Source organism: Aeromonas sp. 84A (assembly GCF_051919345.1).
GTDB classification, from domain to species: Bacteria; Pseudomonadota; Gammaproteobacteria; order Enterobacterales; family Aeromonadaceae; genus Aeromonas; species Aeromonas veronii.
Genome location: NZ_JBQBEW010000001.1, coordinates 3,212,409 through 3,270,079 on the forward strand (window position 1 = coordinate 3,212,409; position 57,671 = coordinate 3,270,079).

The following is a 57,671-nucleotide window of genomic DNA, read 5'->3' on the forward strand; positions in this document are numbered from 1 at the left end:
AGTTCACCGGCATCGACCCCTACAACCCGTTGCGTGGCGCTGTCTCGGAAAAAGAGGCGCTGACCGAGATCTTCAAGGGGATCCGCAAGGGGATGAAGGAGCAGGATTGTGGCCGAGCCATCATAGTGGCCCACAACGCCACCTTTGATCACGGCTTCGTGATGGCTGCCGCCGAGCGCGCAGGCCTCAAGCGCAATCCGTTCCACCCGTTTGCGACCTTCGACACCGCTGCTCTCTCCGGATTGGCGCTGGGGCAGACCGTGCTGGCCAAGGCGTGCCAGAGTGCCCGCATCCCGTTTGACAATAAAGAGGCGCACTCGGCCCTCTATGACACCGAACGCACCACAGAGCTGTTCTGTCATATCGTTAACCGCTGGAAGAGCATGGGGGGGTGGCCGCCAGCGCATCCGGATGATGACACAACCGATGCTCCTGCCGACGATGAGGGGCAAGAATAAACGAACGAAGGCTGCCACTGGCAGCCTTCGCTTTTTGGGGAAGTGATTGATTGCACGGCACACCGGAAATCGCCATCAATGTCACTATCCACCGCTGCGCACGGGATGCACGGAGACAAACAGGTCACAAACCCTCATGTTGAGCAACCTTGTGCCACATGTTGCTGCGATATAAGGGGTTTGACTGATTTTTTACTCGACATTTGTCACATTTTTCGCAAACTAACTCCCCTTCACATGACAGACAGCAATAACAAACTATAAGGAAATCAAATGAATCCAGTTGTTATCGCAGTCGGGCTGATGCTGGTGCTCAGTCTGCTGCGGATCAATGTGGTGGTCTCGCTGGCGCTGGGGGCCATTGCTGGCGGCCTGGTCGGTGGGCTGTCGTTGACCGATACCCTCACCACCTTCAGCGGTGGTCTGGGCGGTGGCGCCGAGATTGCCCTCTCCTACGCCATGTTGGGCGCCTTTGCGGTTGCCATCTCCCGCTCAGGGATCACCGACCTGCTGGCCCGCAAGGTGATCAACCAGTTGGGCAAGGATGCCAGCTCGACCCGCATCATGTGGGTCAAAACCCTGCTGCTCTCTTCCGTGCTGGCCGTGGCGATCTCCTCCCAGAACCTGATCCCGGTTCACATCGCCTTTATTCCCATCCTGATCCCGCCGCTGCTGCATGTGATGGCGCAGATGCAGATCGACCGTCGTCAGGTGGCCTGTGTCATCACCTTTGGCCTGACAGCTACCTATATGGTGCTGCCGGTCGGCTTTGGTGGCATCTTCCTGAATAACATTCTGGCCAAGAACCTGATCGATAACGGCGTGCCCATCACCACCAGCCAGATCCCGCTGGCGATGGCCATTCCGGTCGCCGGTATGGTACTGGGCCTGCTGATTGCGGTATTCATCAGCTATCGCAAACCGCGCCAGTACGATCTGGCCAAGATCCTGGATGCCGAGCCCGAAGCGGTCGAGCTCAACCTCACCCACATCTGGGTGGCCCTGCTGGCCATTGGCGTGGCGCTGGGGCTGCAACTGATGACCAACAGCATCGTACTGGGTGCACTGGCCGGTTTTGTCATCTTCACCTGCGGCGGCGTCATCAAGTTTCGCGAAAGCCAGGATGCCTTCACTCAGGGGGTGCGGATGATGTCGCTGATCGGCTTCATCATGATCTCCGCCGCCGGTTTTGCCGCCGTGATGAAGGCAACTCACGGTGTCGACTCTCTGGTTCAGGTGGTCGCCTCCGGCATCGGTCAGCACAAGGGGATCGCCGCCTTCCTGATGCTGCTGGTGGGCCTGCTCATCACTATGGGGATCGGTTCTTCCTTCTCCACCGTGCCCATCATCGCCACCATCTATGTGCCGCTCTGTCTGCAGCTTGGCTTCTCACCGATGGCGATCATCGCCCTGGTTGGTACCGCAGGTGCGCTGGGGGATGCGGGCTCACCAGCCTCCGACTCGACGCTGGGCCCCACCTCCGGCCTCAACGCAGATGGTCAGCACGATCATATCTGGGACAGCGTGGTGCCCACCTTTATTCACTACAACATCCCGCTGGTGATCTTCGGCTGGATTGCCGCCATGGTGCTCTGATAGCCCCTCGGGCTGCGACCTCTGCACATCACAATGCAAAACAAGAAGGCGACCAGATGGTCGCCTTCTTCATTGATGCCAACCAATTACCCCGCTCGATATGAATAATGGCTGCCAGCCAGACAAAGCCTCTGAGCGGCCAACTGTCGCCATCCCTTGCGACCGCCGGAGTCAGTGGGCGCAATGCTTTCACTCCCCGTACAACCATCCGCCCAATTGCACACTTCACAACGCCTGACCTTGAGATCATAAGATTGTTCTTCTCTCTAGCGAGCACCTATGGATTGCACAATGATGTACTGCACTATCATTGCACTATCGGTTCGCTCAACGCCTGCCAATACAGAGAAACGGCTGCATGCCCTGATCTATGGCATAACGGCGGATGACACCCGAGCCTTTCGAGTAGAAAGGCGTTCTCTCTTTCCCCGACATCCAGTCATCAAATAGTGGCCATCATTCGCTCCCCCATTTAACGGCTTATGCCGATCTGGCGTTCAGTAAGCACACAGGGTAAACCGCAGGCAGAAAAAAAGGCCGCTCAATGAGCGGCCTTCTTCATAACGGGATCAGCAATCAGCTTTCGCGACGCTTGCCACCGAATTTGCGATCTTTGTTGAAGCCACCTTCACGGCGCTCCCCGCTCTTGTTGAACGGACGGTCACCCTGGGGACGGCGATCCTTGTTGAAAGGACGGTCGCCACGGAACGGACGATCACCACGGGGCGGACGGCTGCTGGTGTTGCCACCGGCCGGCACTTCGGTGTAGCGGGTGATTTGCAGCGGACGCTGGCAAACACGGGCTTTCTTGATCACTTCCAGTACATCGGCGGTCATGCCTTTCGGCAGATCGACGGTGGAGAAGTCGTCAGCGATGTCGATGTTGCCGATGAAGCGGCTCTCGATGTTCGCTTCGTTGGCGATGGCGCCTACGATCTGGCCCGGCTTGACACCGTGATGGGCACCCACGTCTACGCGATAGCGCTCCATCTCCACGTCCGGGTTGTCTTTCAGCGGACGCGGCTCCAGGGACGGCATGCGACGGGCTGGACGATCGCCACGGTCACCGAAGTCACGACCGCCACGGTCGTTGAAGTCACGGCGCTCGAAGCCACCACGATCGTTGCTGTTGTTGAACAGCGGATCCGGAATGGAGTCATCCAGCAGCAGCGGTTGATCACCCTGTACCAGCTTGGCCAGTGCGGCAGCCAGCTCCAGCGGATCGGCAGAATCCTCTTCGATCAGCTCGTTTACCAGGTTGTGGTAGATCTCGAGCTCTTCACCCATCATGGTTTCGCGGATGCGCTCTTTGAACTTGGCCAGACGATGCTGGTTGATGTCCTCGGTGCTCGGCATCTTCATCGGCTCGATGGCCTGACGGGTTGCGTGCTCGATGGCGCGCAGCATACGACGCTCGCGCGGAGCGACGAACAGGATGGCTTCGCCTTTACGACCAGCACGACCGGTACGACCGATACGGTGAACGTAAGATTCGGTGTCGTACGGAATGTCGTAGTTCACTACGTGAGTGATGCGCTCAACGTCCAGACCACGGGCGACAACGTCGGTGGCGATCAGGATATCCAGCTGGCCTTGACGCAGTTTGTCGACGGTACGCTCACGCAGTTTCTGCGGGATGTCGCCGTGCAGCGCTTCACAGGCGTGACCACGGGCGGCCAGCTTGCCAGCCAGCTCTTCGGCAGCGTTCTTGGTACGCACGAAAACCAGCAGGGCTTCGTAGGATTCCACTTCCAGCAGACGGGTCATGGCGTCCAGCTTGTGCAGACCGGTTACCTGCCAGTAGCGCTGGCGAATAGTGGTAGCGGTAGCAGTCTTGGAGGCGATCTTGATCTCTTTGGGCTGCTTCAGGTGCTTCTGGGCCACGCGACGGATCTGCTCCGGCATGGTGGCAGAGAACAGGGCAACCTGACGAGTGCTCGGGCACTGCTCCATGATCCAGTCAACGTCGTCGATGAAGCCCATACGCAGCATTTCATCAGCTTCGTCCAGTACCAGTGCTTTCAGGCCGGAGAGGTCCAGGTTCTTGCGACGGATCAGGTCCATCACGCGGCCCGGAGTACCGACGACAACCTGGGCACCGCGACGCAGGGCGCGGGTCTGGGTTTCGTAGGAGGCACCGCCGTAGATGGGCAGTACGTGGAAATCAGGCATGTGGTGGGCATAGCGTTGGCACGCTTCAGCCACTTGCAGCGCCAGTTCGCGGGTAGGCGCCAGCACCAGGATCTGGGTGTTGCGGTTACCAGCTTCCAGACGAGACAACAGAGGCAAGGCAAAAGCAGCGGTCTTCCCTGTACCGGTTTGCGCCTGCCCCAGCAGATCGTGTCCCGCCATCAGGTGGGGAATTGCTGCGGCCTGGATCGGTGACGGGCGCTCATAGCCCACGTCCTGCAGCGCTTTCAATACAGGCGCGGCCAGTCCAAGCTCACTAAAAAGGGGCAGTTGTTCGGTATCAGACATAGATTCTTCCAGATTAAGGCAGGCGGCTAACACCGCGGAATAGCAAAAAGGCGGCGATTATAGCGCCACTTTGTTCTGCTGTCTTGAAAAATGTGATAAGCCTCTCAAGACGTTGGCAATTATAGAGGGATCTGACGAGTATGGCTTGCTTATTTTGCACTCATAGTGCGTTATTGCAGATCACTCCTCGCTGGAGTCCTTGCCCCGCTTGTGTTTGAGCACCGCCATGGTCAGTCGGCTGGTGCACAATACACGCTCACGTTCGTCCCGAATTTCAATCTGCCACACCTGGGTCGTTGCTCCCAGATGGAGCGGCGTGCAACGCCCGGTCACCACCCCTTCCCGTTTGGCTCGCAGATGGTTGGCATTTACCTCCAGCCCCACACAGTAGCTATCTGGTCCCACCGCCATGTTGGCGGCAATCGAGCCCAAGGTTTCCGCCAGCACCACGGACGCGCCACCATGGAGCATGCCAAGGGGCTGGTGCGTACGGTGATCCACTGGCATGGTCGCTTCCAGCCAATCGGTGCCAAAAGCGGTGTAGACGATATCGAGGTGGGCCATCAGGGTGTTGCGAGAGGTGGCGTTGAGCCCCTCCAGACTCATGGGTTTACGCCAGATGGGCGCAATATCGTGACTCATTGCGAGCAGACTCCTTATGTAAGCGATGAATGCGTACCGATATGAGTGAAACGCCCTCCATCGGCAACATGGTTCGGTTATGTGAGTTGTTGGTTACCGGGTAACTTGGTAACAACGCAGCCCCGGCCCAGCGCTGCGTGTTACATAATCATCCCATTAAGCGGGATGTCACCAGGGGTAGGTAACGCCGGGCCACTCGGACCAGGGCACATCTCGCCCCGGCAAGCGGTGGTCTGGCCACTGCCACACCCTGGCGAGCCACTCGCGCAGCTGAATCTCCAACTCCTCATCCGTGATGGGCGCCTCGGCCACCTTCCAGAAGAAGAGCTCCACCGCTACCTCTGGCAACACCGAGGGGTAGAGATAAACCCCGCCCCAGAATTGCGGCTCCCGATCCGGACTCCAGAGACCATAGGCAAAGGAGCGCTTGGCCAGAAACTCCGACTGTTGCCACTCCAGATCCCCTTCATGCTGGCTCAGGCTGAAGTTGGCGGAGGGCCAGATATCGTTCGGGCGAAACAGCTGATGGAGCTGCTCGCGCTCGCGCAACATGGCGACAAACTCCACCACCGCCTGAGCGGGAGTGGCGGGTAACAGCAAGAAACGTGGATGCCGATAAGCCTTCGGCACCCGAAACCGCTTGGGAAACGTCAGCATCAGAGCAGCTCCAGCAGGGCTTGCAATGGATGTTTGAGCTTTTCCCCCTCCATCCGCTTGACCTGACTGCGGCACGAATAGCCGGTCGCCAGACAGCGCGCTTTGGGTAGACGGGCGAGCGGGTCAGCCCAGCTCAACCCATAAATGCCCTTGGAGTTCTCCACCTGTTTGACGTCGTGACCATAGGTGCCCGCCATACCGCAACACCCCACAGAGACCGGCTGCAAACTGGCCCCGAAACGGCCAAACAGGGTGCTCCAGTCACCGTGAGTGGAGGGCTTGGCGGTCTTCTCGGTGCAGTGGGCAAAGAGATACCAGGGCTCGCTCCCCTCCTCGCTCTTGGTCTTGTCGGTTCGAGCAGGCAACTGATCTGCTGGCAGCGAGAGCAGCCACTCCTGCGGCAGCAACACCTGAAAATCGCCGCGGGCCGACCCCAGCGCCTTGGCATACTCGTCGCGATAGCAGAGCACCATGGCCGGATCCACCCCCACCATGGGAATGCCAAGCGCCGCCACCTTGTTGAGGAACTGGGCGCTGTTGGCAGCAGTGCGGGCAAAGGCGCGCAGGAATCCCTTGATATGCTGGGGTTTACCGTTGGGTTTAAAGGGCAGCAAGTAGGGCTGGAAGCCGAGCTTGCTGGCGAGTTTCACCAGGTCGCGCACCACGGGGGCGTCGTAATAACTGGTGAAGGGGTCCTGCACGATGAGCACTACCTGCTTGCGCTGCTCGGCACTCATCCGCTCCAGACCCGGCAGATCAAAATAGCGGGCGCGGTTATCGTGCAGGCTCTCGGCCAGGGTCGGCACCGAGAGCAGCGGCACATCGACCATGCCGATACTCTTCTCGGTCGCCTTCTGGGCCCACTCTTTTTCGAGGAAGAAGTTGACCAGCTTCGGCGCCTTGGCAAGCAGCGGGGCATAGCTCTCCACCGTGCCGACGAAGTAATCCTTGGGGGCGCGCAGGTAGCGGCCATGATAAAGCTGCATAAAGCGGGCGCGAAAATCGGGCACATCCACCTTGATCGGGCACTGGCTGGTGCACGCCTTGCAGGCCAGACAGCCAGCCATCGCCTCCATCACCTCGTGGGAGAAATCATACTCGCCGCGCTGTTTGGCCCAGCTGTTGCGCACCTTGTCCACCAGCTGTTTGAAGCGTACGCCACCGGATTGCAGTGCCACCTCTTCCGCCAACGGATCGAAGCCCTGCTCCGCCAGCTGACGCAACCATTCACGCATCAGGCCCGCCCGCCCCTTGGGGGAGTGGCGGCGATCGCGGCTGATCTTGACCGAGGGGCACATGGGGGAGTCGGTCTCGAAGGTGAAGCAGAGACCGTTGCCGTTACAATCCATGGCGCGGGTGTAGCTGGTGCGCACTGCGAGAGGGATCTGGCGGTCATACTTGCCGCGCTTGGGCCCATCCACCGACACCAGCTCGGCGCCGCTACCGTAGGGAATGCAGATCTTGCCCGGATTGATGCGGTTGGCCGGGTCGAATGCCCCTTTGACCCGCTGCAGCTCTTCCCACAGCTCGCCAAAGAAGGCGGGGCTGTATTCGGAGCGAAAGCCCTTGCCGTGCTCCCCCCACATCAGGCCGCCATATTTGGCGGTGAGCGCCACCACCTGATCGGAGATGCGGCGCAGCAGCACCTCCTGCTCGGGATCGCACAAATCCAGCGCCGGGCGCACGTGCAGCACACCGGCATCAACGTGGCCAAACATGCCGTAGTCGAGGCCGTGGGCGTCGAGCAGGGCACGAAACTCCATGATGAAATCGGCCAGCGACTCGGGCGGCACGGCGGTATCTTCGGTGAAGGCCACCGGCTTCTTGCGTCCTTCGGCGTTGCCCAGCAGCCCCACCGACTTCTTGCGCATGGTGTAGATGGTCTCGATGCTCGGCAGGTGGTCACACACCTGATAGCCGATGATCCCCGCCTCGCCCTTGGCCAGCAGCGCGTCGATACGGCGGCAGAGCTCTGCCACCTTGGCCTTGTGTTCTACCTCGTCGGTATCGGCAAACTCGACGATGTTGAGTCCCTGCAGATCCTTGCCGGGCACATCCTGAATAAGTTCTTTCACCGAATGCCAGATGATGTCGGCGCGGGCCAACCCGAGCACCCGGGAATCCACCGTCTCCACCGACAGCGCTTGGGCCTCAACCATAAAGGGGGCGTTGCGCAGGGCGGAGGGGAAACTGTCGTACTTGACGTTGACCAGGGTGCGGTAGCGCGGGATGGGGGTGATGTTGAGTTTGGCTTCGGTGATAAAGCCCAAGGATCCTTCCGAGCCGCACAGCACCCGACTCACATCCAGCGTATCGGTATCGGGTTGATAGAGGTGCTTGAGATCGTAGCCGGTCAGAAAGCGATTGAGCTTGGGGAAGGTCGCCTCGATGTCGGCGCGGCGCTCCTTGCCGATACGATAGAGGGTGCGATAGATCTCCCCTTCGCGATTCTCCAGCGCCAGCTTGTCGGCCAGTCGCTCACCGGTCAGCGGCTCGGTGGCCATCAGGTCACCATTCTCCAGCACCGCTTTGAGGCCAAGCACGTGATCCGAGGTTTTGCCGTAGACCAGAGACCCCTGCCCCGAGGCATCTGTGTTGATCATGCCCCCTAAGGTGGCGCGGTTGGAGGTGGAGAGATCCGGCGAGAAGAAGTAACCGTGGGGCTTGAGATAGGCGTTGAGCTGGTCTTTCACCACCCCGGCCTGGGCGCGCACCCACCCCTCCTCCAGATTAATTTCCATGATCTGGTTCATATAACGGGAGAGATCGACGATAATGCCGCCGCCCAATGACTGACCATTGGTGCCGGTACCGCCACCACGAGGGAAAAAACTCAGGGAGGCGAAGGCCGGCTCTGCGGCCAGCTTGAGCATTGCTGCTATGTCGTCCGCACTGCGCGGATAGAGAACCGCCTGAGGTACTACCTGATAGACGCTGTTATCCGTCGCCATCGCCAACCGGCTTGCATAAGACTTTTCGATATCACCACGAAATGCGCTGCGCTCTAGCAACTCAAGAAACTGCAGGGTTGCGGGTGACAAACTGTCCTGGTAATCGAGTCTCGGGATCATGAATCCTTGTTCCCATCCTTTGCTTGATGCCGGCACGCCGGCGACAACGACTGGCCAGCCGCCTGTCAATGGCAGTCAGGCCAGTCCGCTCACATGTGAGCGGGCAGTATATCAGCTAGAAAACCGCTTGCGCTTGGCAATATTCACCATTTGAAAGGAGGACTTTTATGGCTCACCACAGCCATGTTATCAGTACACTGGTCACCACCGAAAAACAGGCGCTTACCCTGTCGCTGTTCGGTTGTATCACCTTTGCCATCTTCGGCATCGGCTACGGCCTCTTCGTCGGTTCCAACGCCATCATGCTCGATGGTATCTTCACCCTGTTCAGCATGGGCATGACAGGCCTCGGTCTTGTTACCGCCTATCTCGTTACCCGCCCTTCCGATGCGCGCTTCCAGTATGGCTACGCCCACTTCGAGCCCATCACCAACGTCATCAATGGCACCATTATTCTGCTGCTCTGCCTTGGCGCTCTCTATAGCGGCATCACCACCCTGCTAGATGGCGGACGAGAGATCGATCTCGGCCACGCCCTCATCTATGCCGCCGTCTCCACCTTCTTCTGCGCCATCATCTATCGCATCGAAGCCCAGGTCGCCGAGCAGGTAGACTCCGAGCTGGTGCGGGTCGACTCCAAAGAGTGGCTGGTGGATACCCTGCTCAGCGCCACCCTGCTTATCGGTTTCGTGGTCGCCATCGGCCTCGATGCCATCGGCTACGGCCAATACAACCGCTACATAGACCCGGTGCTGGTCTCGCTACTGGCCCTCTGTGCCACCCTCATTCCCATCAAGGTGCTCGGTCGCAACCTGCGGGAAGTGTTGAAGATCGCCCCCAAGGGAGATGTGCCACGGCAAGTCGAGCAGGAGATCGAGGCGCTGCGCCAGCGCCACGGCATAGAGTGCTACAGCCATCTGGCCAAGAGCGGTCGCCGCTTCGATCTGGAATTGAACATTCTGGTGGCGCCGGGTCAGGAGTGGCCTGTCGAACGTCAGGATGCCCTGCGCCAGGAGCTCTGGTCTCGCCTTGGCGACACCCTGGGGGATGCCTGGCTCTCGGTCTGTTTCACCCGCGAAAAGCGCTGGTTGTAACGACCGCACGGGGGAGCGCGGCACCGCCGCCTCCCCTGTCGCATCACAACCCCATCACGCCGCGCTGACACTGCTCTTGCCAAATTGGCGCCAGCCGCTATTATCAGGGCTCATTTTTAACCCGAGGTTTTATTGCCCATCATGGACAATCCCCGAAGTTGCCCTTCGTCTCTCTCTGTCAAAGCCTATCTTTTTCTGCTTAATCAGCGCCTCTGAATAACACCTTTGCCTTGCTGTTACTGCGGCCATCGCGCGCCGTGATTACTCTCTGCTCTGTCTGTTTTTATTGAGGTCATACAATGGAATTGCTGCTGGATCCCCATATCTGGATTGGTCTGTTTACCCTGATCATTCTGGAAATCGTGCTGGGGATCGACAACCTGGTCTTTATCGCCATCCTGGTGAAAAAACTGCCCCCCGCCCAACGGGACAAGGCACGCGTCATCGGCCTGTCGCTGGCCCTGCTGATGCGACTGGGGCTCTTGAGCGTCATGTCATGGCTGGTCACCCTGACCACCCCGATTTTGCACCTGTGGGATCACCCCTTCTCCGGTCGGGACCTGATCCTGATGGGGGGCGGCCTGTTCCTGCTGTTCAAGGCCACCTCCGAGCTGCATGAGCGGCTGGAAGCCAAGCCCCAGGATGATGGCCCGGTCGGCGCCTACGCCAGTTTTGGCGTGGTGATCGCCCAAATTCTGGTGCTCGATGCGGTCTTCTCGCTCGACTCCATCATCACCGCCGTCGGCATGGTGGAGCACCTTGGCGTAATGATGGCCGCTGTCACCATCGCCATGGTGGTGATGGTGCTCGCCTCCAAACCGCTGACCCGCTTCGTCAACGCTCATCCAACCGTGGTGGTGCTCTGCCTGAGCTTCCTGCTGATGATCGGCTTCAGCCTGGTGGCGGAAGGGTTCGGCTTCCATATTCCGAAGGGCTACCTCTACGCAGCCATCGGCTTCTCGGTGCTGATCGAGTTTTTCAACCAGCTGGCCCAGCGCAGCGCCATGCGTCACGAATCCAAACAGCCCCTGCGCGAGCGCACCACTGCCGCCATCTTCAAGCTGATGGGGAGCAAGGCCTATCAGGATCAGCCGGATGACGATCTGGATGCCCCGGCCGTAGCGCCGGTGAGCTTTGGCGAGGAGGAGCGCTATATGGTGACCGGCGTACTGTCGCTGGCCGAGCGCTCCATTCGCACCATCATGACCCCGCGCTCGGAGATGGCATGGATCGATATCAACGACTCCAGCGACGAGATCCGCGCCCTGCTGCAGCGCGAGCCCCACAGCCTGTTCCCCATCTGTGACGGGGATCTGGACGAGGTGATCGGAGTGGTCAAGGCGCGCGACTTGCTGTTTGCCTTGAACGAAGGGCAATCTTTGAGCGAACTGGCCAAGCAGAACGATCCCATTATCGTGCCGCAGACCATCAACGTGATCCGCCTGCTGGCGGAGCTGCGCAAAGCCAAGGGGAGCCTTATTCTGGTCTCTGACGAGTTTGGCGTGATCCAGGGGCTGGTCACCACCCACGATCTGTTGGAGGCCATCGTCGGCGAGTTGCCGGACGAGGACGAAACCCCGGATATTGTGCGCGATGGCGAAGGGTGGTTGATCAACGGCAGCACCAACATCCACCATGTGGAACAGGTGCTGGAGCACGAGGGACTGGTGAGCGAGAGCGATGAATACGTAACCCTGGCGGGCATGCTGCTCTCCCACTTCGGCACTCTGCCCACCCCGGGCCAGCAGTTGCAACTGCAGCAGCTCAACTTCGAGGTGATTGAGGTGAGCGAGCGGCGTATCGAGCGGGTGAAAGTGATGCCCGCCACGGCTTGAGCCTGCCACCAGCAGAATACAGAAGAGGGCCAGACGGCCCTCTTTTTTATGCTTCAACTTTATGCCTCAACGCCTCTTTCCCGACGGTTTGCACTGATTGCTGCATCAAGCACAATTCTCTTGTGCAATTACCCCTCTTTTTCACAACAAGATGGCGGCATAAAGTGGCCTCACTTCCACCATGAGGAACTCAAGATGAGCCACGATCACCTGTTCTGCCCGCTGCGCCTCGGCCAGCTGCACCTTGCCAACCGCATCGTCATGCCCCCCATGACCCGCTCCCGTGCCAGTCAGCCCGGTGATGTGGCCAACGCCATGATGGCGAGCTACTACGCCCAGCGCGCCGAGGCGGGCCTGATCATCAGCGAAGGCACCCAAATCGACCCCATGGGCAAGGGCTATGCCTGGACGCCGGGGATCTACAGTGCCGAGCAGATCGCTGGCTGGAAGCTTGTGACCGATGCCGTGCACGCCAAGGGGGGCACCATCTTCGCCCAGCTCTGGCACGTGGGCCGGGTCACCCATCCGGACAACATCGGCGGCGCCCAGCCCATCTCCGCTTCAGCCCTGCCCGCAGTGGGCGTCAAGGTGTTCGTCGATAACGGCAGCGATGCGCCGGGCTTTGTCGAGACAGTCACCCCGCGCGCCATGACCCAGGCCGATATCGATGCGGTAGTGGGACAGTTCCGTCAGGCGGCCCGCAACGCCATCAGCGCCGGTTTTGACGGTATCGAGCTGCACGCCGCCAACGGATACCTCATCAACCAGTTCCTCGACTCCGAATCCAACGCCCGCACCGACAGTTATGGCGGCTCGCTGGAAAACCGGCTGCGCTTTCTCAAAGAGGTGACAGAAGCGGTTAGTAGCGAAATCGGGGCCGAACGTGTCGGGGTGCGTCTTGCGCCACTCACCACCCTCAACGGCACCGTGGATGCCAATCCGCAGGAGACCTATCTGGCGGCCGCTCGTCTGCTGGGCCAGCTCAACGTGGTCTACCTGCACATTGCCGAGGCGGACTGGGACGATGCCCCCCTGATGCCGGAGAACTTCAAGCAGGGGCTGCGCGATGCCTTCCCCAACACCCTGATCTACGCCGGTAAATATGATGGCAAGCGGGCTCGCGCCGCCCTCGACGCGGGCTGGGCCGACATGATTGGCTTTGGCCGTCCCTTCGTTGCCAACCCGGATCTGCCGAACCGGCTGCGCCACGGCTATCCGCTGGCCCCCCACGATCCGGCCACCCTGTTTGGCGGTGGCGAGAAGGGGTTGACCGACTACCCCGTCTATCAGGCCGAGGACGCAACCACCAGCCGCTGATTGTCGATGGCCAACCGGCTACGTAACGCAGGCCCCACAGGTTGGGGCCTGCCGTATTGTTGCCCATTCGCAGCAGTGGCAGTTTCTCTGTATTGCTGTTGCAATGACCTCGTTGTTCTCTCCCCTCGCTTTCACAAGGAGTCATCATGAATCACACCCAAGCCTGGTGCTGGCATGCCCCCGGTGAACCGACCCAGCTTACCCTCGCCGATCTGCCCCTGGCACCGCTCGCCCCTGACGAGGTACTGGTGGCAAACCGGGTTATCGCCTTCAATCCGGTGGACTGGAAGCTGATCGAATATGGCCACTCCAACTGGCAGGATGGTCAGGTGCCCGGCGTCGATGGCATGGGCACTATCGTGGCCCTCGGCGTCAACGTCAGCCATCTGCGCCCCGGTGCCCGGGTCGCCTATCACACCGACCTGCGCCACCACGGCAGCTTTGCCCGCCACACCAAAGTGCCCGCCCGCGCCCTGCTGCCGGTGCCCGATGCCCTGAGTGACGAGGCGGCCGCCGCCCTGCCCTGTCCCGGCCTCACCGCCTGGCAGGCGCTGGCCAAGCTGTCGCGCCTGCACGGGGAAGCGCTGCTCATCACAGGTGCCGGCAGCAGCGTCGGCCGTTTTGCGGTGCAGCTCGCCCTCCAGCAAGGAGCGCGAGTCTTTGCCAGCGCCAGCCCACGCCACCATCACTGGCTCAAACAGATCGGTGTGCAGGGGGTGGCCGATTATCGGAAACCAGACTGGCTGGCCATATTGCAAGCCGCCAACGGCAACGAGCCGTTTGAGGGGATCATCGATCTGGTCTCCAGCCAACAGGCAGAGAGCCTGCTGCCCGCGCTGGGCTACTACGGTCACATGGTGACTGTGCTGGGGCGCATCCCGCACAACCCGCTACCCGCCTTTAGCTATTGCCACTCGTTGCACGAGATTGCACTGGGTGCCCAACACGCCTTTGGCACCGACAAGCAGTGGAGCCGACTGGTCGCCGCCGGTGTCGCCATGATGGAGCAGATGGCGAGCGGCGAGCTGACCCTGCCGCCGCTGGTGGTCGGCGACTTTGAGGAACTACCCACCCTGCTCGAGCGCTTCAAGCGCGAAGGACAGGGTGAGAAGTTTCTGGTGCGAGTGGCATAACGCTGACCTGCCCCGATAACCACACCGACCATTGAAACGAAAGAGGCCCGCCAGTAATGGCGGGCCTCTCTTTATATAGTACATGTCATCTCGACTTCATTGGCGCCTGACTCAATGCAGGATCACCCCGTGAGTCTCGGCATAACTGCGGATCTCCCGGGTCAGCCGCGCCTTGTCGGCCAAGCTTAGCCAGCTCGCCTCCACCGCATTGAGCGACAAACGGCAGAGCTGACTCATGGTCGCGCCAAGGCCATCGGCCAGCGCCGCAAAGTTGGCATTCATATAGCCGCCAAAGTAGGCGGGGTCGTCCGAGTTGATGGTGACGCAGAGCCCCTGCTCCAGCAGCCGCAACACATTGTGCTGGGCCATATTGCCGAACACCTTGAGCCGGGTGTTGGAGAGGGGGCAGACGGTAAGCGGCAGCCGGGTATCGGCCAGATAGCGCAGCAGCTCGGGATCGTCTGCCGAACGCACCCCGTGATCGATGCGGCATACCTGCAGTTCGTTGATCGCCTGCCAGATGTAGTCGGCAGGCCCCTCTTCACCCGCATGGGCCACCACCGGCAGCCCCAGCTCGCGGCATTTGGCAAAGACCCGGGCAAATTTAGTGGGCGGATTGCCCCTCTCCCCGGAGTCGAGGCCGATGCCGTGAATCCGTGACAGGAAGGGCATAGCCTCTGCCAACGTAGCGAACGCTTCATCCTCGCTCAGGTGGCGCAAAAAGCTCATGATAAGGCGCCAGCTGATGCCAAACGCCTTCTCCCCGCTCTGCAGCGCCCGCTCGATGCCGCCCAGCACAGTAGCAAAGGAGATACCGCGGGCGGTATGGGTCTGCGGGTCAAAGAAGATCTCCACATGCACCACCTTGTCGGCGGCGCAACGCTCAAGATAGGCCCAGGTGAGGTCGAAGAAGTCCTGCTCGGTCACCAGCACGCTGGCGCCGCGATAGTAGAGGTCGAGAAAGGATTGCAGGCAGTCAAAGTCATAGGCGGCGCGCACGCTGGCGACATCGGGCCAGGGCAGTGGCACGCCGTTGCGGCGGCCCAGCTCAAACATCAGCTCGGGTTCGAGGCTGCCCTCGATATGCAGGTGCAGCTCCAGTTTCGGCAGTCCGGCGATAAATTGCGCGGCCGTGAGGTGTTCGGGTGTGACTGACTTGGGAATCGGGGTGTCCATAGCGACGGCTCCATCAGCAAAGTGATCCGGCGTCAGCCCCTCCACCAGACTGACCCAACGGCAGCTTTATTGTGCACCGAAGTGGCGAGACAGGGGAGACTTGTCATCAAACAGACTTATAATGGCGTCACAAAAATCATAAATGATTGAACATCTTAACGATTGGCGGCTCGCCTGCGCCCTGACAAGGAGTTTTCATGAAGAAGAACGTCATCTGCGATATCGACGGTGTCATCCTGCACAACAACGATCTCATCCCCGGTGCTGACCGTTTCGTCCATCGCCTGCTGGAGCAGGGCAGCAAGCTCTTGTTCCTCACCAACTACCCGGCACAGACCCAGAAAGATCTGCAAAACCGCTTCCGCTCCGCAGGTATCGAAGTGCCGGAGGAGTGCTTCTACACCTCCGCCATGGGCACCGCCGACTTCCTCAAGCGTCAGGATGGCAAGAAGGCGTATGTGATCGGTGAAGGGGCGCTGACCCACGAGCTCTACAAGGCCGGTTTCACCATCACCGATATCGACCCGGACTTCGTGGTAGTGGGCGAGACCCGCAACTACAACTGGACCATGATGCAACAGGGGGCCAAGTTCGTCGATCAGGGGGCCCGCTTTATCGCCACCAACCCCGATACTCACGGCCCCATGATGCACCCGGCCTGCGGCGCTCTGTGCGCCCCCATCGAGCGGATGACCGGCAAGAAGCCGTTCTATGTCGGCAAGCCGAGCGCCTGGATCATCCGTGCGGCGCTCAACCGGATGGAGGCCCACTCCGACGACACCATCATCATCGGCGACAACCTGCGCACCGACATTCTGGCGGGCTTTCAGGCCGGTCTCGAGACGGTGCTGGTGCTCTCCGGGGTGAGCAAGGTCGCCGATATAGACCGCATGCCGTTTCGCCCGAACCATATTTTCGACTCCGTGGTCGACATCGATATCGTCTAATCACCACACAAGCGTTAAACAGGGCAGGTCTCTCCTGCCCTTGCAGGATCTGTTATGGAACCCATTCTGATCGCCGTGGCTTTTGGCTGCGGCATGGTAGTCAATCTGATTGGCCTGCCCCCCCTGCTCGGCTTTCTGGCCGCCGGTTTTATCCTCAACGGCATGGGATATGAAAATACTCCCGCCCTGAGCGAAGTCGCCGATCTCGGCGTCACCCTGCTGCTGTTCACCATCGGCCTCAAGCTCAATATCAAGACCCTGATGCGGCGCGATGTGTGGGGCACCACCAGCCTGCACCTGCTGCTCTCCACCCTGCTCTTTACCGTGGTGCTGCTGGTCTGCAAGGGACTGGGGCTCGAACTTGCCCTCTCGCTGGACTGGAAACTGGCGCTGCTGCTGGGCTTTGCCCTCTCCTTCTCCAGCACCGTCTTTGCGGTCAAGGTGCTGGAAGATCGCAGCGACATGAATGCCCTCTACGCCCGCATCGCCATCGGCGTGCTGGTGATGCAGGATGTGTTCGCGGTGGCGTTTCTGGCGTTTTCCAGCGGCAAGTGGCCCAGCATCTGGGCGCTCTGGGTACTGGGGCTGCCGCTGCTGCGCCCGCTGCTGTTCAAGCTGCTGGAGCGGGCCGGTCACGGCGAGTTGCAGGTGCTGTTCGGGGTCTTTCTGGCGCTGGTGGTGGGGGCGGCCGGGTTTGAAGTGGTCGGCCTCAAGCCGGATCTGGGGGCCCTCATCATCGGCATGATGCTCGCCTCTCATCCGGCGGCGGCGGGGCTGGCCAAGGCGCTCTTCAATCTCAAAGACCTGTTTCTGGTCTGCTTCTTTCTCACCATCGGCCTCAACGGCCTGCCGACCCACGACACCATGTTGCTGGCACTGGCGCTGGTGCTGGCCCTGCCTCTCAAAAGTGTCCTCTACTATCTGGTCTACAGCGGCGCTCACCTGAGGGTGCGCACCGCCCTGCTCTCGACCCTGGCGCTCACCAACTTCTCGGAGTTTGGCCTGATCGTCGCGGCCATTGCCGCCAAGGCGGGCTGGCTCTCCCACGAGTGGCTGGTGGCGGTCTCGCTGGCACTGGCGGCCAGCTTTATGATCTCCGCCCCGCTCAATGCCCAGAGCGAACGTATTTATCACCGCATCGGCCACTGGCTGCGAGGATTGCAAGCGAGCAACCTCCATCCGGAAGACAGACCCATCGAATTGGGCGATGCGGAGGTAATCATACTCGGCATGGGGCGGATCGGTCAGGGGGCCTACTTCGAGCTGGAGAACAAGTACGGCAACGTCATCCTCGGGGTGGAAAACGACAGCGAGAAACTGCCCACCCTGCGTGCCCAGGGGATGAACGTCATCGAAGGGGATGCTACCGATACCGACTTCTGGGACAAGGTGCTGCTCTCCAATCAGGTCAATCTGGTGCTGCTGGCGATGCCCCACCACTCGGGGAATCTCTACGCCATCGAGAAGCTGCGCAGCCACGGGTTCAACGGCAAGATAGCCGCCATCGTCCGCTTCGAGGATGATATCGCCTCCCTGCAGGAGCAGGGGGTGGATGCGGTGTTCAACGTCTACAACGAAGCGGGCAGCGGCTTTGCCCGTCATGTGATCCGCCGCTTGCAGCCGCTTTGAATCGTCGGGCTGCGGCTCTTGGCAAGGGAATGCGCATCGTTTAAGTTATGCACAACCTCGTTTAATAAAACGAACAATCGCGGGGCCGGGATGGCCCCGCTTTCCTATCTGCCGAAGCCAAGGAGGCACCATGAAGACCCTCAACGACTGGATTTTGCCGGGCCGCCACGAGGCAGCCCCTACCCCGCTGATGCCAGCCCCCGAGCGCATTAAAGCGGGCAACCCGGCGCAAACGGTGTGGAACCACTACTCCGACCCAAGCCAGCAGTTTCACGTGGGCTTCTGGGCTTGCGAGCCGGGCCGCTGGGCCATCCACTACACCGAGCACGAGTATTGCCAGCTGCTGGAGGGGGATGTGGTGATCCACGACAGTCTGGGCGGCCAGCTGGTCCTGAAACCCGGGGATCAATTCGTGATTCCGGCAGGCTTTGTCGGTGAGTGGGAGACCCTCACTCCCTGTCGCAAGGTCTATGTGATCTTCGAACCCGCCTCGGCTTGACGTTCACGTCACCCTGCCCCGTTGCAACAATCCTTATCCTGTTGATCTGCTTGACGCTTACGGCATGATTTTCTGCGGTTTTCCCGCTTGCAAAAGGTTTTTCCGCTAGGCATTGTGTCTGACGAGGAATGTAAATGGAATTTCGAGCCCAAACGTGGGGGGCTCATATAAAAATCAAGAGGATTACCGCCAATGTGTTCAATTTTCGGCATTCTGGATATCAAGTCCGATGCAGTCGCCCTGCGCAAATCGGCGCTGGAGATGTCCAAGCGACTGCGTCACCGCGGGCCTGACTGGTCCGGCGTCTACAGCTCCGACAAAGCCATTCTGGTACACGAGCGTCTGGCCATCGTCGACCCGGGCAATGGCGCCCAGCCGCTCTACAACCCCGAGCGCACCCATGTGCTGGCGGTCAATGGCGAGATCTACAACCACAAAGAGCTGGAAAAGACCCTCAAGGTCGACTTTCAGTTTCAGACCAAATCCGACTGTGAAGTGCTGCTCGCTCTCTACAAGGAGAAGGGCCCGGCGTTTCTCGACGATCTCAACGGCATCTTTGCCTTCATTCTTTATGACGCTGAACAGGATGCCTACCTGATTGGTCGCGACCACATGGGGATCATCCCCCTCTATACCGGTCGCGACGAGCACGGCAACTTCTATGTCGCCTCCGAGATGAAGGCGCTGGTGCCGGTCTGCAAGAGCGTCGAAACCTTCCCGCCGGGACACTACCTGTGGAGCAAGGATGGCGAGCTCAAACAGTGGTACAAACGCGACTGGATGGAATACAGCTCGGTCGAGCACAATGTCAGCGACAAGGCCGAGCTGAAAGCCGCGCTGGAAGCGGCGGTCAAACGCCAGCTGATGTGCGACGTGCCTTATGGCGTGCTGCTCTCCGGCGGGCTGGACTCCTCCGTCATCTCCGCTATCACCAAGCTCTATGCGGCACGCCGCATCGAGGACGATGGCAAGAGCGAAGCCTGGTGGCCGCAACTGCACTCCTTCGCCGTCGGTCTGGAAGGGTCGCCGGATCTCGCCGCCGCCCGCAAGGTGGCTGATCACCTCGGCACCATCCACCACCAGATCCACTTCACCGTGCAGGAGGGTCTGGATGCCCTGCGCGATGTCATCTATCACCTCGAAACCTATGACGTCACCACCATCCGCGCCTCCACGCCGATGTATCTGATGGCTCGTTACATCAAGGCGATGGGGATCAAGATGGTGCTCTCCGGTGAAGGCTCCGACGAGCTGTTCGGCGGCTATCTCTACTTCCACAAGGCGCCCAACGCCCGCGAGTTCCACGAAGAGAACGTGCGCAAGCTTGCCTCTTTGCACCTCTATGATTGCCTGCGTGCCAACAAATCGATGGCCGCCTGGGGCGTGGAAGGTCGTGTGCCCTTCCTTGACAAGGAGTTCATGGATGTGGCGATGCGCCTGCAGCCCGCCGACAAGATGTGCGGCAAGGGCAAGATCGAGAAACACATCCTGCGCGAAGCGTTCGAAGATCTGCTGCCCCACGAAGTTGCATGGCGCCAGAAGGAGCAGTTCTCCGATGGCGTGGGTTATTCATGGATCGACAGCCTGAAGGCGATGGTCGAGACCGAAGTGACGGATCAGATGTTCGAAGCGGCGGCATTCCGCTTCCCCATCAACACGCCGCTCACCAAGGAGGCCTACTTTTACCGCGCCATCTTCGACGAGCACTTCCCGCTGGAAGCCGCCGCCCGTACCGTGCCCTACGGCAAGTCGGTCGCCTGCTCCACCCCCACCGCGCTGGAGTGGGATGCCAAGTTCAAGGAGATGGCCGACCCGTCCGGCCGCGCCGTGATGGACGTGCACCAGCAGGGCTACTAAGCCCGAACGGGTTCACCCGGGCGGATAACGCCAGATAGTAAAAAGCCCTTCACCACGGTGAAGGGCTTTTTCATGTCCCCGCTGCCACGCCCGCCAAACCACATAAGACCACGCAGATAGTTGATTTTTCATAAATATTTAATTTTTTTACCTGCTGACCATTCATTGACAGGGTGTGCTTCGATTGACTATGCCTGAAGGGTGATCAACAGGATCACCACGATGACAACAAGGATCGGGAGGGGGCATGGACGCTAACACTCTATCAAGGATCGGCCTGCTGGCAACACTGCTTGTCAGCCCGGCTGCGATGGCCAATGACAATATCGTGGTGCTGCAACTTGGCAACGCCTTCAGCAATGAAAAGCTCGACATAAAAATTGCCGATGCCAAGTTCCACCATATGTTTTGGCGTTGGGGAGATTCTGGCTGCCAATTTGGACTGGGGGTGCGTGGTGGGACGCTCAAGGTAGAAGATGAAGAGACCGCCAGACTGGGAGGTGGCGCCCGTATAGAATGCCAATGGGGTAACTGGGTGACCTGGCTCCCCGGCGAAATGGTCTGGCTCGATCAGTATCAATTCGGAACCCGCGGCCACGGCTACAAGGATTACGGCGGCCCCTTCCAGTTCGCCCTGGGTATCGGCTTCGGTTACGCCATCACCAAGAATTGGCTGATCGGTTATCAGTATGAGCACATGTCCAACGCCTATATGTATGACAAGAACCCGGGGCTGGACAGCCATACCCTCCATATCGAGTACCGGTTCTGATTACAGGCTTATGCCTTGGTCTGTAGACTACGCAACGGAATACAGGTGTGCATGGTCCAAAACGACCAGACGATAACATCGTTCACCAACGGCGATGCCACCCAGAAGAAGAATATCGACGTGCAGCTAGAAGAAACGCAGGAGTGATAACTGGATCCGAGAATGGCCCCACAATGTGGGGCCATTCTCATTTCTGTCTGACAGCACACCGAAACATGACCAGGGAAAGTCGCCGCATGAAGTGCGCCGTCAGGCAGAGCGGCATCATACAAGAAGATCCTGTTGCTCAACATTACAGGAAGGGTGAACCGCTTATAAAGGCGCTGTCGCCATTTAGGAAAAAGAAAAAGGCCACTATTTCTAGTGGCCTTTCGTAACTCTTTGAGTTTAATGGTGCCGAGGCCGGAATCGAAGATGACGCACCAAAGCCTCTAAAATCAACGAATGCGCATTATAAAAAACTCATCGTATACCTATCCGTATACCAATAATATTTTAGTGCCACAGCCCCTGCATGGATCTCTGTGACTAGGTTGGATCTTATACGTACAGGGGATCGAGGAAGTCGCGCATCTTGCTGATTGAATCCAACAAGAATCTCAATCAACAAAGGTGATACTCCAACCGGTACACTAGCAAGGAGCAGCTGAAGCATTGCAGGCTGGTCTGGGGGTAAATCAATCCGCCTGTTCGCTGCCCTATCTCTCAGCTTAACGCTTCTCAATTTCGCTAAACCACTCCCCGGTACTCCAGTTACCGGTATTCTGGCTCGTTCTGACCCTGACCGGAAAATTTATCAACCGGAGCGCCTTGTCATGAACATGCATCGCGCTTTCCTTGTATCTACCCATACTCATTTTTAGTGACTTATTTGCGTCATTGGTGATGATCACGTACCCATTATCAATCACACAGCGAGTCAACACCCCAAAATCATGCCAAACAAAACCACTCATCATTAATCCTTACCGTAACGTTGAACAACAACCGCCGCAGTGTAACTGCTACTTAACACCACGGCATGAATCGTTCTCGAAATTAGCCCCTATCAGTTGCACAGCAGTGGGCTGGGCACACCGCTGGAGCTAACAAACAGGCCCTTGATCGCCCGGGTGGCGGCCACATGCAACAGCGCCCGCTCATTAAACAGGGCATCGCGCAGCTCAACCGGATCGTCGGATTGAATGGCTTTGGGCTCTGGCACTACACCATCGTTGATGCCGGCAAGAAACACATACTGAAACTCCAGTCCCTTGATGCGGTGCATGGTGGCGATGCGCACCCCGGGATGCGTCACACTGTCAGCGCTGTCCTGGCCCAGCACAAAGGTAGTGATGCCAGCGTTGTTGAGCTCAGTGGTATATCGCTCATAGGCATACTTGGTACGGGCTGTGAGACAGATATCGGTATCTGGGGTGCCCTCTTGCAACAACGCTTTGATCTGCTCAGCGATGGTGGCTGCCTCTTGCTTAAAGTCTGCATGATGGGTCACCAGCGGTGCCTCGCCATGCATCAGCGACAAATAGTCTTTATCGGTATCAGACTCGCCATCGAGGTTATCGGTCGGCACCCCATTCAACAGCGCCACGGCGAATTTGCGGGTCTCTTCGGTGGTACGGTAGTTGATCTTGAGTTTCTTGCTGCGCCGACCGCGCACATTGATACCACACTGACCGAGCACCACCTTGTTTCGATAGATGCGCTGGTGGCCATCACCGACGATGAAGATGTCGTTTTCGCCTTCGGGGATGAGATGGCGCAGCAACACAAAGGCAGGTGCGCCCATATCCTGCGCTTCATCGACCACCAGGTATTGATAGGGCAGCTGCACCTGCTTCTCTTTAAACAACACCACCGCCTCAAGCATGGCATCGTGCATTTCGCGTAACTTGGCGCGCGCCAGTTGTGCCCGATACTCTTCAAATACCGGCCAAATCTTGGCCCGCTGCAAGCGTGAAATGGCCGTGCCTCGCCCTAATCGGCTCACCTTGAAGTAATCCTCGCGGCTGTGAACCCCATTGGGCTGCACCACACGATGCCACTCTTCCAAATAGAAATTCTCTGGCAGATTGAGGTCTGTGGGCAGCTGTTGCAGCGCATACTCCCAGCATTTGCGGCGCACCGGATCGCTGTCATACACCACCCGAAAATCATAACCGTGGCGCTTTAGTTGATCGGTCAGCCAGCCATCGATATGGATCACCTCAATTTTGGTCAGCTCTTCACGGCTGCACAACCGCTGCAGGTTGGCGCGAATATCGGCCGCCAGGTTTTTGGTGAACGTAGTGAACAGCACCTTTTTGCCGGGCGCGGCTAACAAACGCTGCGCCAACCAACGGGCTCGGTGCATGGCGACCACGGTTTTACCGGTACCGGCGCCGCCCAGCACCCGCACCGGACCATTGGCGTGCGCTTCCACCAGCTTGCGCTGGCTGGGGTGCAAAAATACCCGCCATTTTTCCAGCGGGGCGTTGAGCATTTGTAGCAGCTCCAGCTCGCTCTCCACCACGGAAAAGTGCCGCTGGCTACGCTTAATCGCCTGTTCGAAATCGTCGGTATCAACCTTCACATCCGCAGCATCATTAAACTCGGCCAATACCTCGTCATACTCCAGCCCTTCGGCCAACCAATAGAGCGGCTCCCAGGCATCGGCCGGCATCACCCCCTCCAGCTGGTAGAGCTCGCTCAAGTTGGTCAATGCCATCACCCGATCCAAAAACAGCGCCGGCACCCCGAGTGCCATGATCTGCTCGGTCGAATAGTCGGCAAATAACGGGGTTGGCTTGAATGCGATGGGCAGATCAGGATCGTCCAGCGGTGGCTGCACAACCAGGCTGGTGTCGATCACCTGCAACGCACCTGTAGCGGGATGAATTTCACACTTATGATTTTTAGCCCAAGAATAAGCATCATCATGCTTATCTACCCACAACAGCATATAGAGATTGCCCTGCTCGGGTTTGAGCACAATGCCGCGGTAGTTCTGGTCGATGCGCACCGAATGCACATTGGTGCTGCTGGTATCGTGAATCTTTTCGTAGTTAAGCCCCTTGCTGGTAGGGTCATTACGAAACTTGGCAAGAAACTCCATCACCTTTTTTTGTTGTGCTTTGGGGATCTTGGCAAATGACGTTAAAAAGCCATCGGATATGGCAACTTTCAGGGATGGCAGTGTCATGCCTTACCTCCTGTAACTAATTGGGTCAGTGTGTCGATAAGCTCAGCGTCAAGTTCGCCATGGGTCAGTTGCCAACCTTGCGCGATGAAAGCGTCAGCTTGCTGATCGTCTATAAAGCAATGGGCACGGTGTAGCGCTGGCCAGGCCAAATCAGCCTCGGCAATGATGGCCCCTGCGTCATCTTGAAGGGCATACCCCACCTCAGGCACCGGCAGTGGTAATCGTTGCAACAGCACAATCTGCTGTTGACTCAACACTTCCAGCTCTGCCAGTTCTTGCCACTGCGCCAGCACACCAGCATCCAAAGTGGCATCCGACGTGGTGCCGTCTGGTGTCGCTGTGGTAACCAACGTGTCCACTGGCCTCGGAACCTGCCCGATGTTATTGCGGACAGCGTTGCGGCTGGTAAAGGTCATATCCGGCAGCCACTGCAGCAAATTTACCAAGCGCCAAAAACCGGTTAAACCGCGTTCATAGCCATCTGCGAGTGGATTTTGGTCATCAAAACACAGATGCAAGCGCAGGGCCGCACGCAGCTGTTCCGGGGTGGTCTGCGCGTTGACCCAACGCTGAGGCAACACCGAGGCTAGCTCAATAAATGGCTGAGAGCTGGCCAGGGAATCTAGCAAACCACCAAACACAAACGGCTCATTGGGCAGCAACTGCGCCTCACGCCATGCCGGGGCATTCTCATGCATCTCATAGGCAAACTTGTGGCGAATTCCGGCATCTTGGGACTTTTTCACCTCCAGCCATACCCAAGCATGAGCGGCCGCCAGTTTTTGCCAGAACGGCGCCTGAGCACGGGGATCTTGCACATAGGTCAGCAGCAGTTCGAAGCTGTTACGCTCACGAACTTCACTCTCCAGGGTGGCAAAGGTGGTGGTATGGAAGCGGTTATAAAACTGCGGTGCCTTCATATCGAGGTTATGGTGCAGCCCCAACACATCTTGCAGATGTTTGCAGCCAGGTTGGGTTAAATCGCGCCAGGTCAGCGTCCATACCCCATAACGACCGCTATCGCGAATGGCCTGCCGCTTTTGCACATCATCCACCACGCTCGCCTTATGAAAGGCAAAGCCATCGAGAAAAATAGCCAGCGGCTTGCACTGGGCGATATGCCCCAGCGGATAGAGCACAAAATCAGGGCGACAGGGAATACCAACCCCCTGTTTGGGGCCCAGATCGACCTGCGTTTTCAGCTGCCAGCTCAGAGAGGGGCTGCTGCGGGTATTGATGATCCAACCGTCGCCCTCATGGGCATAGCTGCGGCTGACGACCAACTCTTTGCTTTGCGCCAACACATCAATAAAGCGCTTTTCCAGTTCAGAGCCCATCATGGTATCGAGCGGGATCTGGTTGATACTGTTAATGCGTTGCAACTTGTCGCGTACCGCGAGGATCTGCCCCACCAGCAAACGCGCCTTATCGCGCGATACGTACTGCATCTTGCCACGCTCCCGGTAGGCATACACGCAACGATAACAGCCATCTTTACTGGCATCCTGATTACAACCGCAGTCGCACAGCGACTCGTAGGCCAACTGCAATAGTTGCAATAAGTTATCGGGCTCGCGCATCAGCTCCTTGAGTGAGCCCGTGCCGCCCGGCACGGTATCGTAGATCACCAGATACTGGCGCCACGAATCCCCCTCATTTTCCGGCTCGCGATAAACCACCCCCTTGAGGTGATCGACACTGCCCTTGAAGTAGTGCTTAAGCCCCAGCTGGATTGCAGCCCCTAACGAGGCTTCCACTGTCGGATCACTACTATAACTGCTCACCGGCAGCAAGATGCGCACCGCCTCGGATTCCAGCTGACGATAGAGATAGAGATAATCTTCAAACTGCGCCTTCTCAGGCATGCTCTTGTATTTACAGCTCAGATCGTGCTCTTTGCGTGGATCTTGATTCACCGGATGTTGCACCATGCCGCAGCCCAAACAGACCTTAAAGCCGCTGCAACGTTTAATATCACCGGCGATGCTCAGTTCCAGCGCATCTTCAGTCTGCTTGCCAAAGTTGATATCACGCAGGGTCACCTTGCTTAAAAACTCAAAACCAAACGGCACTTCTCCGTCGCTGATCGCATAGGCTGCGGTCACATCCTTAGGCTCATAACTCACCAGTAATTGGCGCTGATAAAAGGCCGGTTCTCGGCTATCAGACTCATCGCCAATCTGGCTGTCACGAGCACTGGCGCGGGCATAGACCTGACGCAACTTCAGTAACGTGGTCTTCTGACCTGCGTCAGCCCAACCCGGGGTCCCGCACTTAGGGCAGTATTTATGCGGGTCACCGTTTTGGTCGATGTTTTCACTGTGATTGCAGTGGCTACACAAGCGCCAGTGCTCTGGTTCCGACACCTTGAGATCAATTTGTTCAATCTCGACCTTATGACCACCAGCATAAAAACTATTGAGTGGCGCCAGCTCGGCCAAGGCGGTCGAAGCCGGGCGCTCATATTCGTAGGTCGCGGTCTGATAACTGCGCCCCTCTTCATTCTCATTTTTACGCCACAACACAGAACGCAGGGTAATACCCGCCTCAGGGAAGGCGTAATTGGGTAATATTCCCTCATCGGTTAAAAAGTTCAGCGTCTGCTTGTTGTTGATCTGGCTGACTAAGGCTTGCAAGGCTTGGCGTTCGGTATGCAGATCACGCATATCCGAATCAAAGTTCTGATCGCGCGGCCCGGTTTCGAGCTTATCGATGCTGCGCTTGAGCTTATCGATGCGCGCCTTGAGTGACTTACGATCTTCAAGCAACTGTTGCAACGCCTTGTCGATGCGCAGCACCAGCGAATGCTCAGCCTGCTGCCCCATCAAATAGTCATGGAGCTGTTGCAGGGTTTGCGGCTCAAGATCGGCAAACACAGCGGCAAAATCGGCAGCAAGCCGGACCCTCTGCTCCTCGACAAACGCCAAAAAGTTATACGGGAAGCGTTCCTTCTTGCCGCGTTCCACCTCATCGAGCATCTGTTTCACGTTCGGGCTGATCGCCATCGGCGTGATGCCGGTTCTCACCCAACTGTCGAGGCAGAAAGCCGCCAGTTGACGCTCCAAAATCGCCACGGCGTTAAGAAACACCCCCGGCGGCTGCACCTGGCCCTGCATCATCTCCAGCGGCTCTTCAAAGAAGAATTGATCGTGTGGATTGCCTTCGGCCAGGGTGATATTCAAGGCGTTGCCATCTTTACGCCCGGCACGGCCAATGCGCTGCAAATAGTTGGCCTGCGCCGGTGGCACCGAACAGAGCAGCACGCTAGAGAGATCGCCCACATCGATACCCATCTCCAGGGTCGGGGTGGCAGACAGCAAATTCACCTGCCAGGCGCGAGTGCCGCGATAAAACGCCTGCTCGGTGGCCTCGCGCACCTCGCGGGTCAGCAGCCCGGTATGCTCGGCACCCACCACCCGTGCCACATCCAGCCGATCCCAGCGCAATGCACTCGCTTGGGCGGTAAGCTGATATGTCCCGGTGCAGCGTAGCGACATACAGGGCGCCCCCTGCCACTGCCACGCCTGTGCACTGGGGGCAACCAGCGTCTCTCGACAGTCACTGCAGCATAAGCGGCTGACTTCACGGGTTACCGTGAGCGCCTTGGGCACTATGCCCCAGGCTTCGCCCCTTTTGCTGTCAAAGCGGGCCATCAAGCCAGCCTTGGTTAAGGTCTCCAGCAGCTGGCGCAGCACGGTTTCGCTGACGCTGCTAACAAACAGACGCTCACCCTGGGCAAGGGTAAGGTTGAGCCAGTGCTGATACCAGCTGGGGTTGGATTTGGCGCCGAGCAACTGGCTAAAGCTTTTATTGCGCTCGAAGGTGGCATAGGCCGGTTTGCGGGTGCGCGGACCGATGGTAGGCATGTAGCGTGAGGTGCGTTCACGCTGCATCATGCGAAAAGTATCACCGCCATCTTCGCGGTAACTTTCAAACGCCGGGTGCATTACGGCTCCGGCGTGGATCAAGTGCCGCAGCACCCCGAGCACAAAATGGGTGACCTGTTCAAGGGTCACGCTCTGCATCAGATCCCCCAGCTCCTCGCGCCACCTGGCGTGCAAGGGCGGCAACAGCGCATCGAGTAACGAGCCATCCGCCGCCACACAGGCAAAACCGCTGTTTTCCAGAGTGCGGCCAATACCGGCACGCAATGTCAGCTCACTGCATACCTCCCAGTCAAGCCGCTTAGCCACCAGTTCAGGCAGATCCGAGCCCGCGGGCAGAACGTTGTCTTGCACCAGTGTCTGATAATCGTTCAGCCACAGCATATTGGGGGCGATAAAGCGGCCGACAAATTCGGCCTCATCCTGACTGCGGGCCTTGGCATCAGCCAGCACAGCGGCGGCAAACGCATCGAGGGTGAGTTCGCCCTGCTCAGGCAAGGCACTGGCTATCTGGCCGCGCAGCACCAAAGGCCAGGTGCGGGCAGTAAAGAAACTGGCGCGGTGCGCCGCATCTTGCACCGAATCAGAGAAGGTAATGAGCTTTTTGTGCTCATTAAAGCGGCTGCCATAGAGCTGGTGGATCATCACTGACGAGAGGCTGGCGGCGCGCGACCCCATGATCGACAAGCCTTTCGAGCTGCCGCAGTAGGGGCAATCGGTGGATGAGACCAGGGTATCTTTGCGCTCTTTGAGCAGATCCGGCACCAATACCCGCAACAGGCCTTCATGGCCACACTGCTCGCAGGCCGCTTTGTCAGCGCGATTGAGAGTCAAACACTGCGGGCATAAGTGCCGATGATCCCCGCTAACCGCCTTGTCACTGAGATCAGGGAACGCCATCGCCAGCGCGCGCCCACTATCGAAGAACTGGCGGTAGATATCATCCAGCTCCGTTTCAAGCTGGCGGCTCTGGCCGTGGCGCATGCTGGCCCAACCGGTAGCGTGGCAGTCGCGGCAGTGCACCACCGGCAGGTGATGGGTTTGCTCGTCGGCCAGCAGATCGCTGGCAAAACGCAGCTTGGGTTGCTTCTCGACCGAGGCCACCAGCCGGCGCAGTTCGCGCAGCCACAGTTGGGCGCGCAGTTGCACCAATGGGCGTACCGGACGCGGTTTACCATCGAGTTCCCGTTGCGCACGCGCCGCTGGCGATTCATTAACCGGGCTACGCGCTAGCGCCAACAATGCCAGCCAACTTTGCAGCAACAGGCGGGCCTGCGCCGCCGGCAGCGACAGCATCACGGCAAAACGTTCAGCGCAGCTGTGCTCGGTCAGGATCCCTCCCTGCAGATCGGCCAGCAGCAGATGCAGGGCACTGTGCTGGCGCATCAACTCACCTAGGCGGATACGCACCTCGCGCCCGGTATCGCAGTCGAGATCGGCGGGCAGCACCAGATCTTCTGCGGGAAACCACAGAGCCAACTGGGCATTCAGGTAAGCGTGATGATCGGCGTAACTGCTTGCTTCGAGCCGGCTATCCGGCTCGGGGAAATAGCTAAAACGCACCGGTGAGTCTTGCAAAAACTCGGCGGCACTGAGGCGGTCTTCGCGGATCACCGCGCTGTCATCAAACGGCTGCTCGAAGATCTGGCTGGCGTAGTCAAGCAACTGGCCTAGCTCATCGCCCACCGTGGCAGAGGTGCCCACACAGGCGAACTGGCCGTTATCCACCGCCACATGATGCTTTAGGCGGCGCACCAAACACGCCAGGTCAGAGCCTTGAGCACCATCGAAGGTGTGCAGCTCATCGACCACCAAAAAGCGCAAGCAACCCGGTGTGTTGTAGCGCCACAGCGGCTGATCCACCGGCCGCATCAACAGGTAGTCGAGCATCTTGTAGTTGGTCAGCAGAATATCCGGCGGGTTCTGGCGCAAGGTTGGCTTGTCGGTGATCACCTGCTTGGGTCCCATCACCTTGCTGGGAAACTCATCGCTATCGCCGACAAACAGGCCAACCGTCACCCGCCCATGCAGCTTGGGATCACTGGCAATGTCACTGGCAAAACGGCTGGCCTGATCGGTGGCCAACGCGTTCATCGGGTAGATGATGATCGCCTTGACCCCCGCGCCGGCTGTGGCGGCGCAGTGGTTAAGCAGCGGATACATAAAACATTCGGTCTTGCCCGAGCCGGTGCCGGTGGCCACCAGGGTTGGCTGGGGGTTGGCGCCGCCTAAACGCTCAAAGGCGCGCGCCTGATGGGCGTGCGGCGGGAAGGGCAACCGCAACTGGCTGAAAAAATCCAGCGGCAGTGCGCTTTGGCGAAACGGCAACTGCGCCGAAAAATAGGGCCCCTTCAGCAAGGTATCCGGGTCTTGCAAAAACGCCTCGAGGGTGTGGTGCTCCGGTTGCTCAGGGTCGCCGGCAGCCTGGTTAAACAGCGGGCTATTCATCGGGAAGGCGGCGCGCAAAAACTCGGCCACACTGTCGGCCACCTGCCGACTGACAACAGAAGGCAGCATCAGCCATGTTCCTTATGGTTGTTGAAGAAGTCCCACGCCACCCGATAGTCATCTTCGCGATCCGGTTTGATAAAGGGCGCTTGCCAGGTGATGGTACGGCGCACCGCGCCGCCCGAGCGGGTATCGTCGTCGAAGGTGACACTGACCGAGCCGGTTTTCAGATGCTGGATATCCTCCCAGCCAATGACCAGTTCAGCGCCCGCTTTGCCTGAATCAGCCCCCGTCCAATCGGGGCTATCCACCCCATAGACAATGCCGGCCTTGAGGTCGGCTTTGCGCGCCTTGCGCGGCAGGCCAACCCCGACCAGCCCCTTGCTTGGGGTAAAGACGATGCGGCCCACTTGGTCATACCAGGTATCGGCTTCGTACTGGCGCATCACCGGGAACTGCACCCGGTAGATGGTCAGCAGTTCATCGAGGGTCAGCCCCAGCGCTTGGGCTGCCAGCACGTCAATTTCGACCAGCGCCTGACGGCGGCTATAGTCGCTGCGCAGCGCGCAATCGCGTTGCCAGTCAGGCGTCAGATTAGAGAAGAAGCGCTGCGGCAATTGCGGCAGATCGCGGCTCCAACGCTGATGGGTAAAGTCACTATCAAATGCTGTTTTCCAAAGATCGGAATACTTGTCAACCACACAAGTAAGAGCAAGGGTTCGCACAAATGCTGACTGTTTTCTTCCATCAGAGAAAGATGTGACAGAGAAATCGTCCAACATCTGATGCAAATTGGCTTTGCCTGTTGACTTGCACATAAAGTCGTATGGTATGGAGATAACTTGACAGGCATGTTCAAGTAATAGCTCGATTGAAGAGTACGCATAAGAGCGAGCCCCGTTCACATGTCCGCTCTCTGGTGGAGCAATGGCAGCAATCAAAGTCCGCTCGCCAGACTGGGAAAGCATCGCCCTTATTATCAACCGATAATAATCCGTCACCTTTTTTGGTTCGGTTTGGCCCGGTTCGATCCAACTCACCCGTGGGGTGCGGCGGGCATACTCCTCGGCATTGCAGGCCGGAAGATAGTTGGTGCGCGGCAGGTAGTCGTCCGGCAAAGTCAGCAGATCGAGGCAGTCATAATCGCTATTAAGCGTACAGTTGGCGCGAGGCGTTTTATTAAATGGATTACCGACAAAGAAATGCGGGCCAGAAAGCACCCACTGGCCGGCATGTTGCGGGAACTGAGTTTGGCGCTGGATGGTGCCATCTGTTTGCTGATTGGTTTCATGCCACATTTCCAGTGACAAATACTCGCCCTGCAAGTCCCCCAGTCGCTGCGGTTGAGCGGCAAATTTTTCCAATACCGTAACCAATTGCTCCGCATGTAAGGCTGGTAATCGCGCCTGACTAGCAGGAGTACCTTCTGCATCATAGAGGCGAGCAAACAGGTCGAGCTCTTTGCTACCGATTGACACCAACCGGCTATGATGCCCCGCAGTGTTCCAAGTGACTTTTATTTTTCCATCTATTTCCTGCTCATCTTTTATGCCGGGAATATCACCAGCCCCTGAGTGGGAAAAACACACATCAATAGTCTGAGGCGCATAAAGATTACAAATGTTATCAAACTGTATTGCGTCTGGTTCCACGCGATATATATTGCTGCTGAACTTTGCATGATGATCAACTTCAGCAAACAAGCTTAACTCATTCTGAAACTGAAAATGCGCCCGCAACCGTGGGTAAATTTGCGCCCGTAATAAGCCGCCTTTGGGGTCGTCATAAATGCCTTCGGGGTGCAAAAAGCCGGCCACGCCTTGGTTTGCACCCAAGCGCCAGGCTTGCGGTAAAAAGCACTTATATAAATTGGTCTGGGTGCCTTTGAGCACCGGGTAATTTTGCAGCGCATTAAGGAAGTTCTGGGTCGCTTCACAGCCCTCGTATTCGGAGCGCCAGGCATTCTCCAGCGCTGGAATGCGGGCAAAAGTCTGTTCCCGCAGCTTGACCAAGTTACTGGCTGAAAGCTTGCGCAGTACAAACTCCGGCTCAAAATCGCCGAGCACCCCGGCCTCTTGCCACTCCACTTTAAGCCAGGGCGGGTTACCCAGCATCAGATCAAAGCCGCCGCGCTTGGCAAACAGGTCGCTAAATTCGAGATCCCAATGGAAAAAGCGCTGGGCGTTGGCAATCTCATCCACCAACTTGAGGCGTGGCAACAGCGCAAACAGCTGCTTGCGCTGCAATACCCCCTGCTGGCTAAACAGCGCCAACTGCTGCGCCGGTGCCTGCTCTGCCTCGGGCGCAAACTCCTCTGCAAATAATTGCCCCTGGGCGGTGGCCGGAGTCTCTTGCGGCGCGGTGGTCAACATCACCCCATCGAGCAGGGTTTCCAGCTCAAACAACCACTCATCGCGGCTGGGCAGGTGTTCGGCCTGGTCTATCGGCCAAAACCACAGCGCGCACCAGTAATTCATCACCCAGCGCAGCTTTTGGTAGGCGCTGCTCTCCTGACCGCGCCCAGCCAAGCGCGCATCCTTGTCGCGGAGGCTCGATAACGGCTGTGCCGTGCTTGGCGCCGGCCACACCGGGTGGCTGTCGCCGGTTTGCGACCGCTCATGCGCGAGCTGCTGGCGGTGCGCTTGCCACAGCTTATCCACCTTGGCACTGATGCGGTCAAGGGCGACTTGCTCATCGGCGGTGATGCTGGCGCAAAACGCCTTGCGCCAGCCATCGAGTGCTTTTATATCATCGGGATAACGGGCCTTGACCGTTTTGTCGCTGTAGCTGGCCATGCCTAAATCGGGCAGCAAGAAGTGAAACACCTGCCCAGGGGCACGCGGCTCACTCATCGCCAGCTCGCTGGGCACGCTGTTCAGCCAGCTCGGGTCTTTTTGCTTTTTATAGCTGAGCTCGCTTTTGCTAAACACTTGGCGGCGCGCGCCAATCAGCGAGTTGCCGTGATGCAGCTGATAGCCAAACCAGGGCACAAAGGCATCGCCGCTGATGGCGTTGAGCCACAACGACACCTCGGCCAACTCCACCGCCACCGGGTTTAAATCCACCCCGTACACATTGTTATCGGCAATAAACATCTTCACCCGCTGCAATTCGCGCGGATAGCTATCTTGCGGGATACGCCGCCCCTCGGCCTGTTGCTTGAGTTGCAAATAGGCTTCGGCCAACTGGTTGATGGCTTCGTTCAAGAAGGCTGCGCTGCCCATGGCGGGCTCGCAGACGGTGAGCGTCAAGATGGCATCGGCCTTGGCATGGGGGTCGCTAATCGGGTCGATTTGCGCCTTAAACAGCTCTTTGAGGGCGTATTTGACCAAGGATCGGGTCAGCACCTCCGGGGTGTAGTAGGACGCGGATTTTTCCCGATCGCGGCCAGCCATGCGGTAGATAAAGCTGCCCTTGGGGTGAATGCGCAGAGTCCCTTTCCGCTTACCTGGGCGGTCTTCTGGCTCAAATACTTTTTCATTTTCGTGATACTTGCCAATCTCGGTGGCCGTGACGAAGTAACCGGTCTCCAGCGGGTTAAACTCCTCGCCGGCTTTTTTCACTTCATATAAGTCATCGCTGGCAAAAAAACCGCGGTAAGAGAGCAGCGCCTCATAGACGGCGCCCAACTGGTTGATGCCAAGCTGGCGATAGGAGATGCGTCCACGGCGCCCCTTGCCAGCGCGGCTTAGCGACATCAAGTTGATGATGTTAAGCAGGGTTTCGTTGCGAAATACCACCTTGTTGAGGTGCGGGGTGTTGCTGTTGGCAAACAGGTGGCTATCGAGGCGCGGCACGCTAAATTGACTCTGGTGCTGGCTTATTTGCTCGCCGCTTAGGGCATCCGCTTGCACCGCGATGCCGCCTGCGTAGCCTTCGCGCACCAGCTTGAACAGCATCTGCAAGCTGTCGTGCAAATAGCGGCCATGGCGATCTTCCTCACTGGTGAGGGTGATCATCTCCAGATCGCGCAGGCTCTCCAGACTATAGCCTTGCAGGTAGGTTTTGGCTGTCATCGGCGCAAAGCCGAGTTCGGGACGCGCCTCGATGTAGAACAAAAACAGCAAACGGTACATGTAGCGCAAGCATTCGCGGCTGAGCTCATCGGGGCTGACCGCCCGCTGGCCACTGTAACCGGCCTGATTGTGCTCAATCAGATAGCGCATCGCCTCGTTGCCGAGCAGCTCGATGCTTTCGCGCAGGGCAAATTTGAGATCTTCCGATACCCCAAAGGCGTGCTTGTGGGCGTTGTCATCCAGGGAATCGAGATAGGGTGCGCCGCTGCCGGGCAGCAAGGAGTCTTTGTGCAGCAAGGCGGCCAGCGCCTTGAGGGTGGCATCTTCTTTGCGGCTTAAGATCTCATCGAGTTCAAAGCGCAGCAGGCGGTTTTGCGCCCACTTGGTTCTGTCGAGCAACAGCAGTTGCCGGCTACCGAGCAGCAACACAAAGCGTGGCGGCTCGGCCTGGGTAAACACCACAGAGGAGAGCAATTCCTGCCAGCTACGCGGCTCACCGCGACTGTTGTGGCGCAGCAGTTGGTTCTGTTTCGGGTCGCTGTCAGCGGGCAGTTGCAGCGCATGCAGGGCCTGGGCAAGCGGATCGCCCTCTTCTTCACTGTCGAACGCTTCGGCAATCCACAACCAAGGGCTGCCATCGGCACTCTCATAGCTGGCCAGCAGCGGCAAGCTGCAACCTTCATCGAGCGGCTGCAAGGTGGGCGCGAGCTGATAACCGAGCGCGCTTAGCACTGCTGCTTGGCGGGCGCGCTGCTGGCTAAGTTGCTGCGCGATATCGCGTTGTTTCTCCTGCTCGCTGAGCTGGCGAAAATAGCCGCTGGCGAGACTAGCGAGCTGATTCCATGGGGCACGATAACCGGGGGCGACCGTTTTGCCCAGCTCCCTGGCGGCGCGTTCCTGGTCGCGGGCGGCTTGCTCTTGTGCCTGCCAGGGTTCGAGCACACTGCGGATGTCACTGCCAAACACCTCGTCGAGGTAGTGATTGGAGTAAAATTCGTTTTCGTTAATGATGCCGACCAGTGCCATGGTTAACCCTCCGCGCCGGTGATAACGGCAATCAACTGAATATATGGTTCTTTTTCGGTGGTCATGGTCTCTTCGATCCACTCGATATAGCTTTCAAAGTTGTGGTCAATTTCGCGCTGACGCTGGGCCTGGCGACTCTGTTTCACCGCTTCGACCTGTTTGTTATCGGCAAAATCCAGCGTCAGTTGCTGGAGCTGGCGGGTTTTCAGCGCGCCGAGTTTCTCTAGCTGCGCGGTTAAGCGCAGGTTGATCTCGGTTTCAAACGCGTTGCGCTCCTGCACAAACACACTGCGAGCATGGTCAATGGCTTCGCGCAGCAGATCTTGCTGGCGTTGGTGGTTGCGCTGCTTGCCGCCGGGGTTGCTCAACTTACTGCACAAAGCGGGCTGCTGGGCGACAAAATCGGCAAACGGCTGACTGCCCACAAACTGCGCTTGCTTAAAGCTGACCACCAGCCAGGGGTTGACCATGGGGTGGGATTTGCGGTTGGGGAACAGCCCCGAGAGGATAAAGTGGTCTTCATCGGCGCTCATGGCATGGCTCATGCGCAGCACAGGCGCCTGATGACGGCCAAAGGCGCCTTGCACCTTGTCATCGAGCCACTGCACTACCGGGTTGATCTGCCACAGATAGTGAATGCTCGGCCAGGCATGTTGCTCGCCGCGCGCCGCAATAATGGCGCTGTTGATCACCTGTTTGTCTTCGCTGAGCAGCAGTTGCCAGTTGTCGGGCTCAATTTCTGGCGGTAGCTGAGCAAAGCGGCGGCGCAGTTCATCAGGCGCCACCAATGAGAGACAGCCATCGGGCAGACGCTCGAATTGCACCCGTTGACCGGCTTGTTTGAGGTAACCGAGCGCCGTCTCACAATAGGCCTGTTCGCTGGCAAACAGTGACAGATCCGCTGTGGTGAGGAGACTGGCATCCTGGCTGACCTGATTGCTCAGGGCCCCCAGTAGATCGCCGGGTTGCTCCTGCTCGCTGGCATTGTGGTTAAGCAGCATATCTAACAGGCTGGCGCCATCTTGGGCGCCCTGCAGCATGAAGTCAGCGGTCTGCAGTTCTTCTTCTTCCTGGCTGTATTTACCGGTGAACTCGGAGCTGTCGCCGATGTTCTTTTGTGCCTGCTCATCTTTGTTGATCAGCACTTCCAGTACCCGCATATCGCCCTTGATCTGCTCGGCTTCGGTGAGCAGGTAGCGGATCTGCGGTACATGCTGCTGGCCATAGCGGTCGATACGGCCATTACGCTGTTGAAACACCATCAGCGACCAAGGGATGTCAAAATGGATCATCTTGTGGCTTTGATGGTGCAGGTTGATGCCCTCGGAGGCGACATCGGAGCACACCAGCAAGCGCACCGGCGCACTCTGTTTGCTGAATGCTTCGACGGTGTTCATCAGTTCAACATCGCCCTGGTCGCCGCGCAAAGTGGCGAGCTGTTCAGGCTTGAGCTTGAGATCGCGCGCCAAATTCTCGGCCAAAAACTCCAGGGTCTTGATGCTTTCGGTGAAGATCACCAAGCGGTCATCCGCCTGATTGGCGCGCCATTGCAGATCGTTGCGGATGGTGTCGAGCAGCAGTTGGTATTTACTAAAGCTGCTAGCATCGATGCGCTCCAGTGCCAGCTGCAACGACTCCAACTCGTTGATCTGGCTTTGGCAGTTATTGACCTTGCGCTTGGTCAGATTGGCGAGCCGGTTGTTCACCACGCTGGCGCAGGCCATGGGGCTGGAAAACAGGGCCTTGGCGAGGGTGACCTTAAACAGGCGACCACGCTTGGCACTGCTGTCATCACTATCATCATCTTTAAGTTCGCTCTCAACAAGCCGGCGGAAGACTTCTTCTTCTTGTGCGCTGGCCTGACGTGCGATCTGCTTGATCTCGCGCTCGGGAAATTCACCGGCCATCTGATCTTTGACATCTTTTTTAAAGCGCCGCACCACCAGATTTTTGTCGGCAAAATCACTGTGCTGGTAATTTGAGGGATTGGCGATGGCTGTCGGGTCGAGCATGTTCATTAAGCTGGCGAAGCTCTCTGGCTTGCCATCATGAGGGGTGGCCGATAGCATGATCAGGGTGTCACTGCGCCCAGCCAGCAATTTGGCGAGCTTGCTGCGTAGTGAGCTGCTGCCACGCTCGGCAACGTTATGCGCCTCGTCGATGACGATGATATCCCACCAGGCATTCTCTAAATGGTGGCGATATTCGATGTCTTGCTTGAGGGTATCGATGGAAATAATGCTTTTATCGAAGTAGTGAAACGGGTTGTGGTTGGTGGGAATGCGATTGCGCACCCGCTGCAACCCTTGAGAATCGAGCCGGGTGAGCGGAATGGCAAACCGACTCCAGAACTCTTTTTGAAACTGGGTCAGCATGGATTTAACCGCCAGCACCAAGATCCGCTTGCCACGGCCACGACGAATAAGCTCGGAAACCATGATCCCTGCTTCCAGGGTTTTACCCAGCCCCACGGCATCGGCGATCAGGATGCGCTGGCGCGGTTGCTCCAGTGCCATGCGGGTGGGATCAAGCTGGAACGCCATCGAGTCCATCGCTGCCCGGTGACCAAAGTGCAACTTAGCATCGGTTGGTACCCTTTGGCGCAGCTGGCTTTCGATATACAGCTGCGCAGCCTGATAATTGGCCGATTCATCTTCCACCAGTTGGGTAGTAGCAGGATCGAGGATCTCGATGCGCTGTTCCAGTCGGGTTAAAAACAGCCCCTCTTTGCCACGCACCAATTCAGACACGCCATCACAGGTTAATAAGTGACCACCATCACCACTATTGTCTGCTCGACGGATGCGCCACTCTGCATCCCGGATCACCACCCGCATACCGGGTGCAAAATTTTGGTCGTTCATCAGTCTGGTCTTAATGTCACAACAATGTCACGTGATGGCAGGCTGTACTTCGTCAAGCCAGGCCATGCGGAACAATGCAATTAAAGGAGGCCAAAAGGGTACCATAGCGGGACATCTACATGATAAAAAACACAATTCAAATGTGATGTACCGCAATTTACGCCTTCATTCATTAGCTTGAGAAATGGCTTGGATTAGCAATGACCGCAAATTTAGTCTGCAAAATAGGCTGAAGACGCAGTCAACATTGGCAGCCTCATCCCCGGTTAATCAATAGTCTGAGCGCTTTCATCATGGGCATAACTCAGACTTCGTCATCCTTAATCACATCGCAGTCTTCATCCCTATTGGGTGGATTCACAAACGTGACTGTCGATTTCACCTGCATGCTCCCGTGGTTAACGCCAGAGTCTTCTCGCCGCCCCCCATCGCCGTACTTCTTGGGGGCCAGCTTTGAGGCCAGCCATTTACGAGCATCGATCTGCAGGCGGGCACGAGCAATCACATCATGGTTAACTTTTACGTTCCCGTTGGCGTCGAGGAAGGTGTCATTGCTGCCGTCATCGGCAATCTGGAGGATCTCATCGGCCAGTTTGTCGGCCAGATCCTCGCGCGCGCACGCGTACTGGTCCCTAAATTCTATGTAGCGTTCATCAGCCAACCAGCGCATCACCATGGATTTGGACGGCATACCCGGACGAGCCAACACTGCGCGTAGACTCACCCCATCAGCAATGGCGCTACATATGGCCTCCCCCAACTCGTTCGTGTATGCGCTCCGACGGCCTCTTGTTACCGTCTTGGGATTCGACGTATTGGTTTCCACAGTGGAAACCTGATGAGTGAAAACTGGGCTCATAACCTCAGTTGTGGCATTCACATGTTCAGCGCCATTTATAGGGGCCTGAGGTATACCTGAAGATGAGGTAGCGTTAACGGGTGTTGTGATTCTTGACCATTTGTGAGTCTTGGCACGCTTGTTAATGGCGGTATGTGAAATGCCGTAATCTATCGCTATCTGGCGCACACTCTGGCGGCCAGCACAGTACGCGAGTTCGATACCGTGCCAGTCTGGGGAATCTGTTGAATGCATAGGGGAATAGATCATAGGCGACCAGTATTTACGAGGAGGCAAGTAGGTATCCAGCCCTACAGGGGGAGTCCCGTCAGTGCAAACGCAGCTGTGTGTGGCAAAAAGTTGTCTGTGATAGTCACTTGGTCACTGTTTTGATAAACATCCCGCAATCATTGGGCTAGCAGCAAGTGACCGTGATTTTTCATGGTCTCTGGGAGTCACTCACATCACTCTTTTGGGCACTGCTCTCACTGATCCATCCACTCATTGCGTCATCTCCCATCTGTCATCCATCAAGAAGCATCAGGGCAGTGACCCAGTGACAAACAGTGACCATGAATCAATGTTGGTCACTGCATCCCAACCCGGGCAGGACCAGACATTCACACAGTAAAGTGACTCAGTGACTATGAAATAGGGTATGCCCCCCTCCCCTCAAGTTAGAAAAAAAGGCCCCGCAAGGAGCCTTCTTGTCACCGCCGTTTGGCCTCATTAAGCCATATAGGCCTACAGGGCCCGCGGAAGGTACTCCTCTGCCAGTTCGGTGAGTGCAACATTGGTTTGAGTTTGGCCATTGGTCTTGCGCGTCTTGTACTCCGCGCCCAGCTCCTTTGCAGCCTGTTTAACGGCTTTGCTGAATGAATTAAGCGAGAGTGGGCGGTTCAAGCCGTGGTACTCCAGATAAGCCAGGTAGAGGTGATACAGGAATTTTCTCGGCTCCTTCATCACGGCGACATTTCCCCCCATACAGAACCCTTGCGGCTCAGCCAGAAACGCCAAGGTGGCGCAAAAGTCGAGTACGTGGTCAGCCTCGCGTTTCACCGCCAGTGCATCAGCACCATCCCGTTGCTCCTCCAGCAGACGCTTGGCCAGGTCAGGGTCGGCAAACCGGGTCAGCAGATGGCGAATGATCACCGGTAACTCAGCGGCAATCTTGTCGCCAAGCGCCCCATCCCGATCAGCCGATGCCACCACTCGTCCGAAGTGGAAGATCACCCGGCGACGAGCGATCCCCCCGTTGCGCTCGTTAAACACCATCGGCACGTTGTTGGTGGCCAGCAACACAGCTGGGATCCGAGTGCTGAAAATAGCCTTACCTTTAGGGTTGACCGATACTTTATCGCCACCAGTGATCGCCTTGAGCACGTGGCCATCGCCAACGTACGAAGGTTGGTCCGGCAACAAGATCAGGCGTTTGTCCCAGACATTCTCCAGACCAAAGTTGCTCTCGAGCAGTTTCATCGAGCTACTGCCCACGTTTTCTTGGCCAACCAGCAGCTCGCACAGACCTGCCATGACCGATTTGCCACTGCCGCCTTCCCCCGTCACCTCCAGGAACAACTGCCAGTCGTAGCGATTCGCCAGCACCATGAACAGCGCCGCGTTAATGCGATCCATCTTGGCCGCATCATTGTCGGTTGCGTAGCTCAGCCACTTCATGAAGTGGGGGGCACAATGCGCCAGGGTTTCCCCCACCAGCGGCTCGCTGTACTCGATCCCGTTGTGAGTCAGCAAACCATCGACGAGGGAATGCGGGCGAAACGCGCGGAGCACTAAGTCATAGACCCCATTGGCAAAACCAATCAGGTTGAGCGCCGGACGCGGTATCTCATCAAGGCCCAGTTTCATGGTATCCACAGCAGTGTTGATTATCCGGGCACTGTGTTTGGCGCCTTGCTGCTTAAACATTGCCGTCATACAGCGCGCAAGCACCGCATCCGGCATCGACTCCCACAGGCTGCCGGTGTAACGGTACACCTGGCTCGTGTCGACATTGATGGCCAGGGTTCCCAGACTAGAAACCAGTGCCTCCCCGCGCTGGCAGGCACTCATCTGATCCAGCATCAGCGCCGCGTCGTCCTGCTCAGGGCGCAGAGAAACAACATTAGCCGCCAGCAGAGAACCTGTTTTTTGGCTGCCCTTCTTATCGGCCAACAGCTTACTTTTAGGCGGGGCTTGGCGTGGCTCCTGTATCCCCTTCTGGTGCGCACTGGCAATAGTCGCCTTGACCTCCTGTACCGATTGGCCAGACGCCATGCCAGCAGCAAACAACTGACGCTCAGCGTCGGCGTGGCAGATCTCTCCACCAGCGACCAGTTGCGCCACCCCCAGCGCCTCCCGGTTGAGCGTCTCGTTCCGGCTCCCCATCGGCGCGCTGACAATCGCCTCACAGGCACTCGTCAACGCTCTCTCGCCATAGCGGCTGGTCTCTGCGGAGCTGACCATGGGGGCAATCACCTTTGGCTCATGTTTGGGCTTGGTGATCCACCCCAACAAGATGGCAGGAGCCTCCGGCAGAGCGGCCAGTTGGGGGATGGTATCGCCGCGCAGCACCTTACCGGCTTTGATGTAGATCAGCTGATTGCCGGTCTTTACATCTACGCCGGCCAGTCCATTCGCGTTGTTGACGCTCTGCTTCAAGCTGGCAAGGTCTACCCCAGCTGGCAAGCGGAACAGCCAGTGATACGAACCGTCAGGCAGGGTGTCGGTGAGCATCCGGTACTGGATCGGGAGCGTCTGATTGGGCAATCCGAGCATCGCCAGCAGATCCCTGGGGTGCGGCGCCTCGGGTACCTTGTTACCGTCCAGGTCCAGCAGGACCATTTCATCCAAGCGAACACCAAACAGGGTGTCATCCTCACGCACCATGGAGGACGGGTAGCGCTGCTCATTGCCATAGGGTTTCGGGTTGCCGTTGTCCTGATACGGAATGACAGCGTGGCCGTTGGCCTCGATATTTGCAGCCTTGGCTTGCAGGGTTGCGTTCATACCGTACCCCCTACCACGCGCAGCATGGCACGCTTGTGATCGAACAGTGACACGCCGTCATCGTTCTCATAGGCTTCCTGAAGGCGGTGCATTTCCTCGATACGCGCGCTGTTGGTGCTAGGGGAAGCACCATACAGGGCGAACTGGCCACAAATAGCATCCCTGCTAATTATCCCCGACTTTGCGCGGCACAGGCTTTTGCTTGCCAGCGAGCGTGCAGGTGCTACGATCTCGGGGTCAGATTCCACAATCAGACCCCGCTCAAACTGATAGATCGAAGAGGCCGCCGTACCATGGCGGCTCTTTTTTGCGTAATTGGTGACTGTCATCCTCGCCTCCTTACGCCTCGCGGCGCTTCTGGATCTGGGCGATGAGCCATGCTTCCAACTCCTCTTCAATCCAACCAACGGCTTTTGCGCCGATGGACACCGGTTTGGGAAAGGTCGGGTCATAAACATTGGGGTACTTCGGATTGGGACGCATTTTGGCGTAGATGGTAGAGCGGGACAGCCCGGTGCGGGCTTCAACCTCATTACGGCGAATAATGGTCAGAGTGGGTTTGCTTTCTTTAGCCATGTTAGTTATTCCCTGTCATGCACTGGAACGAAATGCACCAGCATGGCTCCTTATTTTTATCATCTCGCAACAAATCCCTAGCCCTACAGGGGTGAACCCCTTCAGAAACGCACTTGACAAGGGAAATTAAATGGCGAGTAGGTGTGGATGACTTCCTGGAACAGCAGCGCAATCGGCTGTTGGTCGGCAGAACCGGGACGGGTAAAACCCACTGGACCATCTCTATGGGACGCAATGCTGGTGGCTGGGGCAAGCGAGTGCGTTTCTACACAGTGGTGGATCTAGTCAACCAACTGGAGCAGGAGAAGGCGGCAGGCAAAGCCGGGCAGCTTGCCACCCGGTTGGTCAATGTCGATGCGGTGATCCTGGACGAACTGGGCTAACTGCCGTTTGCCGAAAGCGGAGGCGCTCTGCTGTTTCACCTGATCAGCAAGCTGCGCAAGCGCACCAGCCCGCTCCTGACCTCCAACCTGGCCTTCAGCAAGTGGAGAAGATGACAACGGTGATGCTGGATAGGATCATGTGAGTTTATCGAGACAGGCAACGACGCCTATCGCTTCAAACAGAGGATGAAATCAGCCAGCTAACCCTGGTCAATGTTGGACGCTGATCCCTGGTCATTTTTCGATGCTGATTGACAACCCGATCCGTCTATACAGACAGACTGTTTGGCAAGTGAATTACATTGCTCTCCAACCCGGTAAATTCATGGGGTGGCACATAGTGATGCTTGCAACAGTCCAGCCAGTCAGCCCACCATTGCACCATCTGTTGCCGCTGGGTGATAAATTCGGCCCGATGAATGTAAGCCGCCCGCACACCGTTACGCTCCTTATGGCTCATCTGCCGTTCAATGGCATCCGCACTCCATTGGCCTGATTCAAGCAACGCGCTGCAGGCCATCGCCCGGAAGCCATGACCGCATACCTCCACCTTGGTGTCATAACCCAGGCGGCGCAAGGCACTATTCACGGTGTTTTCACTCATGGGTTTTGATACATCATGGTCACCGGCAAATACCAGATCAAAACGCCCGGTCAAAGGGCGGATCGCCTCAATGATGGCCAGTGCCTGGCGTGACAACGGCACAAAGTGCGGTTCTCGCATCTTGGCACCACGATGTGAATGTTTAACCCCTTCAATGGGATCGCGGGACGCCGGGATCGTCCAGATTGCTCGCTCGATATCGAGCTCATCCCAGCGCATGAAGCGCAATTCACTCGAACGGACAAAGGTTAACAAGGTGAATTTCACCGCCATCTTGGTCAGCAGACGTCCCGAATAACTATCGAGACGACGCACCAGCTCGGGAATATCCTGCAGCGGCAGCGCGGGATGATGCTGGACTTTGCGAACCGACAACGCCCCCGTCAAATCAGCGGCAGGATTGGCCTCAATCAAATCAGTTCGCATTGCATAACTCATTATGCCATTGATGTGTTGCCGCACTCGTCCTGCCAAATCAAGCGCATTTCGCTGCTCTATCTTACGCAGTGGAACAAGCAGGTCACGAGTCTTGAGTTCGGCAACGGGGCAATGGCCAATCAATGGAAACACGTCTTTTTCAAGCCGGGTCAAGATGCGTGAAGCGTGATCGGAGGACCACTTGCCAGCATTATTTGCATGCCATTCACGGGCAACAGCCTCAAAACTATTCACTTGTTTGCGGGTAATGTCGTTACGCACCTGCTGCTTATGGACGACAGGGTCAATACCCTTGGCCAACAAATTTCGTGCGGCAGCGTGTTTGGCACGGGCCTCCGTCAACGACAGGATGGGGTAATCACCAAACGCCATCAGCCCGGCCTTACCATCAGGCTTAGTGAACTTGAAGCGCCACGAACGGGTACCGTTCTTTTTGACCAATAAGTGCAAGCCATTCCCATCGAACAGGGAATAGTCTTTTTCTCGCGGGCGGGCATTGCGACACTCGGTATCAGACAAGGGTCTGGTGGTTCGCGGCATTGGTATACGACTCCTTTATCGAATCGATGTATACCTAAGCGTATACCAATTTATAGCGGATGTGTTAGGAATGACTCGGAATGTTCTGGACGTAAAAAAACCCAGAGACGTTGAATTCACTGGGTTTTTTGAACTTTTTCGGAATACTTTGGAAGTATTAATGGTGCCCGAGGCCGGAATCGAACCGGCACGACGCGAACGTCGAGGGATTTTAAATCCCTTGTGTCTACCGATTTCACCACTCGGGCACCGCAATCGGTATCAAGCTCGCGTGGCGGGCTTGTCAATATGGAGGCACGTTCCGGAGTCGAACCGGACTAAACGGATTTGCAATCCGCTGCATAACCGCTTTGCTAACGCGCCATGCAAAAGAGAGTTGGATCTCAATTGTCTGAATTTGGAGCGGGAAACGAGACTCGAACTCGCGACCCCGACCTTGGCAAGGTCGTGCTCTACCAACTGAGCTATTCCCGCATTGGTCTGGCTGACTGCCTGACTACGAGGACGCATTCTAGCGATGTTCCTCGCCCAGTCAACCAGAAATATTTAATTACCTGATCGTTCGGGCATTTTTTGCCCTTTTTGAACGGTTTTAGCGCCTTTGGCCGTTTCCTGCCTCAAATCAGCGGAAACCTCACCTTGCAGCGCGGGTGACTCACAGGTTGGCGTGGTGGGTCAAATCGCCCCAGGCGGCCTTCATGTACTGGAACATCGACCAGAAGGTGAGCACGGTGGCGACATAGAGCATCACATAGGCGAGCCACACCATCCAGACGTTGTATTGCCAAATCAGACCGGTGAGCGACACCATCTGGATCATGGTCTTCCACTTGCCAATCCAGCTGACCGCCACCGAGGAGCGTTTGCCGAGCTCGGCCATCCACTCACGCAGGGCGGAGATGATGATCTCGCGGCCAATCATGGTCATGGCGGGGATGGTCACCCAGATGGTGTTGTAGTGTTCGACGATAACCACCAGTGCGGCGGCAACCATGATCTTGTCGGCAACGGGGTCAAGGAAGGCGCCAAAGGCGGTGGACTGATTGAGCTTGCGAGCCAGATAGCCATCAAACCAGTCGGTGGCAGCGGCCAGAATAAAGATGATGGCGGCAGCCAGATAGGACCATTGATAAGGCAGATAGAACAGGATGACGAAGACGGGAATGAGCAAAATCCGGAAAAACGTCAACAGGTTAGGTATGTTTGTCATTATTTTCAGCCACTTCTTGTACGTCGCTACATAGTGCGCCAAAGCCGATTTGCGATGCAACCGCACTGGCGCCCGTCTTGGTCTTTTTAATCCATCAATCTTCTCAAAATGCGAGGGCCATTATGGCATTTACGGCCCCCCCGCGTCACGGCTCTTGTGCATCAAGGAGTTAGCGATTTTGCCATGCCGCAAATCCTGCTCAGGCGCTGTGCAAGCCATCGTGGATGGTCTGGGCCAGCTCCTGACTGATGCCGGGTACCTTGGCCAGTTCATCCACGCTCGCCTTTTTGACCTCCTGCAGGCCGCCCAGATATTTGAGCAGTGCCTGCCGCCGCTTTGGCCCCACCCCCGGAATATCCTCCAGACTGCTGCTGGTGCGGGCCTTGGCCCGTCTGGCCCGGTGGCCGGTAATGGCAAAACGGTGGGATTCATCGCGAATATGCTGAATAAGGTGCAAAGCGGGCATATCTGCCGGCAAATGCAACTCTTCGTGACTTTCCCCCATAATGAGAGTTTCCAACCCCGCCTTGCGGGTGACCCCCTTGGCAATCCCCACCAGCAGCGGATATTTGCCGCCGAGAAACTCCAGCTGACGGGCCAGGATCTCTTCGGCGCGGCGCAACTGGCCGAGGCCACCGTCAATAAACAGCACATCAGGCACCTTGTCCGGCTCCTGCTGCTTGCCAAAGCGGCGCTCCAGCGCCTGCTCCATCGCCGCGTAGTCATCACCGCCGGTGATGCCATCGATGTTGAAACGACGATATTCCGATGAGAGCGGCCCCTCCCGGTTGAACACCACGCAAGAGGCCACCGTGCGCTCCCCCATGGTGTGGGAGATATCGAAACACTCCATGCGGGCGATAGGGCGCTCCAGCTCCAGCAGCTCTTCCAGCTGATCGTAGCGAGCGGTGATGGTGCTCTTGTGAGCCAGCCGCGAGCGCAGCGCCGTCTCGGCATTGATGGAGGCGAGCTTGATAAAGCGGGCCCGCTCGGCGCGGGTACGGCTTACCACCCGCACCTTATAGCCTGCGGTCTGGCTCAGGGTCTCGGCGATGACGCTTTCGTCCTCCAACGCCACATCGAGCAGCACCTCGCTCGGGATCTGCCGCCCCCCCTGCCCCGACAGATAGAACTGCAGCAGGAAGGATTGCACCACCTCGTCAAGCGGGGTGTCAGCCGGCACTTTCGGGAAGTAGCTGCGCGAACCCAGCACCTTGCCCTGACGGATAAAGAGCACGTGGATGCAAGCAGCGCCTTGCTGGAAGGCGACCCCCACCACATCCAGCTCGTCCAGCACGTTGCCGCTCACCGACTGCTGCTCGGTGACCCGACGCAGCGCCAGGATCTGATCCCGATAGCGGGCCGCCTCTTCAAAGCGCAGATCGCCGCTGGCAGACTCCATCTTGCCCACCAGCTCGCCAATCACCTGCTGGTTCTTGCCCGCCAGAAACAACTTGGCAAGCTCCACCTGCTGGGCATATTCGGCCTCGCTCACCAACCCGGGTACGCAAGGGCCAGCGCAACGCTTGAGCTGATAGAGCAGACAGGGACGGGTGCGGTTGGCATAGACCGCATCCTCGCACTGGCGCACCGGAAAAATCTTCTGCATCAGATGCAAACTCTCACGCACCGCGCCGCCAGAGGGGTACGGGCCGAAGTACTCTCCTTTTATCTTGCGGGCGCCGCGATGGACGCCGATACGCGGATGCTGGTGCGCGGTGATGATGATCCAGGGGTAGGATTTGTCGTCCCGCAGCAGCACGTTATAGCGAGGCTGGTACTGCTTGATGAGATTGTGCTCGAGGATCAGCGCCTCGGTCTCGGTGTGGGTGACGGTGACCTGGATATCGGCGATCTGTCGCACCAGGGTGCGGGTCTTGATGCTGTCGACGTTGGTACGAAAGTAGGAGGCGAGCCGCTTTTTCAGATCCTTGGCCTTGCCCACATAGATCACGGTGCCACCGCTGTCATACATGCGGTAGACGCCGCTCTGATGGGTGACGGCGCTCAGAAACGCCTTGCTGTCGAAGAGTGGTTCGGGAGAGAGGGTCATCAGCTACTCGGCTCACACAAAGGCAAAAATTGACGGGCAGAGCATACTGCCCCCTCCGCCCGAAAAGCAAAGGGGCAAAAAAGCAAAAAGGCGGCACTCGCCGCCTTTGAGACCACACGCCACCCGATTAGAGGGTATCGGCATCCAGCATGCCATAGCGAATGGCCAGATGGGTCAGTTCCACGTCACCGTTGATCCCCAGCTTGCTGAACAGCCGATAGCGGTAGCTGTTGACCGTCTTCGGGCTCAGGTTGAGCTGCTCGGAGATATCGGTCACCTTCTGCCCCTTGGTGATCATCATCATGATCTGCAGCTCGCGCTCGGAAAGGGACTTGAAGGGATTCTCGTCAGCGGAGGCAAACTGGCTGAGGGCCATCTGCTGGGCAATCTCCGGGGAGATGTAGCGCTGACCGGAGTGCACCAACCGGATCGCCTGGATCATCTCGTCAGGAGCGGCCCCCTTGGTCAGGTAACCGGCGGCGCCGGCCTGCATCACCTTGGTGGGGAACGGATTTTCTGAATGAATGGTCAGCACTATGATGCGCACATCGGGACGGATCCGCAGAATTTTGCGGGTCGCTTCCAGACCACCAATACCCGGCATGTTCATGTCCATCAGGATCACGTCCGGATGGTGTTGGCGACAGAACGTAACTGCGGTCTCGCCGCTCTGTGCCTCACCCACCACCTTGATCCCGCGCACATCTTCAAGAATGCGTCTTATCCCTGTACGCACCAGCTCATGATCATCGACCAGGAATACATTTATCACCCAAACACCCCGTTTTATCTCGTTTTAGCCGCCCGGTTAGGGTTAACAGGGCGTCTTGCATCATAACCAAACTCGTCGCTTTGGCAAACCATGCACGCCAAAAGTTTGAGAAAACCCATGTTTAGCGTTTAAAATCAAATAATTATATAAATTTTCAAAACAAAAAACGGTGCCTTGCGACACCGTTTTTCATGACGTTAGTGCTGTGGCCATCACTTGGCCAAAAAGGCCCGCACCTTCTCCAGATCGGCCTGGGTATCCACCCCGACCGGCGGCGCTTCAAGGGCCTGGGCGACGTGGATCTTCTCCCCGTACCAGAGCACCCGCAGTTGCTCCAGTGCCTCGACCTGCTCCAGCACGCTCGGTGCCCAGTCTACGTAACGCTGGATAAAGCCGGCGCGATAGGCGTAGATACCGATATGACGCTGGTAGTGGTCACCAATCTGCTCATGGCTCTTGGCAAAGCGATCCCGATCCCAGGGAATGCTGGCGCGACTGAAGTAGAGGGCATAGCCATCCTTGTCAGTCACCACTTTCACTGCGTTCGGATTGAACGCCTCTTCGGCATCCTTGATCGGCACAGACAGGGTCGCCATCGGCGCCGTGGCGGCGGCCAGATTATCCGCTACCTGACGAATGATGGTGGGCGGAATGAGCGGCTCATCCCCCTGCACATTGACGATGATAGTATCGGCGGCAAAGCCGTAGTGACGGCACACCTCGGCCAGACGCTCGGTGCCGGACTGGTGATCCGGTGAGGTCATGCACACCTCTACGCCGGTGCTCTGCAGTGCCTGCTGTACCCGCTCGTCATCGGTGGCAACGATCACCCGATCGGCACCGGATTGCAGGGCTTTTTCCACCACATGCTGCACCATGGGCTTGCCATGGATATCCGCCAGCGGCTTGCCCGGCAAACGGGTTGACGCATAGCGGGCAGGAATGACGACGACGAAACTCATGACGGCAGCTCATCGCTGTTGAGCGGACGGGCACGGTTCTCCAGCAGCACCGGGATCCCCTCCTCCAGCGGATAGGCCAGCTTGTCAAAGCGGCAGACCAGCTCATGAACTGCTTTGTTGTAGTGCAGCTTACCCTTGCAGACCGGGCAGGCGATGATGTCGAGCAACTTGATGTCCAAAGCCAAAACGATACTCCTTCAACGATGTCGCGCTGGCGGCTTCATCACGCCAGCGATGGATGTCGAGCAACTAGCTATTCCATGCGGGACCGCTATTGGTCCACTTCTCCCACATTCAGGCGAGAGAGATTAATCTTGTGCCTTGGTCGCGCCCTTTGCCTTCGCCCCCAGCTTGTGCAGCAGGGCATCGAGCAGAGAGGCAGGCAACTCGGCGCTGACCGGCAGATACCACCAGTTATCGAGGGCAAACGCGCGGCACTTGACCGCATCCTTTTCGGTCATCAGCAGCGGCTTGCTGGCAAAGCGGCCCACCAGCTCATCCCGATCAAAGGGGTGGTGATCGCCGTAGGCGGCCTGCTGATCCAGCTGATAGCCGAGCCCTTCCAGGGTGGCAAAGAAGCGGGGCGGATGACCAATCCCAGCCAGCGCATCAACCGGATCGGCCAGCGGCGTGGCCAGCGGGGCATCGTCGCGCACCCGGCGCGGGGTATCGGCGACCAGTTGCATGGGGTACTCTCCCTTGCCCGGCTCGCCGCCGTTGCAGATGATGGCGTCTACCCGTTTGAGGCGAGTGACCGGCTCGCGCAGAGGCCCCATGGGCAGCAGGCAGGCGTTGCCGAAACGACGGGCACCATCCACTACCACCAGCTCGATGTCGCGGGCCAGCGCATAGTGCTGCAGGCCGTCGTCGGTGATGATGATATCCACCTCACCACTCTGCTCCAGCAGTCGTACCGCGTCGGCCCGTTTCGGGGCAACCACCACGGGGCAGCAGCAGCGCCGGGCAATCAGTACCGGTTCATCACCGGCCTGCGCCGTGGTGCTGGCGGCATCGAGCCGATAGGGATAATGGGGCGCCTTGCCGCCATAACCACGGCTCACCACCCCGGGGCGATAGCCTCGTGCCTGCAACTGCTCCACCAGCCAGACCACAACCGGGGTCTTGCCGTTGCCGCCCACCGAGATATTGCCCACTACGATCACCGGCAAGGAAGAGCGATACCCCTTGCGCCAGCCGTGGCGATAGGCGTAGCGGCGGGTGCCGCTGATGATGGCAAACAGCAGGGCAAAAGGGGCCAGCAACCAGCGCCAGCCACTTTTGCGATACCAGAGCCGTTCCAGCATCAGGCCTTGTTTCCTGCATTGCCAAACTGAATGGCGCGCAGCTGGGCATAGGTACCGCGCTGTTCCATCAGTGCTGCGTGGTTGCCACGCTCGACGATATGGCCTTCGTCGATCACCAGGATCTCGTCCGCCTTCTCAATGGTGGAGAGGCGGTGGGCGATCACCAGCGAGGTACGCGCCTTGCAAAGCTCGTCGATAGCCGCCTGAATGTGGCGCTCGGACTCGGTATCGAGGGCCGAGGTGGCCTCATCCAGCAGCAGAACCGGCGCATCGCGCAGCAGGGCGCGCGCAATGGCAACACGCTGGCGCTGACCGCCGGAAAGGGATGCACCGTTCTCGCCAACCACAGTGTCATACCCGTTGCTCATCTTGCTGACGAACTCGTCGGCATGAGCGATACGGGCGGCCTGCACGATCTGGTCGCGGCTGTATTTGTCTTCTGCGGCGTAGGCGATGTTGTTGGCCACCGAGTCATTGAACAGGTGAACATGCTGGGAGACCAGCGCGTACTGCTTGCGCAGCTCGCTCAACTTGTATTCGCGGATGTTGATGCCGTCCAGCAGGATCTCGCCCTGATCGATGTCGTAGAAGCGGGTCAACAGGCTGGCAATGGTACTCTTGCCAGAGCCGGAACGGCCCACCAGCGCCACCGATTTACCCGCCTCCACCTTGAAGCTGACGTTGTGCAGCGCCGGGGTGTCCTTGGTCGGGTAGGTAAAGGTGACGTTGCGAAACTCGATCTCGCCACGGGCGCGCTCCAAAGTGCGGGTGCCGGTATCCTGCTCCGGCTCGCTGTCGAGCAGGCCAAACAGGCTGTGGCAGGCGGTGATGGCGCGCTGGAACTGGTTGTTGACGTCGGTCAGGCTTTTCAGCGGCTTGAGCAGCATCATCATGGAGGTGATCATGACGGTAAACGTACCGGCAGTCAGAGTTGATTTGACGCTGTCAATGGTCGCGACGTAGAGGAAGGCCGCCAGCGCGATGGAGGCCACCATCTGCACCACTGGACTGCCGATGGCATCGGCGGCGACCATTTTCATGGTCTGCTGGCGCATGTTGTTGCTGACCTGGAAGAAGCGCTTCTCTTCCACTTTCTGGCCACCAAACATCAGCACCTCTTTGTGCCCTTTGAGCATCTGCTCGGTGGAGGTGGTGATATCCCCTACCGCCTGCTGGATGTGACGGCTGATCTGGCGGAAACGACGGCTGATAAGGCCGATGATGACCCCCACCAGCGGGCCAACCACCAAAAAGATCACCGACAACTGCCAGGAGTGCCAGAACATCAGGCCGAGCAGGCCGACCACGGTCGCCCCTTCCCGCACCAAGGTCACCAGCGTGGTGCTCGCCGCCGAGGATACCTGACTGGCGTCATAGGTCACCTTGGAGAGCAGATGACCGGTGTTCTGACGGTCAAAGAAGCTCATCGGCATCGCCACCATGTGATTGAACACCTGCTGTTGCAGACGCATCACGACGTGGTTGCCAACCCAGGCCATGCAGTAGTTGGAGAGAAAGTTGGCGACACCGCGCAGGGCCACGATGCCGAGGACGAAGAAAGGCATCCATTTCAAAACGGTGCTGTCGTTGCCATTGATGCCCTGATCGATCAGCGGCTTGATGGAGTAGACAAAGGTGGTATCCACGGCGGCATAGCCCAGCATCCCGATGATGCCACCGACCAGGCCCAGCTTGCGATCACGGACATAACCGAGCAGGCGTTTGAATACTGGCCAGCTCTCTTGTGAGGTTTCTTGTTGCATGAATAGCCGTTAGTAATGGAAATGACGGGCTATTCTAGCCAAAGCGCAGGCTTACACCAAGCGCCGCCACCTATATCGCATTCCTCCACGGCAGAAATGGCCGATTATTGCTCAAACCACACTCGCGGTCGCCACCACTCGCCACTGCGTCGGTACCAGGGGCCCAGATCTCGCTCGGCAGTGACGCTCAAGCCCGCTGCGGTGGGTTCGACCAGCATCGCCCCTTGCTGACCAGTGATCCACTGGCGGGCATCCCGATAGCGGGCCACCACATCGGGACGGGGAAAGCCCCACTGATTCATAAAGCCGGCGCTGTGGATCACCTCCTGCGCCGCTACCGCCGCGACAAACGGGGGTGTGGAAGAGGTGCGACTGCCATGATGGGGGCTCACCAGCAAGGTGCTGGCCAACCCCTCTCCCTCCAGCGCTACCAGCCGTTGCTCGGCCTGCCGCTCGATATCGGCGCTCAGCAGCACGCTGCGCTGCCCATCGCTGATGCGCACCACGCAGCCATCGTTATTGCGCCCGCCACCGGGATGTTCTGGCCAGAGCACTGCAAACGAGAGCCCCTGCCAACGCCACTGTTGCCCACGCTGGCAGAGCGTCGTTCTCTCACTAAAAGGGTAAGAGGAGAGCTCGTAGCGCACCGGCATGGCGCTGAGCAGTCGCTTGCGATTGCCGGCATGGTCCCGATCCTTGTGGCTAATGATGAGGCGATCAATCACCCGGATCCCCAGATGGCTCAGCTGGGGCAGGATCACCGCGTCCGCCATGTTGTAGCCTCCGGGATAGCGATCGCCGGTGTCATAGAGGATGGCTCGCTCCCCCTTGCTGATCAGCACCGCCAGCCCCTGTCCCACATCCAGCACCCGCAGTTGCCAGCGGGCAGGCGTTGGCCAGAGCGCCAGCAACAGCGCACACAGACCCGGTAGCCAGAGCCAGCGTGCCGAGCGCCACTGCGCGGCGAACCAGAGCAGCAACAGCAGGGTGCAGAGTGGCAGCCACCAACCGGGCAGTGGCCACCACAGTTGCAGTTGGTCTGCCAGCCAATTCAGGATGGTCAGCACCCACCCGAGCCCCAGATCCGCCAGCCAGAACAGGCCGTAGGCAAGCGAGGTGGAGAGCGGCGCCAGCAGCACACCGATCAGGGCCAGCGGGATGATGGCGATACAAAAGAGCGGCACCGCCAACAGGTTGATCACCATGGCAAGGGGCGCGATCCCCTCGAACAACGCCAGTTGCAACGGCAGCAGACCGAGTAGCAGCCAGAGCTGGATCTGCCAGAGCCCCGGCTTGTCGTGGACATATCCCACCAGCAGCAAGATGGCCACCGCCAGAAACGAGAGCCAGAAGCCGGCCGAATAGAGGGCGAAGGGATCCCAGAGGGTCAATACCACAAAGGCCCACAGCCAGATGCGCCAGGCCGGCCACTCTCGCCGACTCCAGCGCAACACGCTCCACACCAGCACCATGATCAGGGCCCGCTCGGTGGCCACAGCAAACCCGGCCAACGCGCTGTAGACGGCGGCAAACAGCAGGGAGGTGATGATGGCGCCACGCAGGCAAAACAACCTGCCCAGCCACCACCCGAGCACCGCCACCAGCGCGATGTGTTGCCCTGAGATGGCGATGATATGGGTCAGGCCGCTGCCGCGAAACAGCTCCCACTGGGCATCCGTGATACCGCTCTGCTCGCCAAAAGTGAGCGCCGCCAGCAAGGGGGCATAGTCAAGCGGACGCCAACTCTCGGTCGCAGCCCCCAACCAGCGTTCACGCCAACCCGCAGGTGCCTGTTGAATGTCGATCACCCGGCGCAAATTGCCGGTGGCGGTGATCCCCTTGCCCAGCAGCAGACGCCGCCCATCCAGCCCCGCCTCGTTGGCCAGACCGTGAGCCGGTTTCAACGAGGTCACCAGGGTGATCCGGCTGCCCACTGTCATGGCGGGTAATGCCTGATAGGCATTGACCCGGATCAGGGGCTCAGGTGTCACCGGTTGCTCGTCGAGGGTGCTCACCCGCAGCAGCAGCCGGACAAATTTATCCCCCTCGGGCTCTGCACTTTGCATCTGTGCGGTTATCATGTGGCTCGTCTGATCGCCCAACCGCTCCAGCCAGGCCAGCCTATAGGCAAGATTGGCCTGCATCCAGAGGATGCCGAGCAGAAGAAACAGCCACCGCCAGGCACGGCAATATGCAAGGGGGATCAGCAGGGACAGCAACAGGCCCCCCCATGCGAGTGAAGGTAACCATGGCCAGAGCAGTGAGGAGCTTGCCCCCAGGGCAAACGACAACAGACGCAGATCCATGGAGCAAGTATTTAGCAAGGTTTCAATATGCCCAAACGACTCATTAAACGCTGGATGCCCGATCAGCAAACCCTGAAAGAACACAAGCACCTGCGGCTGTTCGGCAAACTGCTGCTCGATGCCAACCTCTGGCACCTCAACCGCCGCTCGGCTGCCGGGGCATTTGCGGTGGGCCTCTTCATGGCCTGGGTGCCGCTCCCCTGCCAGATGCTGCTGGCTGCCGGTGGCGCCATCCTGTGCCGGGTCAATCTGCCGCTCTCGGTGGCGCTGGTCTGGCTCTCCAACCCCTTTACCATGCCGCCCCTGCTCTATGGTGCCTATCTGGTGGGTTGCCAGCTGCTGGGGCATTCAGCGCAGCAGATAGAGATTGAGTTCACCTGGGAGTGGCTGGTCTCGGTACTCGGCACAGTGGCACCGCCGCTGTTGCTGGGCTCGCTGATCCTGGCCCTGCTCAGTTCCCTTATCGGCTACACCCTGATCCGCACCTTCTGGCGGATCAGCACGGTGCGCCAGTGGCAAAAACGCAAGATGGCCCGCCCATGCTGAGTCGCTGGTTTGCCCGCTTCAAACTCGATCCCGATACCCTGCGCCAGCAGAAGTGGTTTGCCCTGTTTGGTGAACGACTACTTGCCCCAGCACTCTGGCAAGGGGGCACCCGCGCCCTGAGCGGCGCGGTAGCGGCCGGGATCTTCGCCTGCTGGTTCCCCATCCCGATGCACTCGCTCATCGCAGTCGGTCTGGCGCTGGCATTCAGCCTCAACCTGCCGCTGGCGCTGCTGGCGGTCTGGTTCAACAATCCGCTGACCCTGCCATTCATGTATCTCTACGCCTATCGCACCGGCTGTCTGGTGCTGCACAAGACGCCGGAGCCTTTCCACCTCAGCTGGACCCTCCACTGGCTGGAGCAGGAGGCTGCGACCCTGGTGCCTCCCTTCCTGCTCGGCAGCCTGCTGCTGGCGGTACTCACCGCCCTGAGCGGCGGCGCCCTGACCGCGCTGCTGTTGCAACTGCGCAAGCTGTGGCAGGGTGCCCGCCACCACTGAGCCGCCCTTACCCTTGTTTGGCGATCAGCCGTTGGCGATCAAAAAAGCCCGTCACCAAGGTGACGGGCTTTTTCATGGCATAGTGCCGCATAGTGCCAGAGCACAAGGCAGTGCGATTACAGCACCTTGGCGATCGCCTCGCACAGGGGATCGATATTGGCGCGGGTAATACCGGCTACGCTGATCCGGCCTGAGCCAACGATGTAGATGGCAAATTCGCTCTTGAGGCGATCCACCTGATCCTTGGAGAGACCGGAGAAGGAGAACATGCCGTTCTGCTCGCGGATAAAGCTGAAATCCTGGCTCACGCCGAGGGCAGCCAGCTTCTCTACCAGCAATTCGCGCATCTCGCGAATACGCACCCGCATGGCAGCCACTTCTTCGACCCACTCGGCATAGAGAGCCGGATCGCTCACCACGGCGGTGACCACAGCGGCGCCGTGTGACGGCGGGTTGGAGTAGTTGGCACGAATGACGGTCTTGACCTGGGTGAAGGCCACATCGGCGATCTCTTTGGTTGCGCTGACCAGCGTGAAGGCACCGACCCGCTCGTTATAGAGGCCAAAGTTCTTGGAGAAGGAGCTAGCCACCAGCAACTCGTCATGGCACTCGGCGAAGATGCGCAGACCTTCGGCATCCTCTTCAATACCACGGGCAAAGCCCTGATAGGCGAAGTCAAACAGCGGCAACCAGCCGGCAGCAGCACTCTGCTTGGCCAGCGCGCGCCACTGATCGCTAGTGGGGTCGATACCGGTCGGGTTGTGGCAGCAGCCGTGCAGCAGCACCAGCTCACCCGGCTGCACTTCGGCCAGCGAAGCCTGCATGGCGGCAAAGTCGAGCCCCTTGGTGGCGGCGTCGTAGTACTTGTACCACTTGACGGTCAGACCGGCGGCCTGGAATACGCTGACGTGGTTGGCCCAGGTGGGATCGGAGATCCAGATGGTCTTGGCCAGACCGTTGCGCACCACGAATTCGGCCGCGATACGCAGGGCACCGGTACCGCCCGGCGCTTGCGCGGTCTTGGCGCGGCCACTGGCAACCAGCGCAGAGTGCTGCCCGAACAGCAGTTGCTGCACGAGGCGGCCATATTCGATATTGCCTTCAATACCGAGATAGTTCTTGGTCTTCTCGTCGGTCAGCAGCTTCTGCTCGGCTTTCTTGACGCAGTGAAGAATGGGGGTGGCACCGGACTCGTCCTTGTAGATCCCTACGCCCAGATTGATCTTGTGGCTGCGAGAGTCAGCGCGGAAGGCTTCGGTCAGGCCCAGGATCGGATCCGCTGGGGCGGCAACAACC

At 58.4% G+C, this 57,671-nt stretch carries 36 protein-coding genes, 3 tRNA genes and 1 pseudogene (2 of these 40 cut by a window edge); 14 read left to right on the forward strand and 26 right to left on the reverse strand.

Annotated features, from left to right (window positions below; translation table 11 throughout):
- Together rnt and ACTG20_RS14570 are read left to right on the forward strand one after the other, a co-directional pair.
- A protein-coding gene (gene rnt, locus ACTG20_RS14565) for a ribonuclease T (RefSeq protein ID WP_005333780.1) crosses the window boundary here: on the forward strand, window positions 1-458 show its 3' portion. It extends 220 nt beyond the left edge of the window; only the last 458 of its 678 coding nucleotides appear in the window; its start codon lies beyond the left edge, outside the window; the stop codon is at window positions 456-458.
- Between the two features lie 273 nt (window positions 459-731).
- Window positions 732-2,054 (forward strand): Na+/H+ antiporter family protein, encoded by a 1,323-nt coding sequence (locus tag ACTG20_RS14570; protein WP_005361308.1) that lies wholly within the window; start codon window positions 732-734, stop codon window positions 2,052-2,054.
- Between the two features lie 576 nt (window positions 2,055-2,630).
- Here ACTG20_RS14570 and ACTG20_RS14575 read toward each other — a convergent pair.
- The 4 genes from ACTG20_RS14575 to ydiJ all read right to left on the reverse strand — a co-directional run bounded on the left by ACTG20_RS14575 (window position 2,631) and on the right by ydiJ (window position 8,902).
- Window positions 2,631-4,532 (reverse strand): DEAD/DEAH box helicase, encoded by a 1,902-nt coding sequence (locus tag ACTG20_RS14575; protein WP_047438936.1) that lies wholly within the window; start codon window positions 4,530-4,532, stop codon window positions 2,631-2,633.
- A gap of 180 nt (window positions 4,533-4,712) precedes the next feature.
- Window positions 4,713-5,174: a hotdog fold thioesterase gene (locus ACTG20_RS14580; RefSeq protein ID WP_194496223.1), complete on the reverse strand. Its 462-nt coding sequence runs from the start codon at window positions 5,172-5,174 to the stop codon at window positions 4,713-4,715.
- A 168-nt stretch (window positions 5,175-5,342) separates the two neighbouring features.
- On the reverse strand, window positions 5,343-5,831 hold the full coding sequence (locus ACTG20_RS14585; protein ID WP_194496222.1) for a hypothetical protein: 489 nt from the start codon (window positions 5,829-5,831) through the stop codon (window positions 5,343-5,345).
- Window positions 5,831-8,902: a D-2-hydroxyglutarate dehydrogenase YdiJ gene (ydiJ, locus tag ACTG20_RS14590; RefSeq protein WP_194496221.1), complete on the reverse strand. Its 3,072-nt coding sequence runs from the start codon at window positions 8,900-8,902 to the stop codon at window positions 5,831-5,833. The genes ACTG20_RS14585 and ydiJ overlap by 1 nt, the downstream gene beginning before the upstream one ends.
- Window positions 8,903-9,069: 167 nt before the next feature.
- Between ydiJ and ACTG20_RS14595 the strand changes: the two genes are divergently transcribed.
- The 4 genes from ACTG20_RS14595 (at window position 9,070) to ACTG20_RS14610 (ending at window position 14,281) form a co-directional block, all read left to right on the forward strand.
- The gene (locus ACTG20_RS14595) at window positions 9,070-9,996 is read left to right on the forward strand and encodes a cation diffusion facilitator family transporter (protein WP_005361338.1); all 927 of its coding nucleotides are present in this window, start codon (window positions 9,070-9,072) and stop codon (window positions 9,994-9,996) included.
- A 299-nt stretch (window positions 9,997-10,295) separates the two neighbouring features.
- The gene (locus ACTG20_RS14600) at window positions 10,296-11,831 is read left to right on the forward strand and encodes a TerC family protein (RefSeq protein WP_101531322.1); all 1,536 of its coding nucleotides are present in this window, start codon (window positions 10,296-10,298) and stop codon (window positions 11,829-11,831) included.
- 195 nt (window positions 11,832-12,026) lie between these two features.
- Window positions 12,027-13,148, forward strand: a complete 1,122-nt coding sequence (locus tag ACTG20_RS14605; RefSeq protein ID WP_194496220.1) for an alkene reductase — start codon at window positions 12,027-12,029, stop codon at window positions 13,146-13,148.
- Window positions 13,149-13,294: 146 nt separating this feature from the next.
- On the forward strand, window positions 13,295-14,281 hold the full coding sequence (locus tag ACTG20_RS14610) for a zinc-binding dehydrogenase (RefSeq protein WP_194496219.1): 987 nt from the start codon (window positions 13,295-13,297) through the stop codon (window positions 14,279-14,281).
- Window positions 14,282-14,392: 111 nt separating this feature from the next.
- On the opposite strand, the gene ACTG20_RS14615 is transcribed toward ACTG20_RS14610, so the two are convergent.
- Window positions 14,393-15,457 carry an adenosine deaminase gene (locus ACTG20_RS14615; RefSeq protein WP_194496218.1) on the reverse strand — a complete coding sequence of 355 codons (1,065 nt, stop codon included), beginning with the start codon at window positions 15,455-15,457 and terminating at the stop codon, window positions 14,393-14,395.
- Window positions 15,458-15,654: 197 nt separating this feature from the next.
- Between ACTG20_RS14615 and ACTG20_RS14620 the strand changes: the two genes are divergently transcribed.
- The 5 genes from ACTG20_RS14620 (at window position 15,655) to ACTG20_RS14640 (ending at window position 21,161) form a co-directional block, all read left to right on the forward strand.
- A complete protein-coding gene (locus ACTG20_RS14620) occupies window positions 15,655-16,404 on the forward strand; it encodes an HAD-IIA family hydrolase (RefSeq protein ID WP_005337281.1) in 750 nt (249 codons plus the stop codon).
- A 54-nt stretch (window positions 16,405-16,458) separates the two neighbouring features.
- A complete protein-coding gene (locus ACTG20_RS14625; protein WP_005337288.1) occupies window positions 16,459-18,033 on the forward strand; it encodes a cation:proton antiporter family protein in 1,575 nt (524 codons plus the stop codon).
- Between the two features lie 130 nt (window positions 18,034-18,163).
- Complete coding sequence (locus tag ACTG20_RS14630; protein WP_429077204.1) at window positions 18,164-18,532, forward strand: cupin domain-containing protein; 369 nt, start codon at window positions 18,164-18,166, stop codon at window positions 18,530-18,532.
- A 192-nt stretch (window positions 18,533-18,724) separates the two neighbouring features.
- Complete coding sequence (gene asnB / locus ACTG20_RS14635) at window positions 18,725-20,389, forward strand: asparagine synthase B (RefSeq protein ID WP_307895093.1); 1,665 nt, start codon at window positions 18,725-18,727, stop codon at window positions 20,387-20,389.
- Window positions 20,390-20,636: 247 nt separating this feature from the next.
- Window positions 20,637-21,161 carry an acyloxyacyl hydrolase gene (locus ACTG20_RS14640; RefSeq protein ID WP_150996243.1) on the forward strand — a complete coding sequence of 175 codons (525 nt, stop codon included), beginning with the start codon at window positions 20,637-20,639 and terminating at the stop codon, window positions 21,159-21,161.
- 1,048 nt (window positions 21,162-22,209) lie between these two features.
- Here the strand turns inward: ACTG20_RS14640 and ACTG20_RS14645 are convergent.
- The 8 genes from ACTG20_RS14645 to ACTG20_RS14680 all read right to left on the reverse strand — a co-directional run bounded on the left by ACTG20_RS14645 (window position 22,210) and on the right by ACTG20_RS14680 (window position 42,997).
- Window positions 22,210-24,339 (reverse strand): DEAD/DEAH box helicase, encoded by a 2,130-nt coding sequence (locus ACTG20_RS14645; protein ID WP_005350915.1) that lies wholly within the window; start codon window positions 24,337-24,339, stop codon window positions 22,210-22,212.
- Window positions 24,336-30,740 carry a DEAD/DEAH box helicase gene (locus tag ACTG20_RS14650; protein ID WP_439987756.1) on the reverse strand — a complete coding sequence of 2,135 codons (6,405 nt, stop codon included), beginning with the start codon at window positions 30,738-30,740 and terminating at the stop codon, window positions 24,336-24,338. Before ACTG20_RS14650 ends, ACTG20_RS14645 begins: the two co-directional genes overlap by 4 nt.
- Window positions 30,740-35,713: an Eco57I restriction-modification methylase domain-containing protein gene (locus ACTG20_RS14655; RefSeq protein ID WP_439987757.1), complete on the reverse strand. Its 4,974-nt coding sequence runs from the start codon at window positions 35,711-35,713 to the stop codon at window positions 30,740-30,742. The genes ACTG20_RS14650 and ACTG20_RS14655 overlap by 1 nt, the downstream gene beginning before the upstream one ends.
- Before the next feature lie 2 nt (window positions 35,714-35,715).
- Complete coding sequence (locus ACTG20_RS14660; RefSeq protein WP_439987759.1) at window positions 35,716-38,577, reverse strand: DEAD/DEAH box helicase; 2,862 nt, start codon at window positions 38,575-38,577, stop codon at window positions 35,716-35,718.
- Window positions 38,578-38,881: 304 nt separating this feature from the next.
- Window positions 38,882-39,403 (reverse strand): terminase, encoded by a 522-nt coding sequence (locus tag ACTG20_RS14665; protein WP_429038451.1) that lies wholly within the window; start codon window positions 39,401-39,403, stop codon window positions 38,882-38,884.
- 756 nt (window positions 39,404-40,159) lie between these two features.
- A complete protein-coding gene (locus ACTG20_RS14670; RefSeq protein ID WP_216948841.1) occupies window positions 40,160-42,421 on the reverse strand; it encodes a DUF5906 domain-containing protein in 2,262 nt (753 codons plus the stop codon).
- Window positions 42,418-42,750, reverse strand: coding sequence for a hypothetical protein (locus ACTG20_RS14675; protein WP_429038453.1), 333 nt, complete (start codon window positions 42,748-42,750; stop codon window positions 42,418-42,420). The genes ACTG20_RS14670 and ACTG20_RS14675 overlap by 4 nt, the downstream gene beginning before the upstream one ends.
- Before the next feature lie 10 nt (window positions 42,751-42,760).
- Window positions 42,761-42,997, reverse strand: a complete 237-nt coding sequence (locus tag ACTG20_RS14680; protein WP_335841142.1) for a helix-turn-helix transcriptional regulator — start codon at window positions 42,995-42,997, stop codon at window positions 42,761-42,763.
- A gap of 143 nt (window positions 42,998-43,140) precedes the next feature.
- On the opposite strand from ACTG20_RS14680, the pseudogene ACTG20_RS14685 reads away from it, so the two are divergent.
- Window positions 43,141-43,494 (forward strand): annotated as a pseudogene (locus ACTG20_RS14685) (ATP-binding protein).
- Between the two features lie 154 nt (window positions 43,495-43,648).
- On the opposite strand, the gene ACTG20_RS14690 reads toward ACTG20_RS14685, so the two are convergent.
- The 12 genes from ACTG20_RS14690 to ACTG20_RS14745 form a co-directional block, all read right to left on the reverse strand.
- Window positions 43,649-44,962, reverse strand: a complete 1,314-nt coding sequence (locus tag ACTG20_RS14690; protein WP_005350905.1) for a tyrosine-type recombinase/integrase — start codon at window positions 44,960-44,962, stop codon at window positions 43,649-43,651.
- Window positions 44,963-45,123: 161 nt separating this feature from the next.
- Window positions 45,124-45,210, reverse strand: a tRNA-Leu gene (locus ACTG20_RS14695).
- A gap of 41 nt (window positions 45,211-45,251) precedes the next feature.
- A tRNA-Cys gene (locus ACTG20_RS14700) sits at window positions 45,252-45,325 on the reverse strand.
- 35 nt (window positions 45,326-45,360) lie between these two features.
- Window positions 45,361-45,436 (reverse strand) — tRNA-Gly (locus tag ACTG20_RS14705).
- Window positions 45,437-45,617: 181 nt separating this feature from the next.
- Window positions 45,618-46,172 carry a CDP-diacylglycerol--glycerol-3-phosphate 3-phosphatidyltransferase gene (gene pgsA, locus ACTG20_RS14710; protein ID WP_031227442.1) on the reverse strand — a complete coding sequence of 185 codons (555 nt, stop codon included), beginning with the start codon at window positions 46,170-46,172 and terminating at the stop codon, window positions 45,618-45,620.
- A 199-nt stretch (window positions 46,173-46,371) separates the two neighbouring features.
- Window positions 46,372-48,225 carry an excinuclease ABC subunit UvrC gene (gene uvrC / locus ACTG20_RS14715; protein ID WP_139494024.1) on the reverse strand — a complete coding sequence of 618 codons (1,854 nt, stop codon included), beginning with the start codon at window positions 48,223-48,225 and terminating at the stop codon, window positions 46,372-46,374.
- Window positions 48,226-48,352: 127 nt separating this feature from the next.
- Window positions 48,353-48,997, reverse strand: coding sequence for a UvrY/SirA/GacA family response regulator transcription factor (gene uvrY, locus ACTG20_RS14720; RefSeq protein ID WP_005337448.1), 645 nt, complete (start codon window positions 48,995-48,997; stop codon window positions 48,353-48,355).
- A 212-nt stretch (window positions 48,998-49,209) separates the two neighbouring features.
- Window positions 49,210-49,959 carry a 3-deoxy-manno-octulosonate cytidylyltransferase gene (kdsB, locus tag ACTG20_RS14725; RefSeq protein WP_150388870.1) on the reverse strand — a complete coding sequence of 250 codons (750 nt, stop codon included), beginning with the start codon at window positions 49,957-49,959 and terminating at the stop codon, window positions 49,210-49,212.
- A complete protein-coding gene (locus tag ACTG20_RS14730; protein WP_005347033.1) occupies window positions 49,956-50,144 on the reverse strand; it encodes a Trm112 family protein in 189 nt (62 codons plus the stop codon). Before ACTG20_RS14730 ends, kdsB begins: the two co-directional genes overlap by 4 nt.
- Window positions 50,145-50,267: 123 nt before the next feature.
- Window positions 50,268-51,263 (reverse strand): tetraacyldisaccharide 4'-kinase, encoded by a 996-nt coding sequence (gene lpxK / locus ACTG20_RS14735; RefSeq protein WP_194496667.1) that lies wholly within the window; start codon window positions 51,261-51,263, stop codon window positions 50,268-50,270.
- A complete protein-coding gene (gene msbA, locus ACTG20_RS14740; protein ID WP_194496668.1) occupies window positions 51,263-53,026 on the reverse strand; it encodes a lipid A ABC transporter ATP-binding protein/permease MsbA in 1,764 nt (587 codons plus the stop codon). The genes lpxK and msbA overlap by 1 nt, the downstream gene beginning before the upstream one ends.
- A 104-nt stretch (window positions 53,027-53,130) precedes the next feature.
- Entirely contained in the window at window positions 53,131-55,332 is a 2,202-nt protein-coding gene (locus tag ACTG20_RS14745) for a DNA internalization-related competence protein ComEC/Rec2 (protein WP_194496669.1), read from the reverse strand.
- A 27-nt stretch (window positions 55,333-55,359) separates the two neighbouring features.
- On the opposite strand from ACTG20_RS14745, the gene ACTG20_RS14750 reads away from it, so the two are divergent.
- Both ACTG20_RS14750 and ACTG20_RS14755 read left to right on the forward strand, forming a co-directional pair.
- Window positions 55,360-55,878 carry a DUF2062 domain-containing protein gene (locus ACTG20_RS14750; RefSeq protein ID WP_005350890.1) on the forward strand — a complete coding sequence of 173 codons (519 nt, stop codon included), beginning with the start codon at window positions 55,360-55,362 and terminating at the stop codon, window positions 55,876-55,878.
- Window positions 55,872-56,375, forward strand: a complete 504-nt coding sequence (locus ACTG20_RS14755; RefSeq protein ID WP_069526675.1) for a DUF2062 domain-containing protein — start codon at window positions 55,872-55,874, stop codon at window positions 56,373-56,375. Before ACTG20_RS14750 ends, ACTG20_RS14755 begins: the two co-directional genes overlap by 7 nt.
- A 116-nt stretch (window positions 56,376-56,491) precedes the next feature.
- Here ACTG20_RS14755 and ACTG20_RS14760 read toward each other — a convergent pair whose 3' ends face one another.
- Window positions 56,492-57,671 carry the 3' portion of an amino acid aminotransferase gene (locus tag ACTG20_RS14760; RefSeq protein WP_194496670.1) on the reverse strand. 11 nt of this gene lie beyond the right edge of the window, so the window shows 1,180 of its 1,191 coding nt (coding positions 12-1,191); its start codon lies beyond the right edge, outside the window; its stop codon occupies window positions 56,492-56,494.

What these genes read in the sequence shown, in the direction of transcription:
- ACTG20_RS14630 (WP_429077204.1), top strand. Translation starts at nt 18,164, where the DNA reads ATGAAGACCCTCAACGACTGGATTTTGCCGGGCCGCCACGAGGCAGCC.
- ACTG20_RS14615 (WP_194496218.1), bottom strand. Translation starts at nt 15,457, where the DNA reads ATGGACACCCCGATTCCCAAGTCAGTCACACCCGAACACCTCACGGCC.
- uvrC (WP_139494024.1), bottom strand. Translation starts at nt 48,225, where the DNA reads ATGACCCTCTCTCCCGAACCACTCTTCGACAGCAAGGCGTTTCTGAGC.
- ACTG20_RS14595 (WP_005361338.1), top strand. Translation starts at nt 9,070, where the DNA reads ATGGCTCACCACAGCCATGTTATCAGTACACTGGTCACCACCGAAAAA.
- ACTG20_RS14585 (WP_194496222.1), bottom strand. Translation starts at nt 5,831, where the DNA reads ATGCTGACGTTTCCCAAGCGGTTTCGGGTGCCGAAGGCTTATCGGCAT.
- ACTG20_RS14650 (WP_439987756.1), bottom strand. Translation starts at nt 30,740, where the DNA reads ATGCTGCCTTCTGTTGTCAGTCGGCAGGTGGCCGACAGTGTGGCCGAG.
- ACTG20_RS14645 (WP_005350915.1), bottom strand. Translation starts at nt 24,339, where the DNA reads ATGACACTGCCATCCCTGAAAGTTGCCATATCCGATGGCTTTTTAACG.
- ACTG20_RS14605 (WP_194496220.1), top strand. Translation starts at nt 12,027, where the DNA reads ATGAGCCACGATCACCTGTTCTGCCCGCTGCGCCTCGGCCAGCTGCAC.
- ACTG20_RS14680 (WP_335841142.1), bottom strand. Translation starts at nt 42,997, where the DNA reads ATGGCTAAAGAAAGCAAACCCACTCTGACCATTATTCGCCGTAATGAG.
- ACTG20_RS14670 (WP_216948841.1), bottom strand. Translation starts at nt 42,421, where the DNA reads ATGAACGCAACCCTGCAAGCCAAGGCTGCAAATATCGAGGCCAACGGC.
- ACTG20_RS14745 (WP_194496669.1), bottom strand. Translation starts at nt 55,332, where the DNA reads ATGGATCTGCGTCTGTTGTCGTTTGCCCTGGGGGCAAGCTCCTCACTG.
- ACTG20_RS14640 (WP_150996243.1), top strand. Translation starts at nt 20,637, where the DNA reads ATGGACGCTAACACTCTATCAAGGATCGGCCTGCTGGCAACACTGCTT.
- ACTG20_RS14570 (WP_005361308.1), top strand. Translation starts at nt 732, where the DNA reads ATGAATCCAGTTGTTATCGCAGTCGGGCTGATGCTGGTGCTCAGTCTG.
- ACTG20_RS14620 (WP_005337281.1), top strand. Translation starts at nt 15,655, where the DNA reads ATGAAGAAGAACGTCATCTGCGATATCGACGGTGTCATCCTGCACAAC.
- ACTG20_RS14755 (WP_069526675.1), top strand. Translation starts at nt 55,872, where the DNA reads ATGCTGAGTCGCTGGTTTGCCCGCTTCAAACTCGATCCCGATACCCTG.
- msbA (WP_194496668.1), bottom strand. Translation starts at nt 53,026, where the DNA reads ATGCAACAAGAAACCTCACAAGAGAGCTGGCCAGTATTCAAACGCCTG.
- ACTG20_RS14655 (WP_439987757.1), bottom strand. Translation starts at nt 35,713, where the DNA reads ATGGCACTGGTCGGCATCATTAACGAAAACGAATTTTACTCCAATCAC.
- ACTG20_RS14675 (WP_429038453.1), bottom strand. Translation starts at nt 42,750, where the DNA reads ATGACAGTCACCAATTACGCAAAAAAGAGCCGCCATGGTACGGCGGCC.
- lpxK (WP_194496667.1), bottom strand. Translation starts at nt 51,263, where the DNA reads ATGCTGGAACGGCTCTGGTATCGCAAAAGTGGCTGGCGCTGGTTGCTG.
- ACTG20_RS14690 (WP_005350905.1), bottom strand. Translation starts at nt 44,962, where the DNA reads ATGCCGCGAACCACCAGACCCTTGTCTGATACCGAGTGTCGCAATGCC.
- ACTG20_RS14625 (WP_005337288.1), top strand. Translation starts at nt 16,459, where the DNA reads ATGGAACCCATTCTGATCGCCGTGGCTTTTGGCTGCGGCATGGTAGTC.
- ydiJ (WP_194496221.1), bottom strand. Translation starts at nt 8,902, where the DNA reads ATGATCCCGAGACTCGATTACCAGGACAGTTTGTCACCCGCAACCCTG.
- kdsB (WP_150388870.1), bottom strand. Translation starts at nt 49,959, where the DNA reads ATGAGTTTCGTCGTCGTCATTCCTGCCCGCTATGCGTCAACCCGTTTG.
- asnB (WP_307895093.1), top strand. Translation starts at nt 18,725, where the DNA reads ATGTGTTCAATTTTCGGCATTCTGGATATCAAGTCCGATGCAGTCGCC.
- ACTG20_RS14750 (WP_005350890.1), top strand. Translation starts at nt 55,360, where the DNA reads ATGCCCAAACGACTCATTAAACGCTGGATGCCCGATCAGCAAACCCTG.
- ACTG20_RS14660 (WP_439987759.1), bottom strand. Translation starts at nt 38,577, where the DNA reads ATGAACGACCAAAATTTTGCACCCGGTATGCGGGTGGTGATCCGGGAT.
- ACTG20_RS14610 (WP_194496219.1), top strand. Translation starts at nt 13,295, where the DNA reads ATGAATCACACCCAAGCCTGGTGCTGGCATGCCCCCGGTGAACCGACC.
- ACTG20_RS14600 (WP_101531322.1), top strand. Translation starts at nt 10,296, where the DNA reads ATGGAATTGCTGCTGGATCCCCATATCTGGATTGGTCTGTTTACCCTG.
- ACTG20_RS14580 (WP_194496223.1), bottom strand. Translation starts at nt 5,174, where the DNA reads ATGAGTCACGATATTGCGCCCATCTGGCGTAAACCCATGAGTCTGGAG.
- ACTG20_RS14575 (WP_047438936.1), bottom strand. Translation starts at nt 4,532, where the DNA reads ATGTCTGATACCGAACAACTGCCCCTTTTTAGTGAGCTTGGACTGGCC.
- pgsA (WP_031227442.1), bottom strand. Translation starts at nt 46,172, where the DNA reads ATGACAAACATACCTAACCTGTTGACGTTTTTCCGGATTTTGCTCATT.